This window comes from Nocardioides pacificus (assembly GCF_054775955.1).
The window spans coordinates 799,917-856,472 of sequence record NZ_BAAHCI010000015.1 but is presented as its reverse complement, the minus strand read 5'-3'; the positions used below and the strand labels follow the sequence as shown (position 1 = coordinate 856,472).

Below are 56,556 nucleotides of genomic sequence, written 5' to 3'. Positions count from 1 at the left end.
TAGCCGAAGATCTTCTCGGTCTGCGCGTTGACCAGGACGATCGTCCCGGTGCGGTCGACGACGACCATGGCGTCGGGCGCCGCCTCCACGATGCCGCGGAAGAGGGACCCATCGTCCGCGAGCCGTTCGTGCATGCGTGAATGCTACTGCCGCGCAGGAGTTCTGACGGCATCTTCCACGTGCGAGACCACCTCGTCGGCACAACCCCAGGCCAGGGTCACCCCCGCCCCGCCGTGTCCGTAGCAGTGCACCACCTGCCCCACCCGTTCCAGGCGTACGGCGGGCCGCACCGGCCGCAGGCCGACCTTGTGGCGCAGCACCCGGGCGCCGCGCAGCTCGGGGACCAGCTCGCGGGCCCGACCCAGCAGCCGCTCGGCGGTCTGCGGGTCCGGCGTGCGGCTCCAGTCCCCCTCCTCCGCTGTCCCACCCACGACGATGTCGTGCGAGCGCGGGATCACATAGGTCGGTGTCGCGCTGTCGAGCCACCAGCGACGCACTCCCACCTGCTCCAGGTGGAGCACCTGTCCCCGCACGGGGACCACGGTCCGGTCGGTGGCGAGCAGTCGCGACCCGATGCCCGAGCAGTTGACGACGACCGTGTCGGCGGGGGCCGGGAGGCCCGACAGGTTCATCCGGGTGAGGGTCCCGCCGAGCTCGTCGAGGCGGCCGACGAGCCAGCGCAGGTGGACCGGCATCTCGACGATCGGGCTGACGAAGTTCCAGCCGTCGGCGTACCCCGCCGGCAGCGTGGACTGTCGGGTCAGCGCCGGCACCGCCGACATCCACCAGGGGTCGCGCTCGCGGGCCCGGAAGACCTCCGTCCCCTCGACCATCCGCACGCCGGCCTCGGGATCGGTGTCCGACAGGGCGTCCAGGACCGCGTACGACGTGGCGGCCCAGGCGGTCACGCGCTCCTGCGGCAGGGCGCGATAGGGATACCAGAACGCGGCCGCGACGGCCGATGTGGTCTCGAGGGGGAGGTCGCGGGCGACGACGTCGACCCGGTGCCCCGCCTCGAGCAGGCGGACCGCGCAGGTCAGCCCGACCACTCCGGCACCGACGACGAGAACTCGACTCATGGCGAGGAGTCTGCCGTGTGAATCGAGCGGCGTCAGGCTCCCGCGACGCGCGGCGCGGTCGGGTCGGTGCCCTCGCCGCCCTGCTCGCGCGCGACGTACTCCTCGATGTCCTCGATGTCGTCGACGTTGCGGGTCACCACGGCCAGCAGGTCGCTCATCGTCGCGACCTCCTCCACCTGCTCCTTGATGAACCACTGCATGAACTGCTCGGAGGCATAGTCGTGCTCCTCGCGGGCGACCCGCAGGAGCGCGTTGATCTGCTCGGTGACGCGCTTCTCCTGCGCCAGCGCGAGCGCGACGGGGGCGATCACGTCGCCGAAGGTGGCGACCGGAGCCTCGGCGCCGGGGATGACCACCTCGGCATCGGTGTCGAGGAGGTACTGCACCATCATCATCGCGTGCTCACGCTCCTCGAGCGCCTGCGCGTAGAAGAACGCGGCCATCCGCGGCATCGTCAGCGCGTCGTAGTGCACCGCGCAGGCGAGGTACTGGTTGTGGGCGGCGAACTCGTTGCCGATCTGGACGTTGAGCTGCTCCACGAAACGTGCTGCGGGCACCGGGGTTCCTCCAAGGGGGTGGGTCGGGTCAGGCTGCCTTCGACAGCTTCTTCGCGGGGGACTTCTTGGAGTCCACCTTCACGAGCTTGCGCTTCTTGACCGTATACCCGTCGGGCATCGTGCCTTCCTTGAGCATGCGGATCGGACAGCGCTTGCACTTGTCCTTCGACACGCAGCACTTCGACTTCGGCAGCTTGGCCTTCTTACCCACTCGCGGAGCGTAGCACGGAGTAAGGCCTGCCTAACCAAACTTCCGCGACCCGTCACTCCCTCGACCAGACACGCCGGGTACGACGGAGCCAGTGACGGGTCAGTGACGGGTCGGGGACGTGTCAGGCCAGTCCGTTGGCCCTGCGGATGACCTCGACGATGCCGCCCATGATCTCGGTGAGCCCGAAGTCCTTGGGCGTGTAGACCGCCGCCACCCCCGCCTCGATCAGCGCGCGGCCGTCGGAGTCGGGGATGATCCCGCCCACGATCACCGGCACGTCCCCCAGGCCGGCGGCCCGCAGGCCCTCGAGGACGGCCGGGACCAGCTCCATGTGGGACCCGGACAGGATCGAGAGGCCGACGCAGTGCACGTCCTCGGCCACGGCGGCGGCCACGATCTGCTCGGGCGTGAGACGGATGCCCTGGTAGATCACCTCGAAGCCGGCGTCACGGGCGCGTACGGCGACCTGCTCGGCGCCGTTGGAGTGTCCGTCCAGGCCGGGCTTCCCGACCAGCAGCCGCAGCCGCCCACCCAGCTCCTCGCCGGTGGCCTTGACCCGCTCGCGGACCGCGGTCAGGTCGTCACCGGCATCGGCCACGCCGACGGCACCGGACACGCCGGTGGGCGCCCGGAACTCGCCGAAGACCTCGCGCAGAGTCCCGGCCCACTCCCCCGTCGTGACGCCGGCGCGGGCCGCCGCCAGGGTGGCGGTCATCAGGTTGGTGTCGGTCTTCGCGTCCGCGGCCAGCCGGGCGAGCGCCTCGGCGACCTCGGTCTCGTCACGCTGGGCCTTCCACTGCTCGAGCGAGGCGAGCGCGGACTGCTCGGCCAGCGGGTCGGCCGCCATGATCGCGGCGTCGAGGTCCGCGGTCAGCGGCGACGGCTCGGTGGTCTCATAGATGTTGACGCCGACGACCTTCTCGGTCCCGGCCTCGATCCGGCCCCGACGAGCCGCGTGGGCCGAGACCAGCGCCTGCTTCATGTAGCCCGAGTCCACGGCCGCGATCGCGCCGCCCATCGCCTGGACCCGGTCGATCTCGGCACGGGCACCCTCGACGAGCTCGGCGACCTTGGCCTCGATGACCTTCGAGCCCTCGAAGATGTCGTCGTACTCCAGCAGGTCGGACTCGAAGGCCAGCACCTGCTGCAGACGCAGCGACCACTGCTGGTCCCAGGGCCGCGGGAGACCGAGGGCCTCGTTCCAGGCCGGCAGCTGGACCGCTCGGGCACGGGCGTCCTTGGACAGCGTGACGCCCAGCATCTCCAGCACGATGCGCTGGATGTTGTTCTCGGGCTGCGCCTCGGTCAGGCCGAGCGAGTTGACCTGCACGCCGTAGCGGAAGCGGCGCATCTTGGGGTCGGTCACGCCGTAGCGCTCGCGGGTGATCTCGTCCCACAGCTGGACGAAGGCCCGCATCTTGCAGGTCTCCTCGATGAACCGGACGCCGGCGTTGACGAAGAAGGAGATCCGGCCGACCACGCGTCCGAAGTCCTCCTCCGAGACCTGCCCCGAGGCCTTCACCTGGTCGAGCACGGCGATCGCGGTGCACAGCGCGTAGGCGAGCTCCTGCGTCGGCGTCGCGCCGGCCTCCTGCAGGTGATAGCTGCAGATGTTGATCGGGTTCCACTTGGGGATCTGGTGGACGGTGTAGGAGATGACGTCGCTGATCAGCCGCAGCGAGTGCTCGGGGCCGAAGACGTAGGTCCCCCGGGAGAGGTACTCCTTGATGATGTCGTTCTGGGTGGTGCCCGCGAGCTTGGCCGCCACCTCGGTGGGGTCGAGGTCGGGGTTCTGCTCCTCCGCCACGACCTGGTAGAGCGCCAGCAGCCACATCGCGGTCGCGTTGATCGTCATCGACGTGTTCATCTCGACCAGCGGGATGTCGGCGAAGAGCTTGCGCATCTCACCGAGGTGCTGGACCGGGACGCCGACCTTGCCGACCTCGCCGCGAGCCAGCGGCGAGTCCGGGTCGTAGCCCGTCTGGGTGGGGAGGTCGAACGCCACCGAGAGGCCGGTCTGGCCCTTGGCGAGGTTCGTGCGGTAGAGCGCGTTGGACGCCTCGGCCGTCGAGTGGCCGGCGTAGGTGCGCATCACCCAGGGGCGGTCCTTCTCGGCGGGCCCGCGCAGGGCGGCCTGCTTCGCGTCGGCCTCGTGCGGGGCGGGCCGGTTCTCGGCGGGGACAGTCATGCGCTGAAACATAGTGCGAAGTTACCGGTGCGTAAACGCACGAGCGGTGTGGCACACCCGACACCCGCTGCGGCAGAGGGTCTGACAGGGGCCCCGGCCGACATCTCAGACGAGGGCCCCGGACCGCTCGATCTCGACCACGCGGATCAGGTGGGACAGGTGCAGCAGTCGGCGCACCGTGGGTCGACAGCCGCGCAGGGTGACGTGCCCGCCGCCCTGGGCGGCGCGGCGCGTGGCCACCGCCAGCAGCCGCAGCGCAGTGAGGTCCATCGTGACCACGTCGGTGAGGTCAACGACGATCTCGCCGTGGACGTCGAGCAGCTCATAGAGGGCATCGCGGACCAACGCCGTGCTGCGAACGTCGACGTCACCCTGCAGTCGGAGGGTCCGGCCCTCGGTCTCGATCATCACGCTGCACACCCCGTCCTCCGGCGCCCCCGCCGGATGCCCCGAAGACCCTGGCTGGGTGCCTTCGCGATCTCGCTCATTACCCACATTGACGCCTTGGTACGTCGTTTGGTTGCACCGGCGCCACCGATTTCTCGGCGTGTCCTCGGGTTGGTCAGATAGCGGTGCGACCGCAACACTCCGTCCGCTATCCGGGTGAGCGCCCGCTCAGGCGAGGTCCGGAGGTCTCGTCGCGGCCGCGGACCCTAGGCTGACCCCATGGTCAACCTCACCCGCATCTACACCCGCACCGGCGACGCCGGCACCACCCGACTCGGCGATATGAGCGAGACGACCAAGAACGACCTTCGCCTCCATGCCTACGCCGACGTCGACGAGGCCAACGCCCACCTCGGCGTGGCGCTGGCCCAGGGCGATCTCGAGGAGGACGTGGTGGCCATCGTGACCCACATCCAGAACGACCTCTTCGACGTGGGCGCGGACTTCTGCACCCCCGTGGTCCCCGACCCCGAGTACCCCCCGCTCCGCATCGAGCAGGCCTACGTCGACCGGCTCGAGGCCTGGTGCGACGAGTACAACGAGCAGCTGCCCAACCTGCGCTCGTTCATCCTCAACGGCGGCACGCCCGGCGGCGCGCTCCTGCACGTCGCGCGCACCGTCGTACGGCGTGCGGAGCGGTCGGCCTGGGCGGCGTACGGCGAGCACGCCGACACCATGAACGTCCTCGCGATCACCTACCTCAACCGGCTCTCGGACCTGCTCTTCATCCTGGCCCGCCACGCCAACCGCACCGAGGGCGACGTCCTGTGGGTCCCCGGCGGCCAGCGCTGACCCGTCCCAAATATCACTGACCCGTCAGAAGATCCGAGATCTTCTGACGGGTCAGCCGAATCTTCTGACGGGTCAGCCGAATCTTCTGACGGGTCAGCTGATGTCGCGGCGCAGGGTCGTGTACCGCCCGATCAGCGCGAACACCACGGCGTAGCCGACCAGGACCAGTCCGCCCTCCCAGCGGGAGAGAAGCGTCGCGAGGCCGGTGGCGCTGTAGAGGCTCGCTCCCACGAGCGCCTCCGCAGCGGCACCCGGGAAGAACCGGGACACGCCCTCGAGCGCGTCGACGGCGGCGAAGCCCATCCGCAGGATCGGCTCGACGAACTGGGTGAAGGCCAAGATGACCACGACCGCGGCCACCTGGTTGGTGAGCATGGTGCCCAGGCCGACGCCGATCATCGCCCAGATCGTCAGCGCGAGCACCGAGAAGGCAAGCGCGGTGAGCACGTCGCCGTCGCCGAGGAGCAGCGGCTTGTCCATCAGCCCCAACACCGGGGCAGCGCCCACCACAGCGCCAAGGGTCCCCAGCAGACCGTGGACCAGCCCCACGAGACAACTCGCGACCAGCTTGGCCGCCAGCAGCACGCCTCGGCGCGGCTCGGCCAGCAGGGTGGGCGTGATCGTCTGGTGGCGGAACTCGCCGGTCATCGCCAGCGCCCCCACGACCAGCGGGAAGACGTAGCCCAGCGCGGCCGCCAGCGTGTAGGCCGCCAACGCGACCTCCTTCGCCGGCAGCGGCTCGGTGGACATGCCGCCGGTCATCGCCTCCGCGCCGCCGTCGGCCGCGAGGCTGAACGCCATCACCGCCCCGAGGAAGGCCATGTAGCCGAACATCAGCAGCGCCATGATCCACCACATCCGGGTGCTGGTGACCTTGCGCAGCTCCGAGACGAGCGAGCCCCTCATGCCACCGCTCCTGTCGTCGGTGCGACGAACTGTGGTTCGGGCTCTCCGGTCAGCTCCAGGAAGACGTCCTCGAGGGACACCCCCTCCCCCGCCAGCCCATGGATCTCCAGGCTCGAGCGGTACGCCGCAGCCCCGACCGCCGCCGAGGTCGGCCCGGCCAGCAGCAGCCCGTCGGGCGTGCGAGTCACTCCCCAGCCCTGCTCCTGAGCGAGCCGCTCGAAGCCGGGTACGTCGGGAGTCGTCACCCGCACCTGGGGTGCTGCCCGGGCCACCAGCTCGGCGAGTGGAGAGGCGTGGACCAGACGCCCCCGCGCGATGATGACCACGTCGTCGACGGTGGCCTGCACCTCGCCCAGCACGTGGCTGGAGACGAGGACCGTGCGGCCCTCGCTCGCCAGGTGGCGCAGGAAGCCCCGCAGCCAGACGATCCCCTCCGGGTCGAGTCCGTTGGCGGGCTCGTCCAGGAGCAGCACGCCGGGGTCGCCGAGCAGCGTGGTCGCGAGCCCCAGCCGCTGGCGCATGCCCAGGGAGAAGCCCCCCACCCGACGCTTCGCTGCATCGGCCATCCCGACCAGCGCCAGGACCTCGTCGCAGCGGGCGTCCGATGCCCCCATCAGCGGGGCGTAGACCCGCAGGTGGTCGCGCGCGGTGCGGCCAGGGTGATAGCTGGCGGCGTCCAGGTCGGCGCCGACCACGGAGCCGGGACTCTTCAGCTCGGTGTAGGCCTTCCCGCCGATGGTGGCGGTGCCCGCGTCGGGGCGGACCAGGCCGAGCAGCATCCGCAGCGTGGTGGTCTTGCCTGCCCCGTTGGGGCCGAGGAAGCCGGTGACGGCACCGGGGCGGGCAACGAAGGACAGGTCGTCGACCGCCCGCACTCCGCCGAAGGTCTTGGTGAGGCCGGAGACCTCGATCGTCGCGCTCACACCGGCACGCTATCGAACGATCGCCCGCTATCGAACGACGGCCCGCTCACGCGCCACGGGCACCAGCAGCGCGGTCGGCAGCAGCAGGACAGCCACGACCAGCAGCGAGTGCAGGGTCCCCACGTGGTCGGCCACCATCCCCAGGAGCGGCGGCCCGGCGAGGAAGGCGCCGTAGCCGATCGTCGAGACCACGCTGACCCGGGCGGCGGCCCGCGCCGGGTCGTCGGCGGCGGCGCTGACGCCGACCGGGAAGCCCAGGGAGACGCCTCCTCCCCACAGCACGATGCCCAGGACCACCAGCACGGGATGACCGCCGACCACGATGAGCACCACCCCGGCCGCGGCGCAGGCGGTCGTCGCCCACAGGGTGGCCGCTCGACCGAAGCGGTCCAGCAGCACCGGGCCGACGAGCCGGCCGGCGGTCATCGCACACACGAACACACCGAACCCGGCCACCCCCTGCCACCGCGCGACGTCGTAGCCGTCGACGAGCGCGACCGCCAACCAGTCGTTGGCGGTGCCCTCCGCCAGGGCGAGGGCCAGCAGCATCGCTCCGATGGCCAGCGTGCGCGGCTCTCGCCAGGCGGACCACACCGACGGGCCACCGGGTGCGGGCGCCGGGGCGATCGGCAGGAACCGCCGCGCGCTCACGACGAGCACCGCTGCCGCGATCGGCGCCACGACCCCGAGGTGGACGATCATGGTGACGTCGAGCCAGGTGGTGAGCGCGCCGACCAGCGCGCCCAGCACGGTGCCGAGGCTGAAGCCTGCGTGGAAGCGCGGCATCACGGTGCGCCCGAGCCGCTGCTCGACCTCGGCGCCCTCGACGTTCATGGTCACGTCCCAGACGCCCATGCCGATGCCGAAGATCCCCAGGGCGATCCCGGTGAGCACGACGGACCCGGCCCCCTCGAGGGCCACCGCGCCGAGCACGAGACCGGTCACCGTGCACAGCGCCGCGGCGCGGATCACGCGAACGCTCCCCCACCGCTCGAGCAGCGCACCCGCCGTGGGCAGCGCCACCACAGATCCAGCGGCGATGGTCAGCAGCAGCAGCCCGAGCTCACCGTTGTCGAGGTCGAGATCGGCGCGGGCCTGCGGGATGCGCGAGACCCAGGTCGCGAAGAGAAGACCGTTGAGGACGAAGGCGGCGGCGACGGCGTTGCGAGCGGCGAGCGGAGCTGGTGCACCCACGGCGGACACGGGCACGCTCAGCGCACCCGACGCGAGCCCGGCGGTCCTGCCTCGAGCCAGGACTGGAAGCCGGTGAGCGAGGAGCGGCTCATGGCGAGCTCGACCTCCCCGTCCGGGGTCGCGCACGCCACCACCACGTGGTCGGCATAGAGCGAGACCTGCTCGACGCCGACCGGCTCACGCTGCCCGGAGAAGGCCAGGGACGAGCGGCGCCACACGCGCTTGGGGCGGGGCGAGAGCGAGAAGATGCGGAACCACTCCAGCGAGTCCCCGGAGTAGCGGCCGAGCCCGAGAAGCCAACCGCGCCCGGCCCTCTCGGACCGGACGCGGTAGCTGAGCTCGAAGGTGCCACGGTTGCGCGAGAGCAGACGACGGCGGATGACCAGACAGAAGCCGTAGACCAGGACGAGCAGGAGCAGGATGCCGGCCGCGTCGAGCAGCCAGAGCCACAGGGGCATTCATCCCTCCTCCGCCGGCCTCGCGGCCCGCCAGTCACGTCAGTGCGCACACCCTAGCGGGCACCCGGAGAGGGGCGTCAGGAGGCCTTCTCGACCGCCCGGACGCGTGCCTCGAGGCGGTTGACGTTGTCGAGCGCCTCGTCGTTGTTCTCGCCGGCCTCGCGGGCCCGCTCGAGGTCGTGGCGCGCCTTCTCGAGGTCGATCTCGTGCGACATCTCCGCACGCTCGGACAGGATGGAGACGCGGTTGTCGGCGACCGAGAGGAAGCCGGCGTCGACGGCGGCGACCCAGGTCTCACCCTCGGTCGTCTGGACGTCGACCACGCCGTGCACGAGCAGCGACAGCAGGGGTGCGTGCCCCGGCAGGATGCCGACGTCGCCCTCCGTGGTGCGCGCGATGACCATCTTCGCCTCGCCCGACCAGACCAAGCGGTCGGCCGCGACGAGTTCGACCTGCAGCAGGTCACTCATGGTGACTCCTTTCTGGTGTCACGAGAGGTGGTGGCCCCGGTCAGGGCTGACCCTGCCCGGGGCCACCGTCCGCTCACAGGCTCTTCTGGATTTCGGCCCACTTGGCCTCGACGTCGTCGAGCCCACCACACATGAAGAAGGCCTGCTCGGCCACGTGGTCGTACTCGCCCGCGGCGATCTTGTCGAACGCCTCGATCGTGTCGGCCACGGGAACCGTGGAGCCCTCGATGCCGGTGAACTGCTTGGCGACGTAGGTGTTCTGCGACAGGAACCGCTGGATGCGACGCGCCCGGTGGACGACGATCTTGTCCTCCTCCGACAGCTCGTCGACACCGAGGATCGCGATGATGTCCTGCAGCTCCTTGTTGCGCTGCAGGATGCCCTTGACCCGGATGGCGCAGTCGTAGTGCGCCTGACCGATGTACTGCGGGTCGAGGATCCGCGAGGTCGAGGTCAGCGGGTCGACGGCGGGGTAGATGCCCATCGACGCGATGTCACGCGACAGCTCCGTCGTCGCGTCGAGGTGCGCGAACGTCGTGGCCGGCGCCGGGTCGGTGTAGTCGTCGGCGGGCACGTAGATCGCCTGCATCGAGGTGATCGAGTGTCCACGCGTCGAGGTGATCCGCTCCTGGAGCTGACCCATCTCGTCGGCGAGGTTCGGCTGGTAGCCCACGGCGGACGGCATCCGGCCGAGCAGCGTGGAGACCTCCGAGCCGGCCTGCGTGAACCGGAAGATGTTGTCGATGAAGAGCAGCACGTCCTGCTTCTGCACGTCGCGGAAGTACTCCGCCATCGTCAGGGCGGACAGGGCGACGCGCAGACGCGTGCCCGGCGGCTCGTCCATCTGACCGAAGACGAGGGCGGTCTGACCGAGAACCCCGGCCTCCTCCATCTCGACGATCAGGTCGTTGCCCTCGCGGGTGCGCTCACCCACGCCGGCGAAGACCGACACACCGCCGTGGTTCTTGGCGACACGCGCGATCATCTCCTGGATCAGCACGGTCTTGCCGACGCCGGCCCCACCGAACAGACCGATCTTTCCACCGGTCACGTACGGCGTGAGCAGGTCGATGACCTTGATGCCGGTCTCGAACATCTGGGTCTTCGACTCCAGCTGGTCGAACGCCGGCGCCTTGCGGTGGATGCCCCACCGCTCCTTGACGTCCAGGGTCTGACCCGGCTCGAGGTTCAGGCACTCGCCGGTGGTGTTGAACACCTTGCCCAGCGTGATGTCGCCGACGGGCACGCTGATCGACTCACCGGTGTCGCGCACCTGGGTGCCGCGGACCAGACCGTCGGTCGGGCGCATGGAGATGGCGCGGACCATGCCGTCACCGATGTGCTGCGAGACCTCGAGGGTGATCTCGTTGGTCTCACCGCCCAGCTCGATGTCGACCTTGAGGGCGTTGTAGATCTCGGGCATCGCGTCGGTCGGGAACTCGATGTCCACGACCGGACCGATGACGCGGGCGATACGGCCGACCCCGGGGGCGGAGCCCTGGTCGGTCGTTTCAGCAACAGTGGCAGTCATATCTCTCACTCATTCCCGGCGTTGGCGTCGGCAAGGGCGTTGACGCCACCGACGATCTCGCTGATTTCCTGGGTAATGCCAGCCTGGCGAGCCTGGTTGGCGATGCGCTTGTACTTCTTGATCAGCTCGTCGGCGTTGTCCGTCGCGGACTTCATCGCCTTCTGACGGGCGGCCAGCTCGGAGGCGGCCGACTGCAGCAGGGAGAAGAAGATCCGGCTCTGGACGTAGCGAGGAAGCAGCAGGTCGAGCACCTCTTCGGCCGAGGGCTCGAACTCGTAGAGCGGAAGCAGCTCCGACTCCTCGGGGGCCTCCGTGCCCTCCACCACCTCGAGGGGCAGCAGACGGTTGGCGGTGGGCTCCTGCGAGAGCATGGAGCGGAAGCGCGTGTAGATCACGTGCACCTCGTCCACCGGACGCGGGTCGCCCTCCCCGAGCTCGGTGTCCTCGTCGGCGAGGAACGCCTGGATCAGCGTCATGCCGATCTCGTCAGCCTTGTCGTAGGTCGGCTGGTCCGAGAAGCCCGTCCACGCCCGCTGGATCGGCCGCTGGCGGAACTTGAAGTAAGCCTCGCCCTTGCGGCCGGCGATGTAGATGTCCGCCTCCTTGCCCTCCTCCTTGAGCTTCTCGATGAGGCGCTCGGCCTCCTTGAGAACGTTCGAGGAGTAGGCCCCCGCCAGGCCGCGGTCACTGGTCACGACCAGGACCGCGGCACGGCGCGGGTTCTCGGGCTCGGTGGTCAGCGCGTGCTCGACGTTCGAGAACGTCGCCACGGCGGACACCGCACGGGTCAGCTCACGGGCGTACGGCGCGGCCGCCTGGGCCCGCTGCTGCGCCTTGATGATCCGGGACGCAGCAATGAGCTCCATGGCGCGCGTGATCTTCTTCATCGACTCCGTCGACTTGATCCGCGCGCGGTACTCACGCAGCGACAGTGCCATCGTCAGCCCCGCTTCTGCTTGACGATCTGCTCCTGCTCGACGTCCGCGTCCTCGAGAGCGACGTGCTCTTCCTTGCCGGCCTTGATCGACTGGCCGTCGGAGGTCTCGAACTGGTCCAGGAACGAGTCGTAGGCGTCCTCGAGGGACGTCTCCGTCTCGCTCTCGAACTTCAGCGACTCGCGGATCGCGGAGAGGATGCCCGAGTGCTGGCGCCGCAGGTAGTCGAGGAACTCGTTCTCGAAGCGGAGCACGTCGTCGGCCGGCACGCGGTCGAGACGACCACTGGTGCCGGTCCACAGCGACACGGTCATCTCCTCGACCGGGTAGGGGCTGTAGGCGGGCTGCTTGAGCAGGGCCATCAGCCGCTGTCCGCGGTCGAGCTGCTGACGCGAGGCGGCGTCGAGGTCGGAGGCGAACATCGCGAACGCCTCCATGGCGCGGAACTGCGCCAGGTCGACCTTGAGCGAGCCGGTGACGGCCTTCATCGCCTTGGTCATCGCCGCGCCGCCGACTCGCGACACCGAGACGCCGACGTCGATGGCCGGACGCTGGTTGGCCGCGAACAGGTCGGACTGCAGGAAGATCTGACCGTCGGTGATCGAGATGACGTTGGTCGGGATGAACGCCGAGACGTCGTTGGCCTTGGTCTCGATGATCGGCAGACCGGTCATCGAGCCCGCGCCCAGCTCGTCGGAGAGCTTCGCGCAACGCTCGAGCAGCCGGCTGTGCAGGTAGAACACGTCACCGGGGTAGGCCTCGCGGCCCGGCGGGCGACGCAGCAGCAGCGACACCGCACGGTAGGCCTCGGCCTGCTTGGTGAGGTCGTCGAACACGATGAGGACGTGCTTGCCCTCGTACATCCAGTGCTGGCCGATGGCCGAGCCGGTGTACGGCGCGAGGTACTTGAAGCCGGCGGAGTCGGACGCGGGCGACGCCACGATCGTGGTGTACTCCAGCGCGCCGGCCTCCTCGAGGGCGCCACGCACGGAGGCGATGGTCGAGCCCTTCTGGCCGATGGCGACGTAGATGCAGCGAACCTGCTTGCTCGGGTCGCCGGTCTCCCAGTACTGCTTCTGGTTGATGATCGTGTCGATGGCGACCGTGGTCTTGCCGGTCGCGCGGTCGCCGATGATCAGCTGACGCTGGCCACGGCCGATCGGGGTCATCGCGTCGATCGCCTTGATGCCGGTGGCGAGCGGCTCGTGCACCGACTTGCGCTGGACCACCGACGGTGCCTGCAGCTCCAGGGCGCGGCGGCCGACCGTCTCGACCTCACCGAGGCCGTCGATCGGCTTGCCCAGCGGGTCGACGACCCGACCGAGGTAGCCGTCACCGACGGGGACCGAGAGGATCTCGCCGGTGCGGCGGACCGCCTGGCCCTCCTCGATCTTGTCGAAGTCACCCAGGACGACGACACCGATCTCGCGGGTGTCGAGGTTCAGGGCGAGCCCCAGGGTGCCGTCCTCGAACTCGAGCAGCTCGTTGGCCATGACCGACGGCAGACCGCTGACGCGGGCAATACCGTCGCCGGCCTCGGCAACGGTGCCGACCTCTTCACGGCTGGCGGTCTCGGGCTTGTAGTCCGACACGAAGCGCGTCAGCGCGTCGCGGATCTCGTCCGGACGGATCGAAAGCTCCGTCATACGTCTTCCTGTTCTCTAAGTCTGCTCGGGTTCGTACGTTCTGGCGAAGGACGGCTCAGCCGGCCAGCTTGCGACGGGCGTCGTCGAGGCGGCTCACGACCGTCCCGTCGATCACGTCGTCGCGGATCTCCACACGGATGCCGCCGATCACCTGCGGGTCGACGACGACGTCCAGGTGGATGTCGCGGCCGTACTGCCGGGAGAGGGCGTCGGCCAACCGTTGCCGGTCGGCGTCGGAGAGGGGGCGCGCCACGCGGATGGTGGCCACGGTCTCCTGGTGGACCTCGGCGGCGATCTGCTGGAACTCACGCAGCGCGACGCCGATGGTGCGGTAGGTGCCGGCCAGGGCCTGCTCGACGAGCGCCACCGTTGCCGGCAGCGCCCTTCCCTCGAGGAGTCCCCGCACCAGCGACTGCTTGTCCTGCGCGGAGCGCGACGGGTCGGAGAGGGCGTCCCGGAGGTCCGGGTTGTCCTTCACGACCTGCCCGAAGGCGAACAGCTCGTCGGAGAGACGAGCCGCACCGTCGCCGCTGGTGGCCCCACCACTGGCCCCACCACTGGCGGAGCGCACGACCGCCACGACACCCAGACGCTCGAGAGCGTCGGGGAGGTCGCGCGTCGAGGTCCACCGACGGGTCACGGCGCTGGCCAGGAGCGTGAGTGCCGCCCCGTGGACCTTGCCGGCGAAGATCTGCTGGACCAGGTCGGACTTGGCACCAGGCTGGATCGACACGTCGGTCGCGACGCGGCGCAGTCCCGGCTCGCTGCGCAGCACCGCTGCGAGCGAGAACAGGTCCGTGCCGACCGCCGCTGCGTCCTGCTCGAGGGAGAGCGTGCTGCTCAGCTCCTCGGACAGGGTCGCGACGGCGCCCTTCGATGCTCCGCGGAAGGTCATCAGTTGACCCCGCTCTGCGGCCGCTCGGTCTCGAGCTCGGCGAGGAACCGCTCGACCACGCGGCTCTGGCGAGCCTCGTCGTCGAGGCTCTCGCCCACGATGCGACCGGCCAGGCTGGTGGCCAGGGTGCCGACCTCGGCCCGGAGGGAGGCGACCGCCTGCTGGCGCTCCGCCTCGATCTGGGTCTTGCCGTGCTCGACGATGCGGGAGGACTCGGCCTGAGCCTGGTCCCGCATCTCGGCCACGATGGCTGCTCCCTGCTCGCGCGCCTCCTCACGGATGCGCGCCGCTTCGTGGCGTGCCTCCGCGAGCTGCGACTCGAGCTCAGCCAGCTTGGCGTCTGCCTCGGCCTGCTTGCTCTCGGCTGCCTGGAGGCCGCCCTCGATCGCGGACGTGCGCTCGGCGAACGTCTTCTCGAAGTTGGGGACGACCCACTTCTTGACTGCGAAAACGAGGATGCCGAAGACAACCAGCGACAGGACGATCTCCACCGGGTGCGGGATGAGGGGATTGAGCTCCCCCCCAGCCGCGAGGGTGATCGAGTTCATGGGCGTGGTCCTTCGTCAGTGCTTGTCAGGAGGGTCAGAGCACGAACGCGAGGGCGATGCCGATGATGGCGAGCGCCTCGGCAAGGGCGAAGCCCAGAATCGCGATCGGCTGCAGGCGACCCTGTGCCTCGGGCTGGCGAGCGACACCGTTGATGTAGGCGGCGAAGATCAGGCCGACGGCGAGACCGGGGCCCACGGTGGCGAGACCGTAGCCGAGCATGTTCAGAGAGCCTTCCACGGCTTCTTCCTTTCGTTGTTCCTACTGAGAGGTCGTGCGGTCGTGCGGTCTAGCGGATCTCAGTGCTCGTCTGCGAGAGCACCTGAGATGTACATGGAGGTCAGGAGCACGAAGACGTACGCCTGGAGGACCTGGACCAGCAGCTCGAGGAAGCTGATCAGGACGAACATGAGGAACGCGACGGGGCCGGCCAGCTTGACCAGGCCCTCACCGTGCAGGAGGAGGTACTCGCCGCCCAGGGCGAAGAGGATCAGCAGCAGGTGGCCCGCGAACATGTTCGCGAACAGACGCAGGGCCAGCGTGACCGGGCGGACCAGGATGTTGGAGAAGAACTCCAGCGGCACCAGCAGCAGGAGCACCGGGCCCTTGATGCCGCCGGGGACGGTCTGCAGCTTGAAGTAGCCGGCGAAGCCGTGCTTCTTGATCCCGACGCCGTTGTAGACCAGCCAGCTGACCAGGGCGAGCGCGTAGGCGGTTCCTGCCCGGGAGAACGTCGGGAACTGCAGGCCGGGGACGGCAGCCATCAGGTTGTTGATGAGGATGAAGAAGAACAGTGCGACCAGGTAGGGCACGAACCGCATGAAGTCGCGGCTGCCGATGATGTCGCGGCCCAGCGAGTTGCGCACGAAGCCGTAGCCGGCCTCACCGACGTACTGGAACTTGCCCGGCACCATCGCGCGCTTGCGGCCCGCGGCGTAGAGGAACCAGAAGACGAGGCCGGCGGCCAGCACCATCTGCAGCATCGGCTTGGTGACGCCGAGGTACATGGTCTCGCCCAGGAACTCGAACGTCTTGTCCGGACCGATCGGGGGGAGGTTGAAGTCTCCCGGCCCGGGGGGCGTGAACCCCTCGGCCCGGACCGCGGTCATCGCGATCGCACTCACGCTGTCTCCTGTGTCTGCCGCACTACGGATGCCTGTTCTGCTGCGTCTTGCCCGGTGGTTCCCCGGAGGGATCCGACGGAGGCTGTTTGAAGATCTTGAAAGTCAGGTACAACCCCAGGACCGCGCCGAAGACGATCCCGATCCCGACCAGGAAGGTGGTCCCCAGCCAGCGGTCGAGCACCCAGCCGATGAGTCCATACATCAGCACGCCGGTCACCAGGTAGCTGAATGCCCGCCAGGGATCTGGTCCAGGCATCCCGGCCGTGGTGTCGTCGGCGTGGCCAGTAGGAGGTTTCTGCTGAGCCATCGCGCCCCGGACAATAGCAGCCATGGGAGGTCATCGTTCACCTGGCCGGGTGGGCGTGGACAGCGACGCGGAGGCGACAGCCACCGGCCGGGGAGAGCGGGCCGCCAGCGACAGGTCGTAGGCGGGGATCCGCAGTCGCGAGGACAGCACGACCTGGGCGGTGGTCCACACACCCACTGCAGCCACCACTCCCCCGACCGTCCACGACGCATCGAGGTCGGTGCCGAGCGCGCCGCTCGCCGAGAGCCGGGCGAAGACGGCGGTAACCATCGCGACCTGCAGCCCGTAGGTCATCATCGCGACGACCAGCGAGAGCTCGGGCTGGAGCCGGGAGACGACGTGGATGACCTGGAGCCCGAAGGCGAACACCGCGGTGACCAGCAGCGCGCCGACCAGCGCGCCGTACGCCGCGGGGCGGCCGTCGAGCACGGCACCCAGGGCGGCGATCAGGAGCGTGGCGATCAGGGAGGCCACACCGGCTCCGAGGAGGACGAGAGCACCGCTGGCGCGGGGGTCTGTCTTCGACTCGGTCGTCATGCTCGGCGGCCGTCCTCTGAGGGAGAAAGATGGTCGTGCCAGGCGGACCCGGCGACGCTCGTGAAAGTTATCACAAGGTCCCGGGAGGCTCGAAACCCGACGAATCGTCGCCGCGGGTGAGCTCCTCCATCAGCTCGTCGACGACGGGGATGTGCGGCTTCTTCAGGATCGGGAGCACGAACGTCGCCCCGATCGTGAACACCACCATGACCGACAGCGAGAGCCACATCAAGCGTCCGGTGAACAGACTCGCGGTGACGGTGCCGAAGCCGACCAGTCCCGCCCACAGCCACATGATCAGCACCGCGCGGGTGTGCGAGTGCCCGATCTCGAGCAGCCGGTGGTGCAGGTGCTGCTTGTCCGGAGCGAACGGCGAGCGCCCCGCCCGCGTGCGGCGTACGACGGCGAGCACGAGGTCGGCCAGCGGGACGATCATGATCGACACCGGCAGCAGGACCGGGAGCAGCGTGGGCAGCAGGCTGTTGCCCTGGCTCAGCTCGGTGCCGGAGAACTGTCCGGTGAGCGTCAGGGCGCTGGCCGAGAGCACCAGCCCGATCAGCATCGAGCCGCTGTCGCCCATGAAGAGTCGGGCCGGGTGGAAGTTGTGGGCCAGGAAGCCCACGCACGCCCCCGCCAGCGAGGCGCTCAGCAGGGCTCCGGTGGTGGCCAGGGCGAGGCCGTTGAGGTCGGTGATCTTGTAGCAGAACACGAAGAAGGACATCGCGCCGATGCCGACGACGCCGGCCGCGAGACCGTCGAGACCGTCCACGAAGTTCACGGCGTTGACGGTCGAGACCACGACCAGCACCGTGAGCAGCGCCCCCTGCACCGGGTCGACGGCGAACTGGCTGTCACCGGGCTGGGGGAAGAAGAAGTACTGCACGCCGAAGGCGATCAGGAAGCCGGAGGCCAGCACCTGCCCCCCGAGCTTGGTGAGCGCGTCGAGCTCGAAGATGTCGTCGAGCACGCCGACGGCACAGATCAGCGCACCGGCCGCCAGGACCACGGCGGCGTCGCGGAAGACGAAGTCGTCGCTGCGGGAGAGGAAGGGCAGCTCGCGCGCCACGACGTACGCCGCGACCAGGCCCCCCAGCATCGCCAGGCCCCCGAGGTAGGGGATCGGCTCGGCGTGCACGTCCCGGTCGCGCACGGCGGCGACCGCGCCGGTGCGCAGCGCGATCTCGCGGGCGATCACCGTCAGCAGGTAGGTGACCGCCGCCGCCACGAGGAAGACCAGGACGTACTCGCGCACCGCTCAGCCCTCGTCCGTCACGGTGGCTCCGAGGGGCTCGAGGACCTCGTTGAGCTGCTCGAGGCTCAGCGCGCCACGGCGCAGCACGCGCGCGTGCGGCCCGGTCACGTCCACGATCGTGCTGGCCTGCTTGCCCAGGGCCGGGCCGGCGTCGACGATCGCGGTCACGTCCGCGCCGAGCATCTCCTCGGCCTCGTCGGCGTTCACGGCGGCCGGGGCCCCGGTCTTGTTGGCCGAGCTGACCGCCAGCGGCCCGGTGCGCTCGAGGATCGCCAGGGCCACCTCGTGGTCGGGCATCCGCACCGCCACCGTCCCCCGGGTGTCGCCGAGGTCCCACTGCAGCGAGCTCTGCTGGCGGCACACCAGCGTGAGCGGCCCCGGCCAGAACGCCTCGATGAGGGCGCGGGCATAGCCGGGCAGTCCGACGGCGAGCGCGTCGACGGTGGTGGCCGAGCTGATCAGCACTGGCGGCGGCATCTCCCGACCGCGGCCCTTCGCGGCCAGCAGCGCCCGGACTGCGGCCGGGTCGAACGCGTCGGCGCCGATGCCGTAGACCGTGTCGGTCGGCAGCACGACGAGCTGCCCGCGACGTACGGCCAGGCTCGCGGCCGAGATCGCCGCCTCGCGCAGCTCGTCGGTGTCGGTGGGGTATCGCGTGCTCAAGGGCCGCCCTTCCACAGGTTCGTTCGCCGGGCCTCTGTCGGGCCGGTCCTTCATCGTGCCAGTCGCGCCGTCAGGTAGCGCGGACGCCCCGCCAGGTCTCGGTGGTCGCGCACCTCACTCCACCTGCCGACAGAGCTGAACACGGCGGGCGCAGCCACGCCCTGCAGGTCGGCGTGCTCGGCGCCCACCACTCCCCCGGGTCTCAGCAGGAGCGCGGCTCGCTGCTCGAGCACGCGCATCGCGTCGAGGCCGTCGTCGCCGGAGAACAGCGCCAGGTGGGGGTCGTGGTCGCGTGCCTCGACGGCGACGCCCTCCCACTCGGTGAGCGGGATGTAGGGCGGGTTGCACACGACGACGTCCACGCTGCCGGCCAGCTCGTCGAAGGCCGTCCCCATGTCGCCGTGGCGCAGGTCCACCCCCGTCCCGGACAGGTTGCGCTGGGCCCAGGAGTGGGCGGCCTCGTCGAGCTCGACGGCATGGATCCGCGCGCCGGGCACCTCGTCGGCCAATGCCCGGGCGATCGCGCCGGAGCCGGTGCACAGGTCGACCACCACGGGCTCGCGCCCCTCCCGCTCGACGGCGTGGGCCCGCTCGATCGCCCAGCCGGCCAGCAGCTCGGTCTCGGGCCGGGGCACGAAGACCCCCGGGCCCACCTCGAGCTCCACGTGGCGGAAGGCCGCCGACCCGGTGAGGTGCTGCAGCGGCTCCCGGGTGGTCCGGCGCGCGACCAGGGCGTCGAAGGCCGCCTCCTGCTCGGTCGAGACGGCGTCGACCAGCGGCAGCCGGCCGAGACCGACGCCGAGCACGTGCGCCAGCAGCAGCTCGGCGTCGCGCCGCGGCGAGGCCACACCCGCCTCCTCCAGGAGCCGGGTGGCCTGCACCAGCACCTGGCGCGGCGTGCTCACGACTCCAGCGCCTCCATCCGCGCCTCCACGTCCGAGCGCACGCAGGAGGCGATGACCGGCTCCAGGTCGCCGTCGAGCACCTGGTCGAGGTTGTGCGACTTGTAGCCGGTGCGGTGGTCGGAGATGCGGTTCTCCGGGAAGTTGTAGGTGCGGATCCGCTCGGAGCGGTCGACGGTGCGGATCTGGCTGCGCCGCGCCTCGCTGTCCTCCGCGTCACGAGCGTCCTGGGCGGCGGTGAGGAGACGGGCACGCAGGATCCGCATCGCCGACTCCTTGTTCTGCAGCTGGCTCTTCTCGTTCTGGCAGCTGGCGACGATGCCGGTCGGCACGTGGGTGATCCGCACGGCGGAGTCGGTGGTGTTGACGCTCTGCCCACCCGGCCCCGAGGAGCGGTAGACGTCGATGCGCAGGTCGTTGTCGTCGATGTGGACGTCGACCTGCTCGGCCTCGGGCATCACCAGCACACCGGCGGCGGAGGTGTGCACGCGCCCCTGAGACTCGGTGACGGGCACCCGCTGGACGCGGTGCACGCCGCCCTCGAACTTCAGCAGCGCGTAGGGCGCCTCCCCCGGCTCGGGCGTCCCCTTGGCCTTCACCGCCATCGTCACGCTCTTGTAGCCACCGAGGTCGGAGGGCGTCGAGTCGAGCACCTCGGTGCGCCAGCCGCGGGTCTCGGCATAGCGGGTGTACATCCGCAGCAGGTCGCCGGCGAAGAGCGCCGACTCCTCGCCACCCTCGCCGGACTTGACCTCGAGGATCGCGTCCTTGGCGTCCGCAGGGTCGCGCGGCACCAGGAGCAGCCGGAGCCGCTCGGCGGCCGCGTCGCGTCGTACGGCGAGCTCGTCGGCCTCCTGCGCGAAGGCCGGGTCCTCCCCCGCCAGCTCCAGGGCCGCCTCCACGTCGTCGCTCAGCTCGCGCCACTCGTGCCAGGTGCGCACGACGGCGGTCAGCTCGGCATAGCGCTGGTTGAGCCGCTTGGCCAGCGCCTGGTCGGCGTGGGTCTCGGGCTCGGACAGGCGCGTCTCGAGCTCGGCGTGCTCGGAGACGAGTCCGGTGACGGCCTCGAACATGGGGGCTCCTCAGGGTGGTCGGGGGCGGAAACCACGAGCGCCGGCCCCCGCCAACAGGGCAGGGACCGGCGCAGTGAGGAGGACTACTTCTTCTGACCAGCCTTGGCGTAGCGCGCCTCGAAGCGGGCCACGCGGCCGCCGGTGTCGAGGATCTTCTGCTTGCCGGTGTAGAACGGGTGGCACTGCGAGCAGACGTCGGCCTTCAAGATGCCGGAGGTCGCGGTGCTCTTCGTCGTGAACGTCGCGCCGCAGGTGCAGGTCACCTGGGTGTCGACGTAAGCGGGGTGGATGTCCTTCTGCATGGGGTGTCCTCTCAGTCGCCGGGTCGTCTCCTCCCAGCGAGGAAGACGTGAACCGGAACCAGCGCACAAGTGTGCCACCTGCCTCAACGTGCGCGCCAATCAGGGCATTCCCGCACTCAGCCGCGGCGTACGACGGTGGTGACCAGCAGCAGGGCGAGCCCGCTGACCCCGGCCATCACCGCCGCCATCGGCACCGCGCTGACCGTGTCGAAGGCGCCGACGAGCGGTGCCACCGCCGCCCCCACGGCGAACTGCAGGCAGCCGAGCACGGCCGCCGCGGTCCCGGCCGCCGCGCCCTGCCGGTCGAGCGCGAGAGCCGGCGTGTTGGCCATGGACACGCCCGCGGTCGAGAGCACCACGAACAGCGGCGCGAGCACCCCCACCAGCCCGCCGACGTCGAGGGCCGCCAGGACGACCAGGGTGAGTGCCGCGCAGAAGGTCATCGCCACTCCGCCGGTCAGCACCTGCACCAGCGAGAAGCGGCGCAGCAGCAGCGGGTTGGCCTGGGACCCCAGCACCAGCCCCAGGGCGTTGATCCCGAACACGATCGCGAACGTCCGCTCGGACAGGCCGAAGCCCTCCTGCAGCACGAACGAGCCCCCGGAGACATAGGCGAAGATCGTCGCCATCATCGAGCCGCCGGTGACGGCCAGGGCCATGAAGTAGGGGTCGCGCACCAACCGCCCGTACGCCGTGAGCACGGCGCCCAGGCGAGCCGGACGTCGGCGCGGCGGAGGCAGCGTCTCGCGCAGCCCCACCCCCGCGAGTCCGGCGAGGACCAGCGCTGCGACGGCGAGCACCAGGAAGATCGTGCGCCATCCCGACCACTCCAGGACCAGGCCACCGAGGCTGGGGGCGAGCATGGGGGCCAACCCCATGACCAGCATCAGCCGCGCCATCAGGCTCGCCATCGCCTTGCCGGAGAGCTGGTCGCGCACCATGGCCATCACCGTGACCGAGACCGCGGCGCCGGCCAGCCCCTGCAGCACGCGCACTCCGGCCAGCGTCTCCACCGTGGGCGCCAGCAGGCAGCCGATCGAGGCGACGGCGTGCACGCAGAGACCCACCAGCAGCGGGCGACGGCGTCCGAGGGCGTCGGAGAGGGGGCCGACGAGCAGCTGTCCCAGGCCCAGCCCGATGAGGATGCCGGTGACCGTGAGCTGGACCTGCGACTGCGAGGCGTCGAGGTCGCGGGCGATCTGGGGGAACGCCGGCAGGTACATGTCGATCGTCAGCGGGCCCAGGGCGATCAGGCAGCCAAGGCTGAGCACGAGCCGCACGTAGTGCCGACCGGTCAGGTCCGGACGGGCCGCTGTCGTCGCGCTCATGACTGTGCCCCCATGCCTTGGGCCTGGCCGGGCAGCCGCACGGAGACCGTGGTGCCCTCGCCCTCGACCGACTCGAGGTGCAGGACTCCGGCGTGGTTGTCGACGATGGTCTGCACGATGCGCAGACCGAGGCCCGTCCCGGGCACCTGGCTCGACACGGCGTTCGACGCGCGGTAGAAGCGGGTGCCGAGCTGGTCGATGTCGCCGGAGGGGATCCCGATCCCCTCGTCCGCCACCACCACGACCACGTCGTCGCCCGCTCGGTCGAGGGAGACCGTGACGTGTCCCCCGTCGTGGCTGAACTTCACGGCGTTGGAGATCAGGTTGACGAAGACGCGTGAGAGCTGGCCGCGGTCGGCCAGGACCCACGCTGCGTCGTCGGCGCCCGTCAGGTCGACGTGGACGTCGCGGCGGGCGGCGGTCATCCGCAGGTCGCCGACCACGTCGTGGAGGAGCTCCACCAGGTCGACCTGCTGGAGGTCCGTCCCGTGGCTCTCAGCCTTGGACAGCGCCAGCAGGTCGTCGATCAGCATCTGCAGCCGCTTCACGTTGCGCTGGACCGCGTGCAGCATCTTGAGGTGGCGCGGTGCCAGCCGCTCCTCGAACTCCTCGGCCGCGAGGTCGACGTAGCCGGAGATCGTGAACAGCGGGGTGCGCAGCTCGTGGGACACGTTGGAGACGAAGTCGCCCTTGGCGCTGTCCAGCCGACGCAGCTCGTCGAGGACCTGCTTCTCGATGGCCCGGGAGTGCTGCTGGGCCGCGGCCATGTCGTTGATGGCCTGGGCCACCGACCGGACCTCACGGGGTCCCGTCACCTGCGCCCGGGCGGTCTCCTCGCCGGCACGGAGCCGCTCGACGACCGAGTGCAGCTCCACGAGCGGGTCCGAGACCCGTGCCGTCGTCCGGCGCCCCCAGCGCCACGCGAGCGCGCCGCTCAGGAACCCGACCAGCACGAGCACTCCGCCGACCGTGCGTCTGCGGTCCGTCGTCCGCTGCCGCGCGTCCTCCACCCGGCCCTCCAGGCCACGGGTCAGGCCGTCGTGTGCCTCCCTGACCTCGTCGAAGCGGGACTTGCCCACGGCGAAGAGTTCGGCGTCGTACGACGCGGTCCCCCCGGGTCGCGAGAGGCGCACCTCGGCGTAGTCCCGGAGCCAGGCGTCCCCTGCCTCCTCCTGGGCACGCACCAGCTCGGTCATCGCGGCGTCGCCCTCGGCGAAGTCGCGCAGGTCGGCCTGGAGGTCCGGGAGTCGCTCGCGCGCGTTGAGATAGGGCTCGACAGCGGCCTGCTGACCACTCAGCGACCAGGCACGCACCCCTGTCTCCGCGTCGGTCAGCGCCTGCAGGACCCGCACGTTGGCGAGGGTGGCCGGCTGTAGCTCGTCGGTCAGCTCGCGCACCGTGCGCTCCTGGAGCACGAGACCGGCGACACCGATGAGCGAGAGCAGGAAGACCAGCACCGCGAGCGTCGCGACCATCGGCGCGACCGTGCGCGCCACGGTGCGCGAGTCCCGCGAGATCGATCTTCCCGGCGCCTCGTCGAGGCGTGGGGCCATCAGCTGCCGGCCACCAGGGCGTCGACCCGGGCAGCCAGCTCCCGCGGGCTGAACGGCTTGGTGATGTAGTCGTCCGCGCCGCTGCCGAGGCCGTTCTCGACGTCCGACTCCTGGGCGCGCGCGGTGAGCAGGATGACCGGGAGCCCGGCGAGGTCGGGGTCCTCCCGGATCGCCTTCATCGCGTCGAGGCCGGACATGCCCGGCATCATCACGTCCAGGATCGCCAGGTCGGGGCGCTCGTTGCGGCAGGCCTCGAGGGCGGCAGCACCGTCCCCCACGGCGACGATGTCGTGCCCCATCGTCGACAGCTTGAACTCCACGAGCTCACGAATGTCGACGTCGTCGTCCGCGACCACGATGCGCGCCACGCTTCACCTCTTACTTCCTTGTCCCGTCCGGCCCCGAGCCTAGCGGTAAAGGCGACCCTCCGCGGCACACGGGACCCGGCACCCGTGCCCGTCACGGGTGCCCACCACCGTCACTCGTCCTTGGTGCCCATGTGGGTGGTCTTCTGGACCTCGAGCAGGAACTCGATGTTGGTGCGCGACTTGCGCAGCTTGCCGAGCAGCAGCTCGAGCGCCTGCTGGTGGTCGAGACCGGAGAGGACGCGCCGTAGCTTCCAGACGATCGCGGTCTCCTCCTGGCTCATCAGGAGCTCCTCGCGGCGGGTGCCGGACTGCACCGCGTCGATGGCCGGGAAGATCCGCTTGTCCGCGAACTCGCGGCGCAGCCGGATCTCCATGTTGCCGGTGCCCTTGAACTCCTCGAAGATCACCTCGTCCATCTTCGAGCCGCTCTCGATGAGCGCGGTCGCCAGGATGGTCAGCGAGCCGCCGTTCTCGATGTTGCGCGCGGCACCGAAGAAGCGCTTCGGCGGGTAGAGCGCCGCCGAGTCGACGCCGCCCGACAGGATGCGACCGCTCGGCGGTGCGGCCAGGTTGTAGGCACGCCCCAGACGGGTGATGCCATCGAGCAGCACCACGACGTCGTGGCCGAGCTCGACCAGCCGCTTGGCCCGCTCGATGGCGAGCTCCGCCACCATCGTGTGGTCGCCGGCCGGACGGTCGAAGGTCGAGGAGATGACCTCGCCCTTCACCGAGCGCTCGAAGTCGGTGACCTCCTCGGGACGCTCGTCGACCAGCACGACCATCAGGTGGCACTCGGGGTTGTTGGTGGTGATCGAGTTGGCGATCGACTGCATCACCATCGTCTTGCCCGCCTTGGCCGGAGAGACGATCAGTCCCCGCTGTCCCTTGCCGATCGGGGCGGCGATGTCGATGACGCGCCCGATCAGGTTCTCCGGCGTCGTCTCCAGCCGCAGCCTCTCCGAGGGGTAGAGCGGGGTCAGCTTCGCGAACTCGACGCGCGAGCGGGAGGTCTCGGGGTCGGCCCCGTTGACGCTCTCGATGCGCACCATCGGGTTGAACTTCTCCTTGCGCTCGCCCTCGCGGGGCTGGCGCACCTGGCCGACGATCGCGTCGCCGCGGCGCAGGCCGTACTTGCGGACCATCGACAGCGAGACGTAGACGTCGTCGACACCCGGCAGGTAGCCGCTGGTGCGGACGAACGCGTAGTTGTCGAGCACGTCGAGGATGCCCGCCGCCGGGACCAGGACGTCGTCCTCGAGGACCGTGGTGTCGGGCTCGTTGCGACCCCCGCGGCTGCGCTCGCCACGCGGCTCGCGCGGCTCACGGGTGTCGCGGACCTCCCTGGTGTCGCGGCCGTCGCGCGTGTCACGGCCGTCGCGCGTGTCACGGCCGTCGCGGTCGCGACCACGACGGCGGCGGTTGCGGCGGTTGCCGCCCTCCTCGTCGGTGCGCGCCTCGCCCCGGTTGTCCCGAGCCTGGTTGTCCCGAGCCTGGTTGTCGCGAGCCTGGTGGTCGCGAGCCTGGTTGTCGCGAGCCTGGTGGTCGCGGCCCTGGCTGTCGCGGCCCTGGTGGTCCTGGCTCTCGGAGCGCTCACGGTTGCGGCCGGACTGCTCGGGTCGGGACTGCTCGACCTCGGCGCTCTCGGGCTTGTTCGTCTCCGGCGCCGCCGATCCCTCCTCGGACTCGACGACCTTGTCCCGCGGCGCGCGCTGGCGGCTGCGCTGCTTGCGCGGCGCCTCCTGCGCGCCTGTGTCGCCGCCCGACGAGGTGCCGGCGGACGAGGTGTCGGCGGACGAGGTTTCGGCGGACGAGGTGTCGGCGGACGAGCTGTCGGCCGACGGGGTGCCGGACGGAGCCTCGGAGCCGGCGTCCGACGCGTTCGGGGTCTCCGTCACGGGGGCCTTCGCTCTCCGGGACCTCGCCGCGCGAGCGGGAGCCGCCGGGGCCTGCGCGCCCGCGTCGTCAGCGGGAGCCTCGGCCTTGCGCGCCGAGGTCCGGGACGCGGCGCGCGGGGCGGGGCTCCCGGACTGCTGGGTGCGGATCGCCTCGATGAGCTGGGCCTTCTTCATGGCGCCCGCTCCGGCGATCCCCATGCCACCTGCCATCGCCTTCAGGTCGGCGAGCAGCATGGTGCTGAGTCCACCGCGCTTCTTCGGCTGCGATGCCTCGGGAGCGTTGGTGGATTCGGTCGTTTCCGTCACGTGAGGTCCTTCCCACGTATCAGTGCCGATCCGGCACAGATGCCGTCGGCCTCCTGGTCGAGGTCTCCTCGCCGCCACAGGGACCCGGCAGGGTTGCCGACGGGTTCGCGCAGAGGAATCCGCGGAGTGAATCCGCGGAGGGATCGAGGAGGTTCGCACTGGGCACGACACACGTCGCCCGAGTGCACGCGTCGAGAATGCGACGCGTCGCTCACGCTATCACCAGCCATCGTGAATGTGGCATCGGGCACGTCCGACGCGCCGCAACCCGATGTGCTCCCTGCGAGCACTCAGGAGAGCAGTGCTCCGGAGCGGTCGATCTCGAGATGGTGCGCGACCCATCCCGCGGGACAGCGGGCCAGCAGCCCCTCGACCGACGCGTACGTCGCGTCCCCGGGGCCGGGCCCGTCGGTGAAGGCCAGCACGGTCGGTCCCGCGCCCGACACGATCGCGGGCACTCCGTCCTCGCGCAGCGAGCGGACGAGCTCCAGCGTCCGGGGCATGGCCGACTCCCGGTAGTCCTGGTGCAGGTAGTCGCGAGTCGCCGCCAGCAGCTGCTCGGGCTGCCCGGCGAGCGCCGCGACGAGGAGGGCCGCGCGGCCGGAGTTGGCCGCCGCGTCACAGTGCGGGACCGTCGCGGGCAGGAGTCCGCGCGCCACCTTGGTCTCGACCGGCTCGGTCGGGATGAAGACGACCACGGAGACCCGGGGGTCGACGCAGGCGCGCACGGCGTACCACTCGTCCTGCTCGCGCCCGGAGATCACGAAGCCGCCGAAGAACGCCGGCGCCACGTTGTCGGGATGCCCCTCCAGATCGGCGGCGAGCGAGAAGAGCGCCTGGTCGTCCAGGAGCAGCGAGCCTCCCGCCACGAGGCCACGCGCGAGGCAGACCCCCGCGACGATCGCCGATGAGGACGACCCGAGCCCACGCCCGTGGGGCACGACGTTGTGGCAGTGCACGCTCAGCGTGTCGGGGCGCGCGCCCATCGCGTCGAAGGCGGCGTACATCGAGCGCACCACCAGGTGGGAGTCGTCGAGCGGGACGACGCCGGCCCCCTCCCCCTCGACCGCGACCCGGACCTGTCCCGCGGCGCCGGGCTCCATCCCGGGGCCGCTGACCTGGGCCTGAACCCGGTCCCGCAACCCGAGGGCGAGCCCGAGCGAGTCGAAGCCGGGCCCGAGGTTGGCGGAGGTGGCGGGCACGCTGACGCGCACCGGTCCCTCGACGAAGCTCACGAGCGGCGGTCTCAGCCGAGACCGGCAGCGTGGGCGGCCTGGTCGACGTCGGCGTCGACGACGGTGTCGACCATGGGCCCGACGCCCTCGAGGGCCGTGGCGGTGTCCTTGAGCCCGTGACCGGTGACCGTGATGACCACGGTCTTGCCGGCGTAGGACTCACCCTGCTCCAGTTCCTGCAGCAGCCCCGCGATGCCGACGGCGGAGGCCGGCTCCACGAACACGCCGTCGCGGCGCGCGAGGTCGTGCTGGGCCGAGAGGATCTGCTCGTCGCTCAGGGAGGCGAAGCGGCCACCGGACTCCTCGGCCGCCGCGACCGCGAGCTTCCACGACGCGGGGTTGCCGATCCGGATCGCGGTGGCCTTGGTCTCGGGGTTCGGGAACGGCTCACCCGTGACCAGCGGAGCGGCGCCCTCGGCCTGGAAGGCACGCATCACCGGCTTGCGCGTGGAGCGCCCGAGCGCGGCGTACTGCTGGTAGCCCAGCCAGTAGGCCGAGATGTTGCCGGCGTTGCCCACCGGCAGCAGGTGGTAGTCGGGCGCGTCGCCGAGCCGGTCGACGACCTCGAACGCGGCGGTCTTCTGCCCCTCGAGACGCACCGGGTTGACCGAGTTGACCAGCGCGACCGGGTAGTTGTCCGCCAGCCCGCGCGAGAGGCGCAGGCAGTCGTCGAAGTTGCCGCGCACCATGATCACCTGGCCGCCGTGCATGATCGCCTGGGCCATCTTGCCCGCGGAGATCTTGCCCTCCGGCACGAGCACGAGCGGCTTGAGCCGGGCCTTCGCGGCGTAGGCCGCCATCGACGCCGAGGTGTTGCCCGTGGAGGCACAGACCACGGCCTGCGCGCCCTCGTGCTTGGCGACCGAGATCGCCGCGGTCATCCCGCGGTCCTTGAAGGAGCCGGTCGGGTTGTCGCCCTCGACCTTGAGCCACACCTGGGCGCCGGTGAGCTCGGAGAGCCAGTCGGAGGCGACCAGCGGCGTGCCGCCCTCTCCCAGGGTCACCGCGACGGTGTCCGCTGGGATCTCCATCAGGTGGCGGTACTCCTCGATCACGCCCCGCCACTGGTGGGGGCCCCGCTCGTGAGTCTGCTGACGACCGGGCTGTCCGGGCTGCGCCTCGGCGTTCATTCGCTCTCTCCTTCGACGCGCATCACCGAGGTGACCTCGCGCACGATGTCCATGTCACGCAGGGTGTCGACGGTCGCCGACAGCTGGGCGTCGGTGGCGCGGTGCGAGACCACGACCAGCTGGGCGTCGGCACCTCGTCCCTCCTGGCGCACGGTCTGGATCGACACGCCGTGCTCGGCGAACGCCGTGGCGACGCTGGCCAGCACACCGGCGCGGTCCTCGACGTCGATCGCGACGTGGTAGCGCGTCAGGGTCTCCCCCATCGGCAGCACCGCACGGGCGGCGTACGCCGACTCGCCGGGGCCGCAGGTGCCCGCGAGCCGGTTGCGCGCCACCGTGACCAGGTCGCCCAGCACCGCGGACGCCGTGGGGGCACCGCCGGCGCCGGGGCCGTAGAACATCAGCTGGCCCGCGGCCTCGGACTCGACGAAGACGGCGTTGTAGGCCTCGCGCACCGACGCCAGGGGGTGCGAGCGCGGGATCATCGCGGGGTGCACCCGCACGGCGACCGCGTCCTCGCCGGCCGGGTCGCGGCGCAGCTCGCAGATGGCGAGCAGCTTGACGACCGCGCCCATCTCGCGCGCCGAGGCGATGTCACCGGCGGTGACCTCGGAGATGCCCTCACGGTGCACGTCGGCGGCCGTGACCCGGCTGTGGAACGCCAGCGAGGCCAGGATCGCGGCCTTGGCGGCGGCGTCGAAGCCCTCGACGTCGGCGGTCGGGTCGGCCTCGGCATAGCCGAGGTCCTGGGCCTCCTGCAGCGCCTCGGCGAACCCGGCCCCCGAGGTGTCCATCTTGTCGAGGATGAAGTTGGTGGTGCCGTTGACGATGCCCAGCACCCGGGTCACCCGGTCACCGGCCAGCGACTCGCGCAGCGGGCGCAGGATCGGGATCGCTCCCGCGACGGCGGCCTCGTAGTAGAGGTCGCGCTGCGCCTTGGCCGCGGCCTCGAACAGCGTGGAGCCGTCCTCGGCCAGCAGCGCCTTGTTGGCCGTCACGACCGATGCACCGCTCTCGAGCGCCGCCAGGATCAGCGAGCGCGCCGGCTCGATGCCGCCGATCACCTCGACGACCAGGTCGACGTCGTCGCGACTGACCAGCGCGTGCGCGTCGGTGGTCAGCAGCTCGGCCGGCACCTCCACCTCGCGCTCGGCCTCGAGGCGGCGCACGGCGACCCCGGCGAGCTCGACGGGCGCCCCGATCCGCGCCGCGAGGTCGTCGGCCTGCTCGGTCAGCAGCCGGACCACCTGCGATCCCACGGACCCACAGCCCAGCACGGCCACCCGCAGGGGGCGCTGGACGCCGCTCCTGCGGTCTGTCTCGAGACCCTCACTCACGCGTCTGCTCCCACATCGGTTGCCAACAGGTCGTCCTCAGTCTCTCGTCGTACGACGACGCGCGCGACGCCGTCCCGCACCGCGACCACCGGGGGCCGCAGGACGTGGTTGTAGTTGGAGGCCATCGAGCGGCAGTAGGCGCCGGTGCCCGGGACCGCGAGCAGGTCGCCGGGGGCCAGGTCGGCGGGCAGGAACTCGTCCTTGACGACGATGTCGCCCGCCTCGCAGTGCTTGCCGACGACGCGGGCCAGGGTCGGGGTCGCCTCCGAGCGGCGCGAGACCAGCGTGCACGAGTAGTCGGCGTCGTAGAGCGCGGTGCGGATGTTGTCGCTCATCCCGCCGTCGACCGACACGTAGGTGCGTCGCGCTCCACCGTCGAGGGCGACCTCCTTGACCGTGCCGACCTCGTAGACCGTGCACATCGCGGGGCCGACGATGGCCCGGCCGGGCTCGATCGACAGCCGCGGCTCGGCGATCCCGAGGCCGCGGCACTCGTGCTCGACGATCTTCGTCATCTCCGTGGCGAGCTGGGCGGGGTCCGACGGGTCGTCCTGGGTCGTGTAGGCGATGCCGAAGCCGCCGCCGAGGTCCATCTCGGGCATCGTCACGCCAAGCTCCTCGCTGACCCGGGCGTGCAGCGCGAGCACCCGGCGAGCGGCCACCTCGAACCCCGAGGAGTCGAAGATCTGCGAGCCGATGTGGCTGTGCAGGCCGAGCAGCTCCAGGCCCGCCGCCTGCTCCACGCGGCGTACCGCCTCGAGGGCGTCGCCGGAGGTGATCGAGAAGCCGAACTTCTGGTCCTCGTGGGCGGTGGCAATGTATTCGTGGGTGTGCGCCTCGACGCCGGCGGTCACCCGGACCATCACCTTGGTCCGCGAGCCGGTCTCGGCGGTGATCTGGTCGAGCCGCGCGATCTCGTGGAAGGAGTCGACGATGATCCGCCCGACCCCGACCTCGACCGCGCGCCGCAGCTCGGCGACGCTCTTGTTGTTGCCGTGGTAGCCGATCCGCGCGGGGTCCATGCCACCGCGCAGCGCGACCGTCAGCTCGCCGCCGGAGCAGACGTCGAGGTGCAGGCCCTCCTCGGCGATCCAGCGGGCCACGGTCGTGCAGAGGAACGCCTTGCCGGCGTAGTAGACGTCGTAGTCCGAGAAGGCGTCACGGAAGGCGCGCGCCCGGGCGCGGAAGTCGTCCTCGTCGAGGACGTAGGCCGCGGAGCCGTGCTGGGCCACCAGCTCGGGCAGCGGGACGCCGCCGACCTCCAGGACACCGTCGACCTTGCGGGCGGTCGTCGACCACAGGTGCGCGACGAGCTCGTTGGGGTCGCTGGGCGGGCTCAGCCAGGACGGGCCGCGCAGGGCTCCTTCGGCATGGGCCCAGCCTGCTTCGTGTGCGTGCATGCTCTCCCTCTCACATCCGCTCGGGGGCGGAGACCCCGAGCAGCGCCAGGCCGTTGGCGAGGACGGTGCGGGTGGCCGCGACCAGCAGCAGCCGGGCGCGGTGCAGGTCGCCGGCCTCCTCGTCGCCCATCGGCAGGACCCGGCAGCTGTCGTAGAAGCGGTGGTAGGACGCGGCCGTCTCCTCCAGGTAGCGCGCCACCCGGTGCGGCTCGCGCAGCTGGGCGGCGGCGGCCACGACGCGGGGGAACTCCGCGAGACCGCGCAGCAGCTCGCCCTCCTTCTCGTGGGAGAGCAGCGTGGGGTCGAAGTCCTCGCCCGCCGGGGCCAGCCCCAGGTCGGCGGCGTTGCGCAGGATCGAGGCGACCCGGGCGTGGGCGTACTGCACGTAGAAGACGGGGTTGTCGCTGGTCGCCTTGGCCCACAGGTCCAGGTCGAGGTCGATGTTGGAGTCCGAGCTGTAGCGCGCCAGGGCGTAGCGCGAGGCGTCCACGCCGATCGCGCCGACCAGGTCGTCGACCCGGACGACGGTGCCGGCCCGCTTGGACATCCGCAGCGGCTGGCCGTCGCGCAGCAGGTTGACCATCTGCCCGATCAGGATCTCGAGGTTCGTGCCCGGCTCGTCACCGAAGGCCGCGCACATGGCGTTCATCCGGCCGACGTAGCCGTGGTGGTCGGCGCCGAGCATGATCAGGCAGCGGTCGAAGCCGCGCTCGCGCTTGTCGAGGTAGTAGGCGAGGTCCCCGGACAGGTAGGCGCCCTGACCGTCGGACTTGATGATCACCCGGTCCTTGTCGTCGCCGTACTTCTCGGTGGACAGCCACAGCGCGCCGTCCTTCTCGTAGACGTTGCCGAGCTCGCGCAGCCGGGCCACGGCGCGGTCGACGGCTCCGCTGCGGTGCAGGTCGTCCTCGTGGAAGAAGACGTCGAAGTCGACGCCGAAGTCGTGCAGGCTCTGCTTGATCTCGCTGAACATCATGTCGACGCCGATGGAGCGGAAGACCTCGCGAGCATCGTCCTCGGGCAGCTCCAGCGCGTCCGGGCGCTGGGCGAGCACGGCCTGGGCGATCTCGTGGATGTAGTCGCCCCCGTAGCCGTCCTCGGGGGTCGGCTGCCCCTGCGCGGCGGCGAGCAGCGAGTTGCTGAACCGGTCGATCTGGGCGCCGTGGTCGTTGAAGTAGTACTCCCGGGTGACCTCGGCCCCGGTCATCGTGAAGATCCGGCCCAGCGCGTCGCCCACGGCCGCCCAGCGGACGCCGCCGATGTGGATCGGGCCGGTCGGGTTGGCCGAGACGAACTCGAGGTTGATCTTCTCCCCCGCGAACTCGTCGGAGGCGCCGTACGACGCGCCCGCGGCGACGATCTGCGCGGCGAGGGCGCCCTGGGCGCCCGCCTCGACGGTGATGTTGAGGAAGCCGGGGCCGGCGATCTCGACCGCGCCGATGCCCTCGGCGGCACTCAGCCGGGCGCTGACCAGCTCGGCGAGGGCGCGCGGGTTGGTGCCGGCCTTCTTGGCCAGCTGCAGCGCGACGTTGGTGGCGTAGTCGCCGTGGCCCTTCTGGCGGGGGCGCTCGACCGTGACCGTCTCGGGCAGGCCGTCCGGGAGCGCGAGGGCGCCCTCCTCGACCAGATGGGTGAGGACGTCGACGATGGTGGTGGAGAGCTGCTCGGGGGTCACCGGGCAAGCCTATCGGCGATCCGGTTTCCCCTCGGCCACCGCCCGCCTGTATGGTCATGCCCGCACCTTGAGCCCCCGTAGCTCAGGGGATAGAGCACCGCCCTCCGGAGGCGGGAGCGAAGGTTCGAATCCTTCCGGGGGCACACATCACTCGCGCGGCTTGAGTTAGCGCTGTCGGTTTCCCCGGTCGACCGGGGATCGCTGAACTTGTCAGGCGAAACTTCGCCCGACAACGTCTGGTTTCCCCGGCCGACCGGGGATCGCTGCGGTCGTCAGCCGCAGGCACTCCGGTTTCCGGACTGCCGGGTTCGGGTCGGCCGGGCCTCTGGGTCGACTAGTCGTGAGACCAGGCGGCCCAGAGCCGGGCGTAGCGCCCGCCGGCCGCCAGCAGCTCCTGGTGCGTCCCGAGCTCGACGGCGAGGCCGTCCTCCAGCACCAGCACCCGGTCGGCCGTGCTCGCCTGCACCAGGCGGTGGGCGATGGTGAGCGTCGTGCGGCCGCGGGTGACCGCGAGCGCGGCGGCCTCGAGCTCGCGAGCACCGGCCGAGCCCGCCTCGGCGGTGGCCTCGTCGAGCACCACGACCCAGGGGTCCACCAGCGCCACCCGGGCCAGCGCGAGCTGCTGGGCCTGTGCGGGGGTGAGCGGATGCGCTCCCTCCCCCACGACGGTGTCCAGTCCGTCCGGGAGCCCTGTCGCCCACCCCGCTCCCACGGTGCGCAGGGCGTCCTCCGTCTGCTCCTCGGTGGCGCCGGGACACGCCAGCAGCAGGTTGTCGCGCACGCTGCCGGCGAAGACGTGGACCTCCTGGCTGACGGTGACCACGACCCGGCGCCCGTCCAGCTCCGCGGCCCGGACCGGAACGCCGCCGATGCCGACCGCGCCGGCGGTCGGGACCAGCCGCCCCGCCACGGCCAGCCCCAGGGTGCTCTTGCCGGCGCCGCTGGCCCCGACCACCGCGACGCGCTCGCCGGGCGCGATCTCGAGACTCACGCCGCGCAGCGCGTGCTGCCCGGACCCGTAGTCGTGCGCGACCTCGACGACCCGGACCCCCTTGTCGCGCGGCGCCCGGCCGTGCGCGGATTCGGGAGGAGGGAGCAGGGCGATGCCGGCCAGCCGGGTGAGCGAGGCCCCTGCGGACTGCACCTCGTCGAAGAGGAACAGCACCGCGCCGACCGGGTTGAACAGTCGGTGGAAGTAGAGCGCGGCCGCGGTGACCGCCCCGACGGTGACGAGGTCCTGGCGCACCAGCGCGAAGCCGGCGCCGAGCACCAGCAGCAGACCGATGGCCTCGGCTCGGTTGGTCCGGCCACCGAAGCGCATCAGGAGGTCGAACACATCGATGGACAGCCGCGCGGAGCGCCACGAGGTCCGGTCGACCTCCGCCTGTTGGGTGTGGGAGAGACCGAGGCTGCGCAGGGTGCGGCTGGCGTGGACTCCCGTGAGCAGCGCCTCGGCGCGCTCCCCGTTGGCCTCGCGCTCACGGCGATAGACCGGGCCCGAGCGGGGCAGGTACCACCGCAGCGCCACCACGTAGAAGGGAGCGGCCAGCAGTCCGGCCAGCCCCAGGCGCCAGTCCAGCGCGAGCAGGCCGACGATAGTGAAGGCGATGGTCACCACGGAGTTGACCAGCAGAGGCACCGCGTCGGTGAGCGATCCCGCCACCACGCGCACGTCGTCGCTCACCCGCGACATCAGGTCGCCGCTGCCGGAGCGCTCCAGGTCCTCGGTCTCCAGGTGCAGCGCGCGCTCGAGCGTCTGCTCGCGCAGCTCGGCGAGCGCCGGCTCCGCGGCCTGCGCCAGGGCGCCCACCGAGACGCTCGTCGCGACCGCCGTGACCAGGGCCGCCGCACCGATCCACAGCGCCGCGACGACGACGTCGTGTCGCGTGCCCCCGCTGCTGACCAGGTCGGCGATCCGCCCCAGCTGCCAGGGCGCGACCAGGCCCGCCGCGCCGGAGACGGCGAACATCGTGGCGCTGAGGGCGAACGCCGGGCGCCGGGCCCGCAGCAGGGTCCGGGCGAGGCCGAACGCCTCCGCCGCGCTCGAGACGGGGAGCCGGCTCATCGCAGCACCAGCCGTCGGTAGTCGTCGTCGCCCAGCAGGGCCGCGTGGGTGCCCTGGGCCACCACCCGGCCTCCCTGGACGCGGAGCACGACGTCGGCGCGGGCGAGCAGGGCCGGACTGCTGGTCAGTGTCAGCGTGGTGCGGGGATCACCGGAGCCTGTGCAGGCGGGAGTGCCGTGGCGCAGCTGCCGCAGGCCGTCGGCGATACGGGCCTCGGTGACCGCATCCACGGCGGTGGTGGGATCGTGCAGCACCAGCACGGGCGGATCGGCGGCGAGCGCCCGGGCGAGCCCCACGCGCTGGCGCTGCCCGCCCGAGAGCGGCAGCGCCCCGATGCGCGGGTCCTCGCCGTCGGCGTCCGGGTCGGTGACGGGGACCTGCGCGACCACCTCGTCGGCGGCCGACGCGACCAGCACCCGCGCCAGTGCTGCGTCGTCGAGGGCGGCGGCGGGGTCGACGTTGTCGAGGACGCCGCCGGAGAAGAGGTCGACGTGGTGGTCGCTGACGAGCAGCGCGGCACGGTGCCGGTCGGGACCGAGCCGGCCCAGCGGCGTACCGCCGACGAGCACCTCGCCCGCCACCGGGCGCGCCTCCCCGCGCAGCAGCGCGAGCAGGGCGGCGGCCTCGGCAGGGTCCTCCACGACGAGGGCCACCCAGCACCCCGGTTCGACCCGCAGGCGGAGGTCGACGAGGGGTCCGTGGCGAACACCGCGCAGCTCCAGGGCCGGGACACCGCCCCCGGCCGAGGCTTCGCCGCCCTTCCCCTCCTCGGCGAGCGCCACGACCAGTGGGCCGCTCGCCAGCAGCGACACCACCCGGGCGGCCGAGGCCCGCGACTGGGCCAGCTGGGCCACGAGATAGGTCAGGGTCCGCATCGGCTCCGCGAGGAACTGGCTGATGCCGACCACGGCGACGAACTCGCCGACCCCGATGTCGCCCTCGACGGCACGGACTCCGGCGACGACGGCCACCACCGCGAGGAAGACGCCGCTGAGCCCGGCGGTCATCGCGTGCATCAGCCCCTCCCACCAGGCCGCCCCGACGCTGGCCCGCGCGGCCTGCCGGCTCTCCACGCGGTAGCGGGTCATCGCGGCGTCCTCCGCTCCGATGCCCTTCAGCGGGCGCAGCCCCTGCACGAAGTCGCCGGCGATGCCCGCTGCCGTGCCGAGCGCCTCCTGGCGCACCTCGCTGCGGCGACTGAGCCGGGGCGACAGCGCCTGGGTCACGCCGAGCACCACGGGCACACCGACCAGCACCAGTCCCGCGAGGACCAGGTCGATCGCGGCGAGCACCACGGCGCTCACGATTAGCCCGACCCCGCCCGCAACGGTGAAGGTGAGCTGCCGGATCACCGTCGCCACCATCTCGGCGTCGGTGGTCGCGATCGTCAGGACGTCACCCGAGAGGCGGTCGGTGCGCAGGCCACGCGGGGAGAGCACGCGCGCCGAGATCTCGCAGCGCAGCGCGTGGGCCTGGGCCTGCAGCGCGCGCAGACCGGCTCGTGCCCCGAAGCGGTAGGAGAGGCTGAGCACCACGAAGTGCACGGCGAGCACGGCCGACCACCACGCCAGCTCGCGGGCGTCGCCGGTGACCACGGCGCGTTCGATGAACACGGCGATGAGCCCCGGGACCATCAGCTCGGCGACCTGCCACACCGTGACCAGGACGACCGAGACCGTGACCGCGCGCCACTCCCGCCGCAGCAGGCGGCGGATCAGCGCTCCGGGGGTGCGAGGAAGCTGCTCGTGCGCACTCAAGCGACGTCGGACTCCATGGCAGCGACGAAGTCGGCCTTGACCCGGCGCCAGTCCTCGTCGCTCATCGTGCGACGCCAGTACGGCGAGCACGACATCGCGGCGCGCTCCAGACCTCGCTCGGCGAGCAGGTGCCGGCGGATCCCGCGGATCTCGTCGGCCTCACCGTGGATGAACGCGTCCACCCGACCGGCGGGGAAGTCGAGGTCCTCGAGGGCGGCCAGCAGCAGCCCCGCGGGATCCGCGGAGCCCCGGCGGTGCAGCCAGCGCAGCTCGAGCCTTCCGGGCGTCGTCAGGGGGATTTCATGGTCCGGCCCGTCGCAGACCAGCAGCGCCACCACCCGCCGGCCCGGCGCCACCGCCTCCAGACAGGCGGCGATGGCGGGGAGCGCCGACTCGTCCCCGACCATCAGGTGCCAGTCGGCCTCCTCGTCGGGGTGGTAGCCGCCGGACGGCCCGTCCAGCACCAGCACGTCGCCGGCCTGGGCGCGAGCGGCCCACGGCCCCGCCACCCCGGCGTCGCCGTGCACGACGAAGTCGATGGTCAGCAGCCGTCGCTCGGGGTCCCACGAGCGCACGGTGTAGCGACGTCGCGCCGGCCACCAGGCCTTGTCGTGCTCCTCGCGCACCGCGGTGACGTCGAAGACCGGGCCGTACGGCGCCCCCGGTGGCGGCACCGCGAGGTTCACGTAGGCGTCCGCCCCGGCGGGCGTCTCGAAGCCGGCGAGTCCGTCCCCGCCCAGCACCACGCGGATCAGCGCCGGCGTCAGCCGCTCCACCGACTCGACCCGACCGTATTGGGGACTACTAGCTCGCTGCGACATGTTCTTAGGTTAGCCTTACCTCGTTCGGGTTCTGAACGGGGTCCCCTCCCCGGCCCGGGCAGCGGCATGCCCGAAACATGCCGCCCGTCGAAAGGACAACCCCGTGCGCTCTCTGCACCTCCTGGCCGGCTCCCTCGCCGTCACCGGTCTCCTGCTCTCCGGATGCGGCAGCTCCGATGACGACTCCGAGGGCGAGTCCACCTCCCAGGGCTCGTCCGGCTCGCAGGACTCCGCCCAGTTCCCGATCACCATCGAGCACGCGCTCGGCACGACCGAGATCGAGCAGGCGCCGGAGCGGGTCGCCACCGTCAACTGGGCCAACCACGAGGTGCCGCTGGCCCTGGGCGTGGTGCCGGTCGGCATGGCCGCCGCCAACTTCGGCGACGACGACGGAGACGGGGTGCTGCCCTGGGTGGCCGACAAGCTCGAGGAGCTCGACGCCGAGACCCCGGTGCTGTTCGACGAGACCGACGGCATCGACTTCGAGGCCCTCGCGGACACCGAGCCCGACGTGATCCTCGCCTCCTACTCCGGCCTCACCCAGGAGGACTACGACACGCTCAGCGAGATCGCGCCGGTGGTCGCCTACCCCGAGGCTCCCTGGTCGACCGAGTGGCGCGACATGATCACGATCAGCAGCGAGGCCATGGGCATGGCCGACGAGGGTGACCAGCTGGTCGCGGACCTCGAGGACGAGATCGCCGAGACCGTCGCCCAGCACGAGGGGCTGGAGGGCAAGGCGGCGATGTTCCTGACCCACGTCGACACCAGCGACCTGAGCGAGGTCAGCTACTACACGACCCACGACACCCGGGCGAAGTTCTTCGAGGACCTCGGGCTCGCCACCCCGGAGAGCATCGCGACCGCGTCCGAGGAGTCCGAGGAGTTCTCGGGCACGCTGAGCGCCGAGCAGATCGACACCCTCGACGACGTCGAGATCATCGTGACCTACGGCGACCAGGAGCTCGTGGACTCCCTGAAGGGCGACCCGCTGCTCTCGAAGATGCCGGCGGTGGAGAACGACGCGATCGTGCTGCTGCCCAACGACCCGCTGGGCACCGCGGCCAACCCGACGCCGCTGTCGATCTCCTACGTGCTCGAGGAGTACGTCACGATGCTCGCCAGGGCCGCCGGCTCCCAGTGAGCCGCCCACCACTGACGGTCTCGTGACCCTCACCTCCCCACCTGTCGCCGTCTCGGGCGCCGCCGTCGTGCGGCGCCCGAGGCGGCTGCGCGCCGTCTGGCTGCTGGTGGCCCTCGCCGCGCTCGCCGTGCTGATGGCGTGGTCGGTCGCCGTGGGCTCGCGCGAGGTCGGCTGGTCCGACATCGTCGCGGCCCTGGGCGGCTCCAGCGAGACGCTGAACGAGGCGGCCGTCACCAAGCGCATCCCCCGCACGGTGCTGGCGGTGGTCGTGGGCGCGGCGCTCGGCCTGGCCGGCGCGGTGATGCAGGGCGTGACCCGCAACCCGCTGGCCGATCCCGGCATCCTCGGGGTCAACATGGGCGCCTCGCTCGCCGTGGTCACCGGCATCGCCTGGTTCGGGTTGACCGCCGCCGCCAGCTACATCTGGGTGGCCATCGCCGGGGCGACGGCCTCGGCCGTGTTCGTCTACGCGGTCGGCTCGCTCGGGCGCGGCGGCGCGACGCCCCTGAAGCTCGCCCTGGCCGGCACCGCCACCTCGGCGGCGTTCGCGTCGTTCATCACCGCCATCGTGCTGCCCCTCAACAACATCGCCGCCGGCGTCCGCTCCTGGCAGATCGGCGGGGTGGGCGGTGCGTCGTTCGACACGATCCGGCTGGTGCTCCCCTTCCTGCTCGTCGGCCTGGTGGTGTGCCTGCTCTCCGCGAAGGGCCTCAACTCGCTCGCGCTCGGCGACGACGTCGCCGCCGGCCTGGGCGAGCGGGTCGCGCTGACCCGGGGCACCGCCGCCCTCGGGGCGGTGCTGCTGTGCGGCGCCGCGACCGCCGTCGCCGGACCGATCGGCTTCGTCGGCCTGGTCGTCCCCCACCTGTGCCGGATGCTGACCGGCGTCGATCACCGCTGGCTGCTGCCGTTCTCGGCGGTGACGGGCGCGGCGCTGCTCACCGCGGCCGACGTCCTGGGACGGATCGTCGCGCGTCCCAGCGAGATCGACGTCGGCATCATCACGGCGCTGGTGGGCGCCCCGTTCTTCATCCATGTCGTACGACGCCAGAAGGTGCGCGCCCTGTGACTGTCTCGTCCGTGGACGGCCGGACCCTCGAGCGGATCACCCGCGGCCGCACCCGGCGCGCGGTCCGCCGCCGCACCGTGATCGCCGTTCTGGCGCTGCTCGTCGCCGTCGTCTTCGTCACCAGCCTGATGGTGGGGCGCACGTTCTATCCCCCGGCCGACGTGATCGCGGTGATCGCCGGGGACCAGGTGCCGGGCGCCTCCTTCACCGTCGGGCGGCTGCGCCTCCCCCGCGCCGTGCTGGCGCTGCTCGTCGGGCTCTGCTTCGGGCTGGCGGGGGTGACCTTCCAGACCATGCTCCGCAACCCGCTGGCCAGTCCCGACATCATCGGGATCAGCGCCGGGGCGAGCGCCGCCGCGGCGTTCGCGATCGTGACGCTCGGGCTCACCGGCACGGCCGTGTCCGTGTTCGCCATCGCGATGGGACTCGGGGTCGCCCTGCTGATCTATGTGCTGTCCTACCGCGACGGCGTCGCCGGGACCCGGCTGATCCTGATCGGCATCGGCATCGCGGCGATGCTCGAGAGCGTCACCGCCTACATCCTCAGCCGCGCCGCCGAGTGGGACCTCCAGGAGGCCACCCGCTGGCTGACCGGCAGCCTGAACGGCGCCGCCTGGGGCGACGTCGTGCCCACCCTCGTCGCGCTCGTCGTCCTCGGACCGGTCCTGCTCTCCCGGATCCGCGACCTGGAGCTGCTGCAGCTCGGCGACGACGCCGCGTCGGCCCTCGGCGTCCGGGTGGAGACGACCCGGCTCGTAGCGATCGTCGCGGCCGTCGGCCTGGTCGCCTTCGCCACGGCCGCCGCGGGCCCCATCGCGTTCGTCGCCTTCCTCTCCGGGCCGATCGCCGCGCGCATCGTCGGTCCGGGCGCGTCGCTGCTCCTCCCCTCCGCCCTCGTCGGGGCGCTGCTGGTCCTGGTCGCCGACCTGTGCGGCCAGTACGCCTTCGACCATCGCTATCCGGTCGGGGTGATCACCGGCGTCCTCGGCGCGCCGTACCTCATCTATCTCATCGTCCGCACCAACCGCGTCGGAGGCTCCCTGTGACCACCCACCACACCGTGACCGTCGAGGACCTCACGCTCGGGTACGGCGAGCGGACCGTCATCGAGTCGCTCGACCTGGTCGTGCCGGCCGGCCAGGTCACCGCGATCGTGGGCGCCAACGCCTGCGGCAAGTCGACGCTGCTGCGCTCGATGTCGCGGCTGCTGCGCCCGCGCGGCGGTCAGGTGCTGCTCGACGGGCGCCAGGTGCACCGGATGCCGGCCAAGGAGCTGGCGCGCACCCTCGGGCTGCTCCCCCAGGCGCCCATCGCGCCGGAGGGCATCACGGTCAGCGATCTCGTCGGGCGCGGGCGCAACCCGCACCAGCGGGTGCTCTCGCGCTGGAGCGCCGAGGACGACGCCGCGGTCGCGGCCGCGCTGGAGGCCACCGACACCGTGGGGCTGGCCGACCGCCCCGTCGACGAGCTGTCGGGCGGGCAGCGCCAGCGGGTGTGGATCGCGATGGCGCTCGCCCAGCAGACCGACATCCTGCTGCTCGACGAGCCCACGACGTACCTCGACGTGGCGCACCAGGTCGAGGTCCTCGACCTGCTCACCGACCTCAACCGCGCACGCGGCACCACGATCGTGATGGTGCTGCACGATCTGAACCTGGCCGCGCGCTACGCCGACCGGCTGATCGCCCTGGCGGCGGGCCGCCTGCACGCGGCGGGCGACCCCCACGACGTGCTCACCGAGGAGAACGTCCGCGCCGTCTTCGGCCTCGAGTGCACCGTGATCGACGACCCGGTGTCGGGCCGCCCCCTGATGCTCCCCATCGGCCGCCACCACGCCAGCACCCCCGCCCCTGCCTGACCCCAGCCCACCCCAGCCAGCCAGCCCAGTCGGCGCAATTTCACAGCCGAGTCGGCGCAAATTCACCGCCGAGTCGGCGCAGTTTCACACCCTCAGCAGCGCTCGATCGTGGCGTCCTTGCGCGCCAGGTTCCCGTAGCGCCGCGCGTCGGAGATGTTCGCGAAGACCACGCTCGCGCTCCCGGCCATGCCGGTCCTCCCCTGCACCACGCAGGTGGTGATCTTGCGCGGATCCACCTGCGCCATCGCCTGCCCGATCCGGAACAGCTCCCCGGGCGGCAGGTTCGTGTGCAGGTGGGACATCACGGTCAGCACGCCCCGCTCCATGAACCCGGGCCGGTGCGCGTTGGCCCGCACCTTCGCGTGGATGCCACGCAGCGTGCGCTGCTGGTTGGCGGAGCGCTCGAAGTCACCGCCCGCCAGTGACTTGCGGATCCGGGAGAACGCCATCGCGCCGTACCCGTTCAGCTTGATCCGGCCCTTTTTGAAGCCGACCTGCATCAGGTTCTCGTCGGCGAACGGTCGCGGGTTGCGCACCTCGATGCCGCCGATGTCGTCCACCATGTCCTCGAAGAACGGGAACCGGGTCACGAAGACGTAGTCGGGCTCGATCCCGACCATCGCCCCGACCGTGCGCCCCATCAGCTGGGGACCTCCGAAGTAGAGGCTGGCGTTGACCCGGTTGCTGCCGTACCCCGGGATCGGCACCCAGGAGTCGCGCGGGATGCCGATCGCGCTCGCCGCCCCCGTCTTGGAGTTGATGCCGATCAGCTGGATGGCGTCGCCCCGGGCCCGCAGCATCGGCTCGCCGTCACGGGCGTCGGAGCCGACCGCGAGGATCCAGACCACGTCCGGCGTCAGGTCGACGCCGGAGGCCCGGTCCACCTTGACCAGGGCGACCTCGGTGCGGTGCACCGCCGAGTCCGGGACGACGAGCGCCGTCACCGCCAGCACGGTGGCGAGTACGACGCCGCGCAGCGCCCGGCTCGCGCGTCGGGTCCATCGTGGCGTCGCGACGCTCATCGGAACCTCCCCTTCGTGATGTCGTAGGCGAAGATCCCCCAGCCGCCACCCTTGCCCGAGCGCGTGAGCATCAGGCGACCGCGGACGGTGACCCTCCTCGCCACCTCCCCCTCGGTGTCGAACTGCAGCAGCAGCCGCGCGGTCGCGGCCACCGGCCGAGCCTTGCGCGCGAGGACGTCGACGGCGACCACCTGACGAGCCGGGACGACCCGGGTGATCCGCTCGCCGATGTCGGCGTTGCTCATCAGGTCGACGTCGCGCAGCGCCTCCTGCCGCGCACCGAGGGTGAAGCCGGGGAAGATGCGGAACGTCGCGCGGGGGTAGTCCCCGGCCAGGTAGGCGCCGTTGGTCCACCCCTCGACCACCGCGGTGACGGCACGTACGACGGGCGCTCGCTCACGCGCCGGCAGCCGGCCCGCGACCTTCCCGAGCCGGGACCGCGTCGTGAACGCCGGCGCCTCGGCGGACGGTGACGACGCCGACGGGTCCGGCTCCTGAGCGGGGCCGTCGGAGTCACCCGTGCAGGCGGACCCGGCGAGTGCCACGCACAGGGCGAGAGCGGTGACTCTCGGTGGTCGTCTCATGGCTGCACTCTCCCTGATCCAGGAGCCTCATGACGGGCTCCACACGTCCCCGGGGGCCGGACTCGCCGCTTCGTGCACCCCGGAGCCTGCAATTGTTGATCCCTGCGACTAGCCTTGCGCCCTAGTACTTCACTACCCCGCGCGCGTACCGGAAGAGGGCGAACACAGCCGTGCCGCAGTCCCCAGGCAGCCAGTCTCACGACAACCCCACCGCCGACTTCGGAGCCAATGAGTGGCTCGTCGACGAGATGTTCGAGCAGTTCAGCAAGGATCCCGACAGCGTGGACCCCGTGTGGGCGAAGTACTTCGCCGCCAACGGCGACCCGAGCCGAACCGCCGGGAACGGTAGCACCGCCGCCCAGCCTGCCCCAGCCCCGGCGAAGGCGCAGGAGAAGGCCCCAGAGAAGGCCCCGGAGAAGGCGCAGCAGAAGCCCGCCACTGCCTCCGCCCCGGCCGCCAAGGCCGCCGCTCCCGCCAAGCAGCCCGCCAAGGAGTCTGGGACCACGGCTCCCGCACCGGCCCCCAAGGCGACCCCTCGTCCGCCGGTGGCGGCTGCTGAGCCGGCGCGCGGCTCCCAGGCCCCGGTCGCCAAGGAGTCGGCTCCCCCGGCGCGCAGCGAGGCCAGCGACGAGCCGTCGTACACCGTGATGCGCGGGGCCCCGGCCCGGACCGCGAAGAACATGGACGAGTCGCTCACCGTCCCCACCGCCACGTCGGTGCGCTCCGTGCCGGTCAAGCTGCTGTGGGACAACCGCACGGTGATCAATAACCACCTCGCCCGTGCGCGCGGCGGCAAGGTGTCCTTCACCCACATCATCGGCTACGCCCTGGTCCAGGCGCTCAAGACGATCCCCGACATGAACGTCGGCTTCGACACCGTCGACGGCAAGCCCAACCTGATCACGCCGGCCCACATCAACCTGGGTCTGGCCATCGACGTGCCGAAGCCCGACGGGAGCCGTCAGCTCCTCGTGCCGTCCATCAAGGCGGCCGAGACGATGGACTTCGCCGGCTTCTGGACGGCCTACGAGGACATCGTCCGCAAGGCGCGTGACAACAAGCTGACCGTGGCCGACTTCCAGGGCACGACGATGTCGCTCACCAACCCCGGCGGCATCGGCACGGTCCACTCCGTCCCGCGGCTGATGAAGGGCCAGGGCGCCATCATCGGCGTCGGCGCGATGGAGTACCCCGCGGAGTACCAGGGCGCCTCGGACGAGACGCTGACCCGCAACGCGGTCAGCAAGGTGATGACGCTGACGTCCACCTACGACCACCGGGTGATCCAGGGCGCGCTCTCGGGCGAGTTCCTGCGCAGGGTGCACCAGCTGCTGCTCGGCGCCGAGGACTTCTACGACGACATCTTCCGCTCGCTGCGCATCCCCTACGAGCCCATCCGCTGGGCCAAGGACATCGCGGCGACGCACGACGACGAGATCAGCAAGCAGGCCCGGATCCTGGAGCTGATCCACGCCTACCGCGTGCGCGGCCACATGATGGCCGACACCGACCCGCTGGAGTACCGCCAGCGCAGCCACCCCGACCTCGAGGTGGAGACGCACGGCCTCACGCTGTGGGACCTCGACCGCGAGTTCGCGACCGGCTCCTTCGGCGGCGAGGGACGGCGCTTCCTCAAGTTGCGCGACATCCTCGGCATCCTGCGTGACTCCTACTGCCGCACCACGGGCATCGAGTACATGCACATCCAGGACCCCGAGCAGCGTCGCTGGATCCAGGAGCGCGTCGAGCAGCCGCACGTGAAGCCGCCCCGCGAGGAGCAGCTGCGCATCCTGCTCAAGCTCAACCAGGCCGAGGCCTTCGAGACCTTCCTGCAGACCAAGTTCGTCGGCCAGAAGCGGTTCAGCCTCGAGGGCGGCGAGACCACGGTCCCGCTGCTCGACGAGCTGTGCGAGGCGGCCGCCGAGGCCAAGCTCAGCGAGGTCGCGATCGGCATGGCCCACCGCGGCCGGCTCAACGTGCTCGCCAACATCGTCGGCAAGAACTACTCCCAGATCTTCCGCGAGTTCGAGGGCAACATCGACCCGCGCACTGTCCAGGGCTCCGGCGACGTGAAGTACCACCTGGGCGCGGAGGGCGAGTTCTCCGCCGGCTCGGGCGACAAGATCAAGGTCTCCGTCGCCGCGAACCCCTCGCACCTCGAGGCCGTCGACCCGGTCCTGGAGGGCATCGCCCGCGCCAAGCAGGACGTGCTCGACCGCGGTGCGGAGTACCCCGTGCTCCCGCTGCTCGTGCACGGCGACGCGGCCTTCGCCGGCCAGGGCGTCGTCGCCGAGACGCTGAACCTCTCGCAGCTGCGGGGCTACCGCACCGGCGGCACCGTCCACGTGGTCGTCAACAACCAGGTCGGCTTCACCACCTCCCCCGGGTCCTCGCGCTCGTCGCTCTACTGCACCGACGTTGCGCGCATGGTCCAGGCGCCGATCTTCCACGTGAACGGCGACGACCCCGAGGCCTGCATCCGGGTCGCGCGGCTCGCGTTCGAGTACCGCCAGGCGTTCAACAAGGACGTCGTCATCGACCTCGTGTGCTACCGCCGCCGCGGTCACAACGAGGGCGACGACCCGTCGTACACCCAGCCGCTGATGTACGACCTGATCGAGCAGAAGCGCTCGGTCCGCAAGCTCTACACCGAGTCCCTCATCGGCCGTGGCGACATCACGGTGGAGGAGGCCGAGCAGGTCCTGCGCGACTACCAGCAGCAGCTGGAGCGGGTCTTCACCGAGGTGCGCGAGGCCACCGGCCAGCCCTCGGAGTGGACCACGGTCCCGGACTACCCGGAGAAGCCGGCCGGCGAGACCGAGACGGCGATCTCCCCGGAGGTCCTCAAGCGGATCTCCGACGCCTACATCACCCCGCCCAAGGGCTTCACCGTCCACCCGAAGGTGATGCCGCAGCTGCAGCGTCGCGCCGCCGCGATCACCGACGGCCCGATCGACTGGGGCACCGGCGAGATCCTCGCCTTCGGTGCCCTGCTGATGGACGGCCGTCCCGTGCGACTGGCCGGTCAGGACTCCCGCCGCGGCACGTTCGTGCAGCGCTTCGCGACGATCATCGACCGCACCAACGCCGACGAGTGGACGCCGCTGGCCACGCTCACCGAGGACCAGGCGAAGTTCCACGTCTACGACTCGCTGCTCAGCGAGTACGCCGCCCTCGGCTTCGAGTACGGCTACTCCGTGGCGCGGCCCGAGGCACTGGTGCTGTGGGAGGCGCAGTTCGGCGACTTCGTCAACGGCGCGCAGACGATCATCGACGAGTTCATCTCCTCCAGCGAGGCGAAGTGGCGCCAGCAGTCGGGCGTGGTCCTGCTGCTCCCCCACGGCTACGAGGGCCAGGGCCCCGACCACTCGTCGGCTCGTATCGAGCGCTTCCTCACCATGTGTGCGGAGGAGGCGTTCGTGGTGGCCCAGCCGTCGACGCCGGCGTCGTACTTCCACCTGCTGCGTCGCCACTCGCTCGGCGAGGAGCACAAGCCGCTGATCGTCTTCACGCCGAAGTCGATGCTCAAGCGCAAGGAGGCGGCCTCGCAGCCGTCCGACTTCACCGAGGGCACGTTCCGGCCGTTCATCGGGGACGCGAACGCCGACGCCGACCAGGTGGAGACGCTGCTGCTGTGCTCGGGCCGTGTGACGTGGGACCTGATGGTCCAGCGCGCCAAGCTCGACAACGCGGGCTCGTTCGCGATCGGCCGCATCGAGCAGCTCTACCCGCGCCCCGAGGACGACATCCGCGCCGAGATCGCGAAGTACCCGAACCTCAAGCGGGTCCGCTGGGTGCAGGACGAGCCGGAGAACATGGGCCCGTGGCCGCACTACCAGCTCAACGTGTGGCCCGGCCTCGACGTCACCGTCGAGCCGGTCACCCGTCAGGCGTCGTCCTCGCCGTCGGTCGGCACGATCAAGCGCCACCAGGAGGAGCAGAAGAACCTGCTCGACCGGGCGTTCGCGAGCTAGTCGTGTACTTCACCGATCGCGGGATCGAGGAGCTCGAGAAGCGCCGGGGTGACGAGGAGGTCACCCTGGCGTGGATCGCCGACAGGCTGCAGGAGTTCACCGACACGCATCCCGAGTTCGAGACGGCCGTCGAGCGACTGGCCACCTGGCTGGCGCGGCTCGACGATCCGGACGACTAGGCCGAACGATCGGGCCGAACGATCGGGCCGAACGACAGCGTCCGGATCCCGGCATCTGAGAAGCACCCTCGCGCGGACATGCCCGCAGCCATCAGGCTGCGGGCATGTTCCCGTCTCCCCCTTGGAACATGGTCGGCGAGCTGTGGCTCTCGCTGTTCCGTGTCTCCGGCGTTCCTGACCGGCCCGACGGCGTCTGCGGCGTGGCGCTCGTGGACTACCAGCCCGGCAGCCCACTGACCTACCACGAGCTGCTCGTCGCCCGGCTCGTCAAGGACGGGCGCAACAAGCGAGTGTCGATCAGTGACATCTGGGTCGACTCGGCGGAGTCGATGGAGGGTGGCCGCGCGCTCTGGGCGATCCCCAAGGAGCTCGCAGACTTCCGGCTGGAGACCTCCCACATCGGGCCCGTCGGCAGCGCCCGCTGGTCGGCCAGCCTGGGCGAGCAGCCCATCGCCTCCGCGTCGTTCCTCGACACCTCCCGGCTGGCGGTGCGGACGCCGTTCTCCGGCAGCACCTGGCAGGAGCACGACGACGGGATGCCGGTCGTCGCCGAGCTGACCGGCTCGGCGCGCTCGCTGCCGGCGTGGGGCAGCTGGGACTTCGCGGCCGACGGTCCGCTCGGCTGGCTGCACGGGCGCCAGCCGCTCGCGACGTTCCGGATGAAGAGCTTCCGGATGTCGTTCCGCTAGTCCTCGCCCACCTCGTCCCGGGCTCGCTGCGCTGCTGCGCGACGAGCAGCCGCACGGATCTCGAAGACCTCGGTCGCCAGGCCCCCCAGAGCGCTGGTCACGTCGCGGACGGCGGAGGTCAAGATGGTCGCCACCTGCCCGACGGTCGTCGCGGCCGCCTCGACCGTGCCCTGCACGGCGTCCTTGCGGATCTCGGCCTTGCTGATGTGGTCCTCCATGCCGACAGTGTCAGGCAGCCCGGTCCTCGCGGGCAACGCCCGCGGGGGCGTCCCCGGACGGCTTGCGCGGCGGCAGGGCGAGCCGGCAGATCTTCTTCGCGACGCTGCCGAGCTGGCGGTGCAGCGGCCCGGTGTTGTAGCTGATGCCGTACTTGGCGCACAGGTCCCGGATCTCGGGCGCGACCTGCGGATAGCGACGCGCCGGCAGATCGGGGAAGAGGTGGTGCTCGATCTGGTGCGACAGGTTGCCGGTGAGCACGTGGAAGAGCCTGCTGCCGGTGATGTTGGCCGACCCGAGCAGCTGGCGGTAGTACCACTGGCCGCGCGACTCGTCCTCGCTCTCCTCCTCCGAGAAGGTCGCCACGCCCGCCGGGAAGTGGCCGCAGAAGATGATGCCGAAGGCCCACACGTTGCGGATCAGGTTGGCGCTCACATTGCCGGCCAGGGTCATCGGGAACAGCGGCCCGGTCAACGCGGGGAACAGCACGTAGTCCTTGAGCGCCTGGCGCTGGACCTTGCGCATGATGCCGGCGTGCAGCGCGGCGTTCTCGGAGATCCGTCGCTTGCCGCTGACGATGTTCTCGACCTCGAGGTCGTGCATCGCGACGCCCCACTCGAAGAACAGCATCAGCAGCGTCGCGTAGACCGGGTTGCCGAGGTAGTAGGGGTGCCACGGCTGGTCCTCGTCCATCCGGAGGATCCCGTAGCCGATGTCGCGGTCCTTGCCCAGGATGTTGGTGTAGGTGTGGTGGATGTAGTTGTGGGAGTACTTCCACTGCTCGCTGGGGCAGACGTTGTCCCACTCGTACATCCGCGAGCTCAGGCCAGGGTCGCCCATCCAGTCGTACTGCCCGTGCATGACGTTGTGGCCGATCTCCATGTTGTCGAGGATCTTGGAGATGCTGAGCGCCGCCACGGCCAGCGGCCAGGCCGGCGGCACGTAGAACAGCGCCCGTCCGGCGATCTCGAAGGCGCGCTGGGCCTTCACCACGTCGCGGATGTACGACGCGTCCACGTCGCCGAGGTCGGCCAGCACACGCTGGCGGATCGCGTCGAGGGCGTCGCCGAACTCCTCGAGCTGCTCGGGGGTGAGCCGGCCGTCGGGGACGGGGTGGAGCGGGGTCTTCTGGGTGTCGGTGCTCTCGACAGTGCTCATCTTCAGGTCCTCTCGCTGGGTGGTCACAGGTCCACGACGCAGTCGCCCACGGGGGCGGAGACGCAGATCCGGATGTCCTCGTCGGGCAGGGCGGACTCCTCGCCGGTGACGATGTTGCGCACGGTGCCCTCGCTCTTGCGGGCGGTGCAGGACAGGCAGATGCCCATCCGGCAGCCGTGCTCGGGGCGCAGGCCCAGGGCCTCGGCCTGCTCCAGGAGCGGCGCTCCGGTGTTGCTCCCCCGCTCGCCGGAGCGGCTGAACAGCACCTCTCCCTCGGCCACCCCGCCTCCTCCGACGAGGCCGGCCGGCTTGAAGAACTCGACGCGCAGCCGCGGCGATCCGTCGTACGCCGCGGTGACGAGGTCGATCAGCCCGGCCGGGCCACATGCCCAGGTGTCGGTGTCGCGGAAGCGCGGCACCAGTAGCGCCAGCTGCTCGGCCGTGAACGGCGCACCGCCCGCCTCCGTGTGCACGACGTGCACGTCGACGCCGTTGTCGCCCGCGGCGATCGCCCGGAGCTCGTCGGCGAAGATCTGGTCGTCGGGAGTCCGGGCATAGTGCAGGAACGTCACGCGCCGTCCCACGCGGCCGTCGTACCCGTCGCGCAGCAGGGTGCGCAGCTGGGCCATCACCGGGGTGATGCCCGAGCCGCCGCTGATCATCAGCAGGTGGTTGTTGGTGGGCGTCGCCGGGCTCTCGGTGAGCGTGAAGGAGCCCTCGGCCTGGCTGAGGTGGACCATCTGGCCGGGCTGCGCGTCGTGCACCAGGAAGCGCGAGACGCTGCGCCGGCCGGTGGTGTCGTCGTGGGCGCGGACCGTGAGGGTGAACCGCTCCCCCGGACCGGACTCGGCCGAGGAGATCGAGAAGCAGCGCGTCGTCCGGCGGGCGCCGGGCAGGTCGATGCCGAGCTGGACGTACTGCCCGGCTCGGTGGCCGCGCCAGGTGCTCGTCGGCTGCAGCGTGATGGTGGCGACGGGGTGCTCGCCGGTCGTCTCGCGGCGGACCTCGACGATGCGCGCGCGGACCTCGCGGGCCGCCCACATCGGGTTGACGAGCTCGAGGTAGCGGTCGACGCCGTGGGGCGAGGTGAGGGCCGCGAGGGCCCGGGAGCCGAGGATCGTGGAGGTGAGGCGCACGTCGTCCGTCCCTTCCAGAGTTTGAGTGCACATGCGTGCACTGACGACCATACGGGGCGTACCGGCGGTACGGTCAACCCTTGCCGGCCGTGACCCGGGCCACGCCGCTCTGCCTGGCCGGCGCTACGATGCGGCGGTGAGCGAGGTCGAGAACGCCGCAGGCACGACCCGTGGCGAGCGCAAGGAGCGCACCCGGCAGGCGCTGCTCGACGCGGCCCTCGCCCTCTCCGAGCAGCACACCTTCGCGACCGTCTCCCTGCGCCAGGTGACTCGCGAGGTCGGCATCGTCCCGACGGCGTTCTATCGCCACTTCGCCTCGCTCGACGACCTCGGCCTCGAGCTGGTCACCGAGTCCTTCGCGTCGCTGCGCGCGATGCTCCGGGACGTACGGCGCGGGGACCCGAGCCTGCGCGCCGTCATCGACCGCTCGGTCGCCGTGCTCGTCGAGCACGTGCACGCCCGCCGCGCGCACTTCGGGTTCATCGCCCGCGAGCGCGTCGCCGGCCCGGCCGCCGTGCGTGACGCCGTGCGCCGTCAGATCGACCTGGTCGAGCGCGAGCTCGCCACCGACGTGGCCGCGATCGTCGGGACCGAGCGGTGGTCCGAGCGCGACACCCGGGTCCTGGCGAACCTGATCGTGACGGCCATGGTCGCCATCGTCGAGGCCATCCTCGGCGCCGACGGCGACCCGGAGGCCGAGCTCGTGATCGCCGACGACGCCCGCACCCAGCTGCGGATGCTGCTGGTGGGCGCCATCAACTGGCAGACCCGCGCCGACCACGCCCACCAGCTGTGAGGGGCGGTCAGCGAGGAGCGGGCCGCACCGTGATGTCGGGGAGGGTCGCGTCGCGGGGCAGGTCGAGCGCGTGCAGGACCGTGCTCACCACCGAGGCCGGGTCGATCCAGGCGGCGGGGTCGTAGTCCTTGCCCTCCTGACGGTGCACCAGCTCCTGCATAGGCGTCGCGGTGCGGCCGGGATAGACGCTGGTGACGCGGACGCCGTGGGGGTGCTCCTCGATGCGCAGCGCGTCGGCGAGGGCGCGCAGCCCGAACTTCGACGCGGCGTAGGCCGACCAGTCCGGGTTGGCGTTGAGGCCCGCACCGGAGTTGACGAAGACGACCGTGCCCGCGGCGGCGCGCAGGGCGGGCAGACAGGCGCGCGTCAGCACGGCGGGCGCCAGCAGGTTCACGTCGAGCTGGGCGCGCCAGGCCTGCGTGGACAGCTCGGCGACCGGGCCGAGCTCGACGACGCCCGCGACGTGCAGCACGGAGTCGAGCCGCTCCACCGCGTGCTCCGCCAGGCCGGCCGCGAGGGCTCCGTCGAGCGTGTCGGCGTCGGCGAGGTCGGCGACGACCGTGGCCGCACCGTCGTACTCGCCGGCCAGCTCCTCGGCCCGCCGGGCGGAGCGGGCCACCAGGACCAGCCGGTCGCCCCGCGCGTGCAGCGCCTGCGCGAGCCCGGCGCCGATGCCGGAGCCGGCCCCGGTGATCAGGTGGGTACGACGAGACGCGCTCACCGGGTGAAGACCACCTTGCCGAAGAGGTCGCCCTGCGCCATCGCGGCGAAGCCCTCCCGGGCGTCCTCCATCGCGAGGGTGCGGTCGACCAGCGGCCGGGTGCCGGTCGCGTCGAGCATCTCCACCAGCGAGGCGAGCTCGCCGCGGGTGCCCATCGTCGAGCCGATGACGCGCAGCTGCAGGAAGAAGATCCGGGTGAGCTCCGCGTCGTCGAGCTTCGGTCCCGACGTGGTGCCGGAGATGACGATCGCGCCGCCGGGGCGCAGCGCGCGCACCGAGTGCGACCAGGTGGCGCGCCCGACGGTCTCCATCACCGCGTCGACCTTGCGGGGCAGGCGGGCGTTGCTCTCGTAGACCTCGTGGGCGCCGATCTCCAGCGCACGGGCGCGCTTGGCCTCGTCGCGGCTGGTGGCGAGCACCCGCAACCCGGCCGCCCGGGCCAGCACGATGAGCGCGGTCGCGACGCCGCCGCCGGCGCCCTGGACGAGCACCGAGTCGCCGGCCTTGAGGCCCCCCTGGGTGAACAGCATCCGGTAGGCCGTGAGCCAGGCGGTGGGCAGACAGGCCGCCTCCGCGAACGACAGCGACGCGGGCTTGGGCACCACGTTGCGCCGGGGCACGACGACCTTGTCGGCGAACGTCCCCTGGTGGCGCTCCGAGAGCAACGAGCGGCGCGGGTCGAGGGTCTCGTCACCGCTCCACGACGGGTCGCTGATCACCGCGTGGACGACGACCTCGTTGCCGTCCTCGTCGATCCCCGCCGCGTCGCAGCCGAGGATCATCGGCAGCGACTCCTCCTTGAGCCCCACGCCGCGCAGCGACCAGAGGTCGTGGTGGTTGAGCGAGGCGGCCTTGACGGTGACGGTCGTCCACCCGTCGGGGGCGGTGGGGTCCGGGCGCTCGCCCACCACCAGGCCGCTGAGCGGGTCGTCGGAGGAGAAGGACTCTGCATAGACGGCGAACATGTCGGCCAACCTAGCGCTCGACGGCAACCCGGATCGCGCGCAGGCCCATCGGGTCCACACTGCGAGCCGAGCTGCTCAGCACCACCACCGCCGCCTGCCGTTCGGGGACGAACGCGGCGAAGGACCGGTAGCCGCCCGTCCCACCGTTGTGCCACCACAGTGCGTGCGGCCGGTCGCTGTGCAACGAGCCGAGGCCGACCGCACCGAGGCGTCCCTGCACGCGCAGGGTCTGGGTCAGCCGGATCGCGTCCGCGAGCGGCGTGCTGTCGGGGTCGAGCTGGGCCCCCAGGTAGCGCAGCATGTCGTCGCCCGTCGACCGCAGTGCCCCCGCCCCGGGCAGCCCGTCGAGCGGCCAGGGCGCGGCCGTCCCGCCTCGGGCGCGGTGCCCCGGCACCAGCCGCGCGCTGCTCGGCGTCGAGCCGGTCGTGGGTGGCGGTGTCCACCAGGCCGAGCGGACGGCACGCCCGTTGCGCCACCAGCTCGCCGTACGACGTGCCGGCGGCGTGGGCGAGGGCGGCCCCCAGCACGCCGGCACCCAGGTTGGAGTAGTGCACGCCCCCGGAGCCGGGCGTACGGCGCAGGCGGGCGGCCGCCAGGGACTCGAGCAGCCCGGCGGGCGTGAGGCCCGCGTAGGGGTCGCGTCCCCGCAGCATCTCCACGGAGCCGCGCAGCACCGGGATCGGGGAGTTGGGCAGGCCGGAGGTGTGCGTGGCGAGGTGTCCGAGGGTGATCTCGACGCCGTCGCGGCGCGGCACCTCGACCCCGGAGGGCAGCAGCTCCCGCACCGGGGTGTCGAGCCCCCACTCGCCGCGCACCACGCCGTCGGCCAGCAGCAGCGCCGTGAAGGTCTTGGTGATCGAGCCGATCTCGAAGAGCGTGCGCCCGTCGGGGGGCGGGCCCTCCTGCGAGCGGCCGCGCGCGACGTGCTGCCCGGCGCGGCTGACAGCGAGCAGGACCCCCGCACGCCGGCGGGTGCCCTGCTCCAGGATCCGCTCGAGCTCTTCCGGCTGCGTCATGCTCCGCAGCCTAGGGCTCAGCCGCCTGCCTCAGCCTGGGCTCGCGTGCCTCAGCGGCGCGCGACCCCGTCGCGCCGTGCGGCCTCGGCGACCGCGGTGGCGACGGCGGGGCCCACGCGAGGGTCGAACGGCGAGGGGATGATCATGTCCTCGGCCAGCTCGTCGCCCACGAGCTCGGCCAGCGCGTTCGCGGCGGCGAGCTTCATGCCCTCGGTGATCGCGGTGGCGTGCACGTCGAAGGCACCGCGGAAGATCCCGGGGAAGGCAAGCACGTTGTTGATCTGGTTGGGGAAGTCCGAGCGACCGGTCGCGACCACGCGGGCGTGCCGGTGGGCCACGTCGGGGTGCACCTCGGGCGTCGGGTTGGCCAGGCCGAAGATGATCGCGTCCGGTGCCATCTTGGCGACGGACTCCTCGGGCACCGTGCCGCCGGAGACGCCGATGTAGACGTCGGCCCCGTCGAGGGCGTCGGCGAGGGTGCCGCTGCGTCCGGTCTTGTCGGCGGTCTCGGCGGCCAGCGCGCGCTTGACCGGAGTCAGGTCGTGGCGCTGGGAGGTGACGACGCCCTGGCGGTCGATGACCGCGATGTCGCGAACCCCGGCGGCGAGCAGGATCTTGGCGACGGCCACGCCGGCGGCACCGGCACCGGAGATCACGACGCGGGTCGTCTCCATGACCCGGCCGGTGATCACGAGCGCGTTCTTGAGCGCGGCGAGCGCGACGACCGCCGTACCGTGCTGGTCGTCGTGGAAGACCGGGATGTCGAGCATGGCCTTGAGCCGGTCCTCGATCTCGAAGCAGCGCGGCGCCGAGATGTCCTCGAGGTTGATGCCGCCGAAGCTCGGAGCGAGCCGCGCGACGGTCTCGATGATCTCCTCGACGTCGGTCGTGGCCAGGCAGATCGGGATGGCGTCGACGTTGCCGAACTGTTTGAACAGCACGGCCTTGCCCTCCATCACCGGCATCGCGGCGGCGGGGCCGATGTCGCCGAGGCCGAGCACCGCGGTCCCGTCGGTGATGACGGCGACGGTGTTGGGCACCCACGTGTAGTGCTGCGTCAGCGTGGGGTCGGCCGCGATCGCCTCGCACACCCGGGCGACGCCCGGGGTGTAGGCCAGGGAGAGCTCGTCCTTGCCGGCGAGGGCCACCCGCGAGCGGATCTCCATCTTGCCTCCGACGTGGAGGTCGAAGACGGGGTCTCCGGAGTTGGGGTGGTCGGGCGCAAGATTGTGCGCGAAGTCGGGCGAGGCGGCGTCAGCAGACATGCGGGTCGAACTCTCCTGGGTGGCCAGCTGGCCGTTCGAGGAAACGGGTGGGCGCAGCTCGACGCGAGGGGGTGCGTCGCGGAACTACATGGACACGGGGGTCTCCCGGGCCAAGTGTGACACAGGCTGCACCCCGAACCCGGGTCGGTCTCTCGAATGTGGCGGACCAGACAGCGTCCTTCGCGACGGTCCCCCGGCGCTGGCTAGAGGCGCTTGGGGCGCGGCCACAGCCGCGCCAGGACCACGGCGTGCACCTCTGAGGCCGGGACCGGCCCGCGATGCCGGGAGTCGACCCCCTCGCCGGGGTTGTCGCTGAGCAGCCACCAGCCCGGCGCCCCGGTGCGCGTCGTACGACGCTCGACGGCGCGCTTGACCGCGACCGTCCCGTCCACGAAGCGGGCCACCACGAGGTCGCCGGATCGCACGGTGCGGCGGTGGCGCACCAGCAGCAGATCGCCCTCGCGCAGCGTCGGCTGCATCGAGCGTCCACGCACCCGGGCCAGTCCGAAGGGCGGTCGGTCCGCCTGTGCCGCCTCTTCCACGCGGAGTAGTGTCGCAGTCGATCACCGACCAGAACTACGAGAGGACCAGGATGCTCGCGCGACTCATCGCACCGACCGTCGAGGTTTCCGCACACTGCGACCTTCCCTGCGGCGTCTACGACCCGGCCCAGGCCCGCATCGAGGCCGAGTCGATCAAGGGAATCATCGCCAAGGTCGCCGACAACGACGACCCCGACTTCCGCACGCGCGCCGTGCTCATCAAGGAGCAGCGCTCCGAGCTGGTCAAGCACCACCTGTGGGTGCTGTGGACCGACTACTTCAAGGCCCCACACTTCGAGAAGTACCCGCAGCTGCACACGCTGTTCAACGAGGCCACCAAGCTCGCCGGCGCCTCGGGCACCAAGGGTGTCCTCGACGCCGAGGTGGCCGACAAGCTCCTCGCGAAGATCGACG

At 71.3% G+C, this 56,556-nt stretch carries 56 protein-coding genes, 1 tRNA gene and 1 pseudogene (1 of these 58 cut by a window edge); 11 read left to right on the top strand and 47 right to left on the bottom strand.

Annotated features, from left to right (window positions below; translation table 11 throughout):
- From ACYU7L_RS22590 to ACYU7L_RS22565, 6 genes are all read right to left on the bottom strand, one after another.
- On the bottom strand, positions 1-134 hold the 5' portion of the coding sequence (locus ACYU7L_RS22590; protein ID WP_460801326.1) for a PAS domain S-box protein. It extends 1,339 nt beyond the left edge of the window; the window shows 134 of its 1,473 coding nt (coding positions 1-134); it begins with the start codon at positions 132-134; the stop codon falls past the left edge of the window.
- A gap of 9 nt (positions 135-143) precedes the next feature.
- Positions 144-1,079 carry an FAD-dependent oxidoreductase gene (locus ACYU7L_RS22585; protein ID WP_460801324.1) on the bottom strand — a complete coding sequence of 312 codons (936 nt, stop codon included), beginning with the start codon at positions 1,077-1,079 and terminating at the stop codon, positions 144-146.
- Positions 1,080-1,111: 32 nt separating this feature from the next.
- The gene (locus tag ACYU7L_RS22580) at positions 1,112-1,636 is read right to left on the bottom strand and encodes a ferritin (protein WP_460801322.1); all 525 of its coding nucleotides are present in this window, start codon (positions 1,634-1,636) and stop codon (positions 1,112-1,114) included.
- A gap of 28 nt (positions 1,637-1,664) precedes the next feature.
- Positions 1,665-1,847, bottom strand: coding sequence for a hypothetical protein (locus ACYU7L_RS22575; RefSeq protein WP_460801320.1), 183 nt, complete (start codon positions 1,845-1,847; stop codon positions 1,665-1,667).
- A 121-nt stretch (positions 1,848-1,968) separates the two neighbouring features.
- The gene (locus tag ACYU7L_RS22570; protein ID WP_460801318.1) at positions 1,969-4,035 is read right to left on the bottom strand and encodes a protein meaA; all 2,067 of its coding nucleotides are present in this window, start codon (positions 4,033-4,035) and stop codon (positions 1,969-1,971) included.
- A gap of 105 nt (positions 4,036-4,140) precedes the next feature.
- Positions 4,141-4,443 (bottom strand): STAS domain-containing protein, encoded by a 303-nt coding sequence (locus tag ACYU7L_RS22565; RefSeq protein WP_460801745.1) that lies wholly within the window; start codon positions 4,441-4,443, stop codon positions 4,141-4,143.
- A 258-nt stretch (positions 4,444-4,701) separates the two neighbouring features.
- Here ACYU7L_RS22565 and ACYU7L_RS22560 point away from each other — a divergent pair, with 258 nt between their 5' ends.
- Positions 4,702-5,274, top strand: a complete 573-nt coding sequence (locus ACYU7L_RS22560) for a cob(I)yrinic acid a,c-diamide adenosyltransferase (RefSeq protein WP_460801317.1) — start codon at positions 4,702-4,704, stop codon at positions 5,272-5,274.
- 93 nt (positions 5,275-5,367) lie between these two features.
- Here ACYU7L_RS22560 and ACYU7L_RS22555 read toward each other — a convergent pair whose 3' ends face one another.
- From ACYU7L_RS22555 to argS, 28 genes are all read right to left on the bottom strand, one after another.
- Positions 5,368-6,180 (bottom strand): ABC transporter permease subunit, encoded by an 813-nt coding sequence (locus ACYU7L_RS22555; protein ID WP_460801315.1) that lies wholly within the window; start codon positions 6,178-6,180, stop codon positions 5,368-5,370.
- Complete coding sequence (locus ACYU7L_RS22550; protein ID WP_460801312.1) at positions 6,177-7,103, bottom strand: ABC transporter ATP-binding protein; 927 nt, start codon at positions 7,101-7,103, stop codon at positions 6,177-6,179. The genes ACYU7L_RS22555 and ACYU7L_RS22550 overlap by 4 nt, the downstream gene beginning before the upstream one ends.
- A 27-nt stretch (positions 7,104-7,130) precedes the next feature.
- Positions 7,131-8,297, bottom strand: a complete 1,167-nt coding sequence (locus ACYU7L_RS22545; protein ID WP_460801310.1) for an MFS transporter — start codon at positions 8,295-8,297, stop codon at positions 7,131-7,133.
- Positions 8,298-8,314: 17 nt separating this feature from the next.
- Positions 8,315-8,755, bottom strand: coding sequence for a DUF2550 domain-containing protein (locus ACYU7L_RS22540; RefSeq protein ID WP_460801308.1), 441 nt, complete (start codon positions 8,753-8,755; stop codon positions 8,315-8,317).
- 77 nt (positions 8,756-8,832) lie between these two features.
- Entirely contained in the window at positions 8,833-9,225 is a 393-nt protein-coding gene (locus ACYU7L_RS22535; RefSeq protein ID WP_460801306.1) for a F0F1 ATP synthase subunit epsilon, read from the bottom strand.
- Between the two features lie 73 nt (positions 9,226-9,298).
- Positions 9,299-10,756, bottom strand: coding sequence for a F0F1 ATP synthase subunit beta (gene atpD / locus ACYU7L_RS22530; protein ID WP_460801304.1), 1,458 nt, complete (start codon positions 10,754-10,756; stop codon positions 9,299-9,301).
- 5 nt (positions 10,757-10,761) lie between these two features.
- Complete coding sequence (locus ACYU7L_RS22525) at positions 10,762-11,694, bottom strand: F0F1 ATP synthase subunit gamma (RefSeq protein ID WP_460801302.1); 933 nt, start codon at positions 11,692-11,694, stop codon at positions 10,762-10,764.
- Between the two features lie 2 nt (positions 11,695-11,696).
- Positions 11,697-13,337 carry a F0F1 ATP synthase subunit alpha gene (atpA, locus tag ACYU7L_RS22520; RefSeq protein WP_460801300.1) on the bottom strand — a complete coding sequence of 547 codons (1,641 nt, stop codon included), beginning with the start codon at positions 13,335-13,337 and terminating at the stop codon, positions 11,697-11,699.
- A gap of 55 nt (positions 13,338-13,392) precedes the next feature.
- Positions 13,393-14,232 (bottom strand): F0F1 ATP synthase subunit delta, encoded by an 840-nt coding sequence (locus ACYU7L_RS22515; RefSeq protein WP_460801298.1) that lies wholly within the window; start codon positions 14,230-14,232, stop codon positions 13,393-13,395.
- Positions 14,232-14,780 (bottom strand): F0F1 ATP synthase subunit B, encoded by a 549-nt coding sequence (locus tag ACYU7L_RS22510; protein WP_460801296.1) that lies wholly within the window; start codon positions 14,778-14,780, stop codon positions 14,232-14,234. Before ACYU7L_RS22510 ends, ACYU7L_RS22515 begins: the two co-directional genes overlap by 1 nt.
- A 34-nt stretch (positions 14,781-14,814) precedes the next feature.
- Positions 14,815-15,018 (bottom strand): ATP synthase F0 subunit C, encoded by a 204-nt coding sequence (locus ACYU7L_RS22505; protein ID WP_275425755.1) that lies wholly within the window; start codon positions 15,016-15,018, stop codon positions 14,815-14,817.
- A gap of 59 nt (positions 15,019-15,077) precedes the next feature.
- The gene (gene atpB, locus ACYU7L_RS22500; protein ID WP_460801294.1) at positions 15,078-15,902 is read right to left on the bottom strand and encodes a F0F1 ATP synthase subunit A; all 825 of its coding nucleotides are present in this window, start codon (positions 15,900-15,902) and stop codon (positions 15,078-15,080) included.
- 22 nt (positions 15,903-15,924) lie between these two features.
- A complete protein-coding gene (locus ACYU7L_RS22495) occupies positions 15,925-16,233 on the bottom strand; it encodes an AtpZ/AtpI family protein (protein ID WP_460801292.1) in 309 nt (102 codons plus the stop codon).
- A gap of 6 nt (positions 16,234-16,239) precedes the next feature.
- Positions 16,240-16,746, bottom strand: a complete 507-nt coding sequence (locus ACYU7L_RS22490; protein ID WP_460801289.1) for a hypothetical protein — start codon at positions 16,744-16,746, stop codon at positions 16,240-16,242.
- A gap of 70 nt (positions 16,747-16,816) precedes the next feature.
- A complete protein-coding gene (locus ACYU7L_RS22485; protein ID WP_460801285.1) occupies positions 16,817-17,998 on the bottom strand; it encodes a glycosyltransferase family 4 protein in 1,182 nt (393 codons plus the stop codon).
- A gap of 3 nt (positions 17,999-18,001) precedes the next feature.
- Entirely contained in the window at positions 18,002-18,661 is a 660-nt protein-coding gene (locus ACYU7L_RS22480) for an L-threonylcarbamoyladenylate synthase (protein WP_460801283.1), read from the bottom strand.
- 50 nt (positions 18,662-18,711) lie between these two features.
- Positions 18,712-19,566, bottom strand: a complete 855-nt coding sequence (gene prmC / locus ACYU7L_RS22475) for a peptide chain release factor N(5)-glutamine methyltransferase (RefSeq protein ID WP_460801281.1) — start codon at positions 19,564-19,566, stop codon at positions 18,712-18,714.
- Positions 19,563-20,636, bottom strand: coding sequence for a peptide chain release factor 1 (prfA, locus tag ACYU7L_RS22470; protein ID WP_460801279.1), 1,074 nt, complete (start codon positions 20,634-20,636; stop codon positions 19,563-19,565). Before prfA ends, prmC begins: the two co-directional genes overlap by 4 nt.
- 83 nt (positions 20,637-20,719) lie before the next feature.
- Positions 20,720-20,938 carry a 50S ribosomal protein L31 gene (rpmE, locus tag ACYU7L_RS22465; RefSeq protein WP_460801277.1) on the bottom strand — a complete coding sequence of 73 codons (219 nt, stop codon included), beginning with the start codon at positions 20,936-20,938 and terminating at the stop codon, positions 20,720-20,722.
- 116 nt (positions 20,939-21,054) lie between these two features.
- Positions 21,055-22,266 (bottom strand): multidrug effflux MFS transporter, encoded by a 1,212-nt coding sequence (locus ACYU7L_RS22460; protein WP_460801275.1) that lies wholly within the window; start codon positions 22,264-22,266, stop codon positions 21,055-21,057.
- Positions 22,263-23,819 carry an ATP-binding protein gene (locus tag ACYU7L_RS22455; RefSeq protein WP_460801271.1) on the bottom strand — a complete coding sequence of 519 codons (1,557 nt, stop codon included), beginning with the start codon at positions 23,817-23,819 and terminating at the stop codon, positions 22,263-22,265. Before ACYU7L_RS22455 ends, ACYU7L_RS22460 begins: the two co-directional genes overlap by 4 nt.
- Complete coding sequence (locus ACYU7L_RS22450) at positions 23,819-24,187, bottom strand: response regulator transcription factor (protein WP_460801269.1); 369 nt, start codon at positions 24,185-24,187, stop codon at positions 23,819-23,821. Before ACYU7L_RS22450 ends, ACYU7L_RS22455 begins: the two co-directional genes overlap by 1 nt.
- A gap of 110 nt (positions 24,188-24,297) precedes the next feature.
- Positions 24,298-26,388, bottom strand: a complete 2,091-nt coding sequence (rho, locus tag ACYU7L_RS22445) for a transcription termination factor Rho (RefSeq protein ID WP_460801267.1) — start codon at positions 26,386-26,388, stop codon at positions 24,298-24,300.
- A 290-nt stretch (positions 26,389-26,678) separates the two neighbouring features.
- Complete coding sequence (gene thrB, locus ACYU7L_RS22440) at positions 26,679-27,623, bottom strand: homoserine kinase (protein ID WP_460801263.1); 945 nt, start codon at positions 27,621-27,623, stop codon at positions 26,679-26,681.
- An 11-nt stretch (positions 27,624-27,634) separates the two neighbouring features.
- Complete coding sequence (gene thrC, locus ACYU7L_RS22435) at positions 27,635-28,753, bottom strand: threonine synthase (RefSeq protein ID WP_460801261.1); 1,119 nt, start codon at positions 28,751-28,753, stop codon at positions 27,635-27,637.
- On the bottom strand, positions 28,750-30,090 hold the full coding sequence (locus ACYU7L_RS22430; protein ID WP_460801259.1) for a homoserine dehydrogenase: 1,341 nt from the start codon (positions 30,088-30,090) through the stop codon (positions 28,750-28,752). The genes thrC and ACYU7L_RS22430 overlap by 4 nt, the downstream gene beginning before the upstream one ends.
- Positions 30,087-31,490 carry a diaminopimelate decarboxylase gene (gene lysA, locus ACYU7L_RS22425; protein WP_460801257.1) on the bottom strand — a complete coding sequence of 468 codons (1,404 nt, stop codon included), beginning with the start codon at positions 31,488-31,490 and terminating at the stop codon, positions 30,087-30,089. The genes ACYU7L_RS22430 and lysA overlap by 4 nt, the downstream gene beginning before the upstream one ends.
- Before the next feature lie 10 nt (positions 31,491-31,500).
- Entirely contained in the window at positions 31,501-33,165 is a 1,665-nt protein-coding gene (gene argS, locus ACYU7L_RS22420) for an arginine--tRNA ligase (RefSeq protein ID WP_460801255.1), read from the bottom strand.
- A gap of 71 nt (positions 33,166-33,236) precedes the next feature.
- On the opposite strand from argS, the gene ACYU7L_RS22415 reads away from it, so the two are divergent.
- Positions 33,237-33,308 (top strand) — tRNA-Arg (locus ACYU7L_RS22415).
- A 191-nt stretch (positions 33,309-33,499) separates the two neighbouring features.
- On the opposite strand, the gene ACYU7L_RS22410 is transcribed toward ACYU7L_RS22415, so the two are convergent.
- The 3 genes from ACYU7L_RS22410 to ACYU7L_RS22400 are packed head-to-tail and all read right to left on the bottom strand — an operon-like array spanning position 33,500 to position 37,808.
- On the bottom strand, positions 33,500-35,230 hold the full coding sequence (locus ACYU7L_RS22410) for an ABC transporter ATP-binding protein (RefSeq protein ID WP_460801253.1): 1,731 nt from the start codon (positions 35,228-35,230) through the stop codon (positions 33,500-33,502).
- A complete protein-coding gene (locus tag ACYU7L_RS22405; RefSeq protein ID WP_460801250.1) occupies positions 35,227-36,987 on the bottom strand; it encodes an ABC transporter transmembrane domain-containing protein in 1,761 nt (586 codons plus the stop codon). The genes ACYU7L_RS22410 and ACYU7L_RS22405 overlap by 4 nt, the downstream gene beginning before the upstream one ends.
- The gene (locus ACYU7L_RS22400) at positions 36,984-37,808 is read right to left on the bottom strand and encodes a siderophore-interacting protein (protein WP_460801248.1); all 825 of its coding nucleotides are present in this window, start codon (positions 37,806-37,808) and stop codon (positions 36,984-36,986) included. The genes ACYU7L_RS22405 and ACYU7L_RS22400 overlap by 4 nt, the downstream gene beginning before the upstream one ends.
- A gap of 103 nt (positions 37,809-37,911) precedes the next feature.
- On the opposite strand from ACYU7L_RS22400, the gene ACYU7L_RS22395 reads away from it, so the two are divergent.
- From ACYU7L_RS22395 to ACYU7L_RS22380, 4 genes are read left to right on the top strand one after another with little or no spacing between them, the layout of a single operon-like run.
- Positions 37,912-38,952, top strand: a complete 1,041-nt coding sequence (locus tag ACYU7L_RS22395) for an iron-siderophore ABC transporter substrate-binding protein (protein WP_460801246.1) — start codon at positions 37,912-37,914, stop codon at positions 38,950-38,952.
- Between the two features lie 22 nt (positions 38,953-38,974).
- Positions 38,975-40,021, top strand: coding sequence for a FecCD family ABC transporter permease (locus tag ACYU7L_RS22390; protein ID WP_460801244.1), 1,047 nt, complete (start codon positions 38,975-38,977; stop codon positions 40,019-40,021).
- Positions 40,018-41,067, top strand: coding sequence for a FecCD family ABC transporter permease (locus ACYU7L_RS22385; protein WP_460801242.1), 1,050 nt, complete (start codon positions 40,018-40,020; stop codon positions 41,065-41,067). The genes ACYU7L_RS22390 and ACYU7L_RS22385 overlap by 4 nt, the downstream gene beginning before the upstream one ends.
- Complete coding sequence (locus ACYU7L_RS22380) at positions 41,064-41,879, top strand: ABC transporter ATP-binding protein (protein ID WP_460801240.1); 816 nt, start codon at positions 41,064-41,066, stop codon at positions 41,877-41,879. Before ACYU7L_RS22385 ends, ACYU7L_RS22380 begins: the two co-directional genes overlap by 4 nt.
- A gap of 92 nt (positions 41,880-41,971) precedes the next feature.
- Here ACYU7L_RS22380 and ACYU7L_RS22375 read toward each other — a convergent pair whose 3' ends face one another.
- Positions 41,972-42,901 (bottom strand): LCP family protein, encoded by a 930-nt coding sequence (locus ACYU7L_RS22375; protein WP_460801238.1) that lies wholly within the window; start codon positions 42,899-42,901, stop codon positions 41,972-41,974.
- Complete coding sequence (locus tag ACYU7L_RS22370; protein WP_460801236.1) at positions 42,898-43,485, bottom strand: hypothetical protein; 588 nt, start codon at positions 43,483-43,485, stop codon at positions 42,898-42,900. Before ACYU7L_RS22370 ends, ACYU7L_RS22375 begins: the two co-directional genes overlap by 4 nt.
- A gap of 170 nt (positions 43,486-43,655) precedes the next feature.
- Here ACYU7L_RS22370 and ACYU7L_RS22365 point away from each other — a divergent pair, with 170 nt between their 5' ends.
- The 3 genes from ACYU7L_RS22365 (at position 43,656) to ACYU7L_RS22355 (ending at position 48,327) form a co-directional block, all read left to right on the top strand.
- Positions 43,656-47,459, top strand: coding sequence for a multifunctional oxoglutarate decarboxylase/oxoglutarate dehydrogenase thiamine pyrophosphate-binding subunit/dihydrolipoyllysine-residue succinyltransferase subunit (locus ACYU7L_RS22365; RefSeq protein ID WP_460801234.1), 3,804 nt, complete (start codon positions 43,656-43,658; stop codon positions 47,457-47,459).
- Positions 47,460-47,461: 2 nt separating this feature from the next.
- Positions 47,462-47,638, top strand: a complete 177-nt coding sequence (locus tag ACYU7L_RS22360; protein WP_460801232.1) for a DUF6104 family protein — start codon at positions 47,462-47,464, stop codon at positions 47,636-47,638.
- Between the two features lie 104 nt (positions 47,639-47,742).
- Positions 47,743-48,327, top strand: coding sequence for an acetoacetate decarboxylase family protein (locus tag ACYU7L_RS22355; protein WP_460801230.1), 585 nt, complete (start codon positions 47,743-47,745; stop codon positions 48,325-48,327).
- Here the strand turns inward: ACYU7L_RS22355 and ACYU7L_RS22350 are convergent.
- The 3 genes from ACYU7L_RS22350 to ACYU7L_RS22340 are packed head-to-tail and all read right to left on the bottom strand — an operon-like array spanning position 48,324 to position 50,837.
- A complete protein-coding gene (locus ACYU7L_RS22350; protein WP_460801228.1) occupies positions 48,324-48,545 on the bottom strand; it encodes a hypothetical protein in 222 nt (73 codons plus the stop codon). The genes ACYU7L_RS22355 and ACYU7L_RS22350 overlap by 4 nt on opposite strands.
- Before the next feature lie 10 nt (positions 48,546-48,555).
- Positions 48,556-49,701: a fatty acid desaturase family protein gene (locus ACYU7L_RS22345; protein ID WP_460801226.1), complete on the bottom strand. Its 1,146-nt coding sequence runs from the start codon at positions 49,699-49,701 to the stop codon at positions 48,556-48,558.
- Between the two features lie 23 nt (positions 49,702-49,724).
- A complete protein-coding gene (locus tag ACYU7L_RS22340) occupies positions 49,725-50,837 on the bottom strand; it encodes a ferredoxin reductase (protein WP_460801224.1) in 1,113 nt (370 codons plus the stop codon).
- A gap of 136 nt (positions 50,838-50,973) precedes the next feature.
- Here ACYU7L_RS22340 and ACYU7L_RS22335 point away from each other — a divergent pair, with 136 nt between their 5' ends.
- Positions 50,974-51,633 (top strand): TetR family transcriptional regulator, encoded by a 660-nt coding sequence (locus ACYU7L_RS22335; RefSeq protein ID WP_460801222.1) that lies wholly within the window; start codon positions 50,974-50,976, stop codon positions 51,631-51,633.
- A gap of 7 nt (positions 51,634-51,640) precedes the next feature.
- On the opposite strand, the gene ACYU7L_RS22330 is transcribed toward ACYU7L_RS22335, so the two are convergent.
- The 5 genes and pseudogenes from ACYU7L_RS22330 to ACYU7L_RS22310 all read right to left on the bottom strand — a co-directional run bounded on the left by ACYU7L_RS22330 (position 51,641) and on the right by ACYU7L_RS22310 (position 56,142).
- Positions 51,641-52,354: an SDR family oxidoreductase gene (locus ACYU7L_RS22330; protein ID WP_460801220.1), complete on the bottom strand. Its 714-nt coding sequence runs from the start codon at positions 52,352-52,354 to the stop codon at positions 51,641-51,643.
- Complete coding sequence (locus tag ACYU7L_RS22325) at positions 52,351-53,319, bottom strand: zinc-binding dehydrogenase (RefSeq protein WP_460801218.1); 969 nt, start codon at positions 53,317-53,319, stop codon at positions 52,351-52,353. The genes ACYU7L_RS22330 and ACYU7L_RS22325 overlap by 4 nt, the downstream gene beginning before the upstream one ends.
- A gap of 10 nt (positions 53,320-53,329) precedes the next feature.
- A pseudogene (locus tag ACYU7L_RS22320) lies at positions 53,330-54,335 on the bottom strand (serine hydrolase domain-containing protein).
- A gap of 50 nt (positions 54,336-54,385) precedes the next feature.
- Positions 54,386-55,600 (bottom strand): NAD(P)-dependent malic enzyme, encoded by a 1,215-nt coding sequence (locus ACYU7L_RS22315; RefSeq protein WP_460801216.1) that lies wholly within the window; start codon positions 55,598-55,600, stop codon positions 54,386-54,388.
- A 203-nt stretch (positions 55,601-55,803) separates the two neighbouring features.
- Positions 55,804-56,142 carry a S24/S26 family peptidase gene (locus tag ACYU7L_RS22310; RefSeq protein ID WP_460801214.1) on the bottom strand — a complete coding sequence of 113 codons (339 nt, stop codon included), beginning with the start codon at positions 56,140-56,142 and terminating at the stop codon, positions 55,804-55,806.
- Between the two features lie 50 nt (positions 56,143-56,192).
- Between ACYU7L_RS22310 and sodN the strand changes: the two genes are divergently transcribed.
- On the top strand, positions 56,193-56,556 hold a 364-nt coding region (gene sodN, locus ACYU7L_RS22305; protein WP_460801213.1), incomplete at its 3' end, for a superoxide dismutase, Ni.

Bases quoted from the DNA above. Each gene is read 5' to 3' on its own strand.
- ACYU7L_RS22570 (WP_460801318.1), bottom strand. From the start codon at position 4,035: ATGACTGTCCCCGCCGAGAACCGGCCCGCCCCGCACGAGGCCGACGCG.
- ACYU7L_RS22490 (WP_460801289.1), bottom strand. From the start codon at position 16,746: ATGACGACCGAGTCGAAGACAGACCCCCGCGCCAGCGGTGCTCTCGTC.
- ACYU7L_RS22325 (WP_460801218.1), bottom strand. From the start codon at position 53,319: ATGTTCGCCGTCTATGCAGAGTCCTTCTCCTCCGACGACCCGCTCAGC.
- atpA (WP_460801300.1), bottom strand. From the start codon at position 13,337: ATGACGGAGCTTTCGATCCGTCCGGACGAGATCCGCGACGCGCTGACG.
- ACYU7L_RS22565 (WP_460801745.1), bottom strand. From the start codon at position 4,443: ATGATCGAGACCGAGGGCCGGACCCTCCGACTGCAGGGTGACGTCGAC.
- ACYU7L_RS22350 (WP_460801228.1), bottom strand. From the start codon at position 48,545: ATGGAGGACCACATCAGCAAGGCCGAGATCCGCAAGGACGCCGTGCAG.
- ACYU7L_RS22315 (WP_460801216.1), bottom strand. From the start codon at position 55,600: ATGTCTGCTGACGCCGCCTCGCCCGACTTCGCGCACAATCTTGCGCCC.
- ACYU7L_RS22585 (WP_460801324.1), bottom strand. From the start codon at position 1,079: ATGAGTCGAGTTCTCGTCGTCGGTGCCGGAGTGGTCGGGCTGACCTGC.
- ACYU7L_RS22455 (WP_460801271.1), bottom strand. From the start codon at position 23,819: ATGGCCCCACGCCTCGACGAGGCGCCGGGAAGATCGATCTCGCGGGAC.
- ACYU7L_RS22540 (WP_460801308.1), bottom strand. From the start codon at position 8,755: ATGCCCCTGTGGCTCTGGCTGCTCGACGCGGCCGGCATCCTGCTCCTG.
- ACYU7L_RS22460 (WP_460801275.1), bottom strand. From the start codon at position 22,266: ATGAGCGCGACGACAGCGGCCCGTCCGGACCTGACCGGTCGGCACTAC.
- ACYU7L_RS22495 (WP_460801292.1), bottom strand. From the start codon at position 16,233: ATGGCTGCTATTGTCCGGGGCGCGATGGCTCAGCAGAAACCTCCTACT.
- ACYU7L_RS22370 (WP_460801236.1), bottom strand. From the start codon at position 43,485: ATGAGACGACCACCGAGAGTCACCGCTCTCGCCCTGTGCGTGGCACTC.
- ACYU7L_RS22375 (WP_460801238.1), bottom strand. From the start codon at position 42,901: ATGAGCGTCGCGACGCCACGATGGACCCGACGCGCGAGCCGGGCGCTG.
- ACYU7L_RS22515 (WP_460801298.1), bottom strand. From the start codon at position 14,232: ATGACCTTCCGCGGAGCATCGAAGGGCGCCGTCGCGACCCTGTCCGAG.
- ACYU7L_RS22555 (WP_460801315.1), bottom strand. From the start codon at position 6,180: ATGAGGGGCTCGCTCGTCTCGGAGCTGCGCAAGGTCACCAGCACCCGG.
- prfA (WP_460801279.1), bottom strand. From the start codon at position 20,636: ATGTTCGAGGCCGTCACCGGACTCGTCTCCGAGCACGCCGAGCTCGAG.
- ACYU7L_RS22355 (WP_460801230.1), top strand. From the start codon at position 47,743: ATGTTCCCGTCTCCCCCTTGGAACATGGTCGGCGAGCTGTGGCTCTCG.
- rpmE (WP_460801277.1), bottom strand. From the start codon at position 20,938: ATGCAGAAGGACATCCACCCCGCTTACGTCGACACCCAGGTGACCTGC.
- ACYU7L_RS22560 (WP_460801317.1), top strand. From the start codon at position 4,702: ATGGTCAACCTCACCCGCATCTACACCCGCACCGGCGACGCCGGCACC.
- ACYU7L_RS22345 (WP_460801226.1), bottom strand. From the start codon at position 49,701: ATGAGCACTGTCGAGAGCACCGACACCCAGAAGACCCCGCTCCACCCC.
- lysA (WP_460801257.1), bottom strand. From the start codon at position 31,490: ATGCACGCACACGAAGCAGGCTGGGCCCATGCCGAAGGAGCCCTGCGC.
- atpD (WP_460801304.1), bottom strand. From the start codon at position 10,756: ATGACTGCCACTGTTGCTGAAACGACCGACCAGGGCTCCGCCCCCGGG.
- ACYU7L_RS22525 (WP_460801302.1), bottom strand. From the start codon at position 11,694: ATGGCACTGTCGCTGCGTGAGTACCGCGCGCGGATCAAGTCGACGGAG.
- ACYU7L_RS22410 (WP_460801253.1), bottom strand. From the start codon at position 35,230: ATGAGCCGGCTCCCCGTCTCGAGCGCGGCGGAGGCGTTCGGCCTCGCC.
- ACYU7L_RS22510 (WP_460801296.1), bottom strand. From the start codon at position 14,780: ATGAACTCGATCACCCTCGCGGCTGGGGGGGAGCTCAATCCCCTCATC.
- thrC (WP_460801261.1), bottom strand. From the start codon at position 28,753: ATGAACGCCGAGGCGCAGCCCGGACAGCCCGGTCGTCAGCAGACTCAC.
- ACYU7L_RS22535 (WP_460801306.1), bottom strand. From the start codon at position 9,225: ATGAGTGACCTGCTGCAGGTCGAACTCGTCGCGGCCGACCGCTTGGTC.
- ACYU7L_RS22400 (WP_460801248.1), bottom strand. From the start codon at position 37,808: ATGTCGCAGCGAGCTAGTAGTCCCCAATACGGTCGGGTCGAGTCGGTG.